General features: G+C 39.7%; 51 protein-coding genes and 2 pseudogenes (2 of these 53 only partly in view). 40 read left to right on the top strand and 13 right to left on the bottom strand.

Translation table 11 applies throughout. The features are described from left to right. From L985_RS14720 to L985_RS14680, 9 genes are all read left to right on the top strand, one after another. Positions 1–457 carry the end of a glycoside hydrolase family 70 protein gene (locus L985_RS14720; protein ID WP_047390368.1) on the top strand. 2,222 nt of this gene lie to the left of the window's left edge, so 457 of the gene's 2,679 nt are visible here — the last part of the coding sequence; the start codon falls outside the window, past its left edge; the stop codon is at positions 455–457. 123 nt (positions 458–580) lie between these two features. Continuing rightward, the gene (locus L985_RS14715) at positions 581–2,155 is read left to right on the top strand and encodes a S8 family peptidase (RefSeq protein ID WP_047390371.1); all 1,575 of its coding nucleotides are present in this window, start codon (positions 581–583) and stop codon (positions 2,153–2,155) included. Positions 2,156–2,291: 136 nt separating this feature from the next. Further along, on the top strand, positions 2,292–3,851 hold the full coding sequence (locus L985_RS14710; RefSeq protein WP_047390373.1) for a S8 family peptidase: 1,560 nt from the start codon (positions 2,292–2,294) through the stop codon (positions 3,849–3,851). Positions 3,852–3,868: 17 nt separating this feature from the next. After that, positions 3,869–4,552 carry a hypothetical protein gene (locus tag L985_RS14705; protein WP_047390377.1) on the top strand — a complete coding sequence of 228 codons (684 nt, stop codon included), beginning with the start codon at positions 3,869–3,871 and terminating at the stop codon, positions 4,550–4,552. A 44-nt stretch (positions 4,553–4,596) separates the two neighbouring features. After that, positions 4,597–5,295, top strand: coding sequence for a hypothetical protein (locus L985_RS14700; RefSeq protein ID WP_052169365.1), 699 nt, complete (start codon positions 4,597–4,599; stop codon positions 5,293–5,295). 30 nt (positions 5,296–5,325) lie between these two features. After that, positions 5,326–6,027 (top strand): hypothetical protein, encoded by a 702-nt coding sequence (locus tag L985_RS14695; protein ID WP_052169366.1) that lies wholly within the window; start codon positions 5,326–5,328, stop codon positions 6,025–6,027. A 15-nt stretch (positions 6,028–6,042) separates the two neighbouring features. Then, on the top strand, positions 6,043–6,738 hold the full coding sequence (locus tag L985_RS14690) for a hypothetical protein (RefSeq protein WP_047390381.1): 696 nt from the start codon (positions 6,043–6,045) through the stop codon (positions 6,736–6,738). A 16-nt stretch (positions 6,739–6,754) separates the two neighbouring features. Further along, positions 6,755–7,468: a hypothetical protein gene (locus L985_RS14685; RefSeq protein WP_047390383.1), complete on the top strand. Its 714-nt coding sequence runs from the start codon at positions 6,755–6,757 to the stop codon at positions 7,466–7,468. 213 nt (positions 7,469–7,681) lie between these two features. After that, positions 7,682–8,581 (top strand): LCP family glycopolymer transferase, encoded by a 900-nt coding sequence (locus L985_RS14680; RefSeq protein WP_235609841.1) that lies wholly within the window; start codon positions 7,682–7,684, stop codon positions 8,579–8,581. 37 nt (positions 8,582–8,618) lie between these two features. Here L985_RS14680 and L985_RS14675 read toward each other — a convergent pair whose 3' ends face one another. After that, entirely contained in the window at positions 8,619–9,770 is a 1,152-nt protein-coding gene (locus tag L985_RS14675; RefSeq protein WP_047390390.1) for a hypothetical protein, read from the bottom strand. A 199-nt stretch (positions 9,771–9,969) separates the two neighbouring features. On the opposite strand from L985_RS14675, the gene L985_RS14670 reads away from it, so the two are divergent. From L985_RS14670 to L985_RS14590, 17 genes are all read left to right on the top strand, one after another. Beyond that, positions 9,970–10,701, top strand: a complete 732-nt coding sequence (locus L985_RS14670) for a YveK family protein (RefSeq protein ID WP_047390393.1) — start codon at positions 9,970–9,972, stop codon at positions 10,699–10,701. Beyond that, a complete protein-coding gene (locus tag L985_RS14665; protein WP_047390395.1) occupies positions 10,694–11,389 on the top strand; it encodes a CpsD/CapB family tyrosine-protein kinase in 696 nt (231 codons plus the stop codon). The genes L985_RS14670 and L985_RS14665 overlap by 8 nt, the downstream gene beginning before the upstream one ends. A gap of 11 nt (positions 11,390–11,400) precedes the next feature. Further along, the gene (locus L985_RS14660) at positions 11,401–12,165 is read left to right on the top strand and encodes a tyrosine-protein phosphatase (RefSeq protein WP_047390398.1); all 765 of its coding nucleotides are present in this window, start codon (positions 11,401–11,403) and stop codon (positions 12,163–12,165) included. Positions 12,166–12,356: 191 nt separating this feature from the next. Beyond that, the gene (gene galU, locus L985_RS14655) at positions 12,357–13,250 is read left to right on the top strand and encodes a UTP--glucose-1-phosphate uridylyltransferase GalU (RefSeq protein WP_047390400.1); all 894 of its coding nucleotides are present in this window, start codon (positions 12,357–12,359) and stop codon (positions 13,248–13,250) included. An 84-nt stretch (positions 13,251–13,334) separates the two neighbouring features. Then, positions 13,335–14,018, top strand: coding sequence for a sugar transferase (locus L985_RS14650; protein ID WP_071908864.1), 684 nt, complete (start codon positions 13,335–13,337; stop codon positions 14,016–14,018). Between the two features lie 2 nt (positions 14,019–14,020). Then, a complete protein-coding gene (gene fcl / locus L985_RS14645) occupies positions 14,021–14,965 on the top strand; it encodes a GDP-L-fucose synthase (RefSeq protein WP_047390403.1) in 945 nt (314 codons plus the stop codon). 17 nt (positions 14,966–14,982) lie between these two features. Beyond that, complete coding sequence (gene gmd, locus L985_RS14640) at positions 14,983–16,062, top strand: GDP-mannose 4,6-dehydratase (RefSeq protein WP_047390405.1); 1,080 nt, start codon at positions 14,983–14,985, stop codon at positions 16,060–16,062. Beyond that, positions 16,055–17,311: a hypothetical protein gene (locus L985_RS14635; RefSeq protein ID WP_047390407.1), complete on the top strand. Its 1,257-nt coding sequence runs from the start codon at positions 16,055–16,057 to the stop codon at positions 17,309–17,311. The genes gmd and L985_RS14635 overlap by 8 nt, the downstream gene beginning before the upstream one ends. Then, entirely contained in the window at positions 17,308–18,501 is a 1,194-nt protein-coding gene (locus tag L985_RS14630) for a polysaccharide pyruvyl transferase family protein (RefSeq protein WP_047390410.1), read from the top strand. The genes L985_RS14635 and L985_RS14630 overlap by 4 nt, the downstream gene beginning before the upstream one ends. Before the next feature lie 15 nt (positions 18,502–18,516). Continuing rightward, the gene (gene wzy / locus L985_RS14625; protein ID WP_047390412.1) at positions 18,517–19,899 is read left to right on the top strand and encodes an O-antigen polysaccharide polymerase Wzy; all 1,383 of its coding nucleotides are present in this window, start codon (positions 18,517–18,519) and stop codon (positions 19,897–19,899) included. Between the two features lie 13 nt (positions 19,900–19,912). After that, a complete protein-coding gene (locus L985_RS14620) occupies positions 19,913–21,124 on the top strand; it encodes a glycosyltransferase family 4 protein (RefSeq protein WP_158513354.1) in 1,212 nt (403 codons plus the stop codon). Then, positions 21,124–22,368, top strand: coding sequence for a glycosyltransferase family 4 protein (locus L985_RS14615; RefSeq protein WP_047390417.1), 1,245 nt, complete (start codon positions 21,124–21,126; stop codon positions 22,366–22,368). The genes L985_RS14620 and L985_RS14615 overlap by 1 nt, the downstream gene beginning before the upstream one ends. Before the next feature lie 27 nt (positions 22,369–22,395). Beyond that, positions 22,396–23,787 (top strand): sugar phosphate nucleotidyltransferase, encoded by a 1,392-nt coding sequence (locus L985_RS14610; RefSeq protein WP_047390420.1) that lies wholly within the window; start codon positions 22,396–22,398, stop codon positions 23,785–23,787. Between the two features lie 57 nt (positions 23,788–23,844). Next, on the top strand, positions 23,845–24,918 hold the full coding sequence (locus L985_RS14605; protein WP_047390424.1) for a hypothetical protein: 1,074 nt from the start codon (positions 23,845–23,847) through the stop codon (positions 24,916–24,918). Further along, entirely contained in the window at positions 24,915–25,886 is a 972-nt protein-coding gene (gene galE / locus L985_RS14600) for a UDP-glucose 4-epimerase GalE (protein ID WP_047390427.1), read from the top strand. The genes L985_RS14605 and galE overlap by 4 nt, the downstream gene beginning before the upstream one ends. Before the next feature lie 23 nt (positions 25,887–25,909). Continuing rightward, the gene (locus L985_RS14595; protein WP_047390429.1) at positions 25,910–26,869 is read left to right on the top strand and encodes a type I phosphomannose isomerase catalytic subunit; all 960 of its coding nucleotides are present in this window, start codon (positions 25,910–25,912) and stop codon (positions 26,867–26,869) included. Between the two features lie 20 nt (positions 26,870–26,889). Then, a complete protein-coding gene (locus L985_RS14590; protein WP_047390431.1) occupies positions 26,890–28,632 on the top strand; it encodes a phospho-sugar mutase in 1,743 nt (580 codons plus the stop codon). Here the strand turns inward: L985_RS14590 and L985_RS14585 are convergent. Then, positions 28,573–29,123, bottom strand: a pseudogene (locus L985_RS14585) (transposase); the annotation flags it as partial. The gene L985_RS14590 and the pseudogene L985_RS14585 overlap by 60 nt on opposite strands. Positions 29,124–29,185: 62 nt before the next feature. Between L985_RS14585 and L985_RS17290 the strand changes: the two are divergent. Together L985_RS17290 and L985_RS16830 are read left to right on the top strand one after the other, a co-directional pair. Beyond that, entirely contained in the window at positions 29,186–29,695 is a 510-nt protein-coding gene (locus tag L985_RS17290) for a helix-turn-helix domain-containing protein (protein WP_029341908.1), read from the top strand. Further along, entirely contained in the window at positions 29,638–30,534 is an 897-nt protein-coding gene (locus L985_RS16830; RefSeq protein ID WP_442856721.1) for an IS3 family transposase, read from the top strand. Before L985_RS17290 ends, L985_RS16830 begins: the two co-directional genes overlap by 58 nt. 46 nt (positions 30,535–30,580) lie before the next feature. Here L985_RS16830 and L985_RS17190 read toward each other — a convergent pair. Further along, positions 30,581–31,450, bottom strand: a pseudogene (locus L985_RS17190) (transposase); the annotation flags it as partial. 276 nt (positions 31,451–31,726) lie between these two features. Between L985_RS17190 and L985_RS14555 the strand changes: the two are divergent. From L985_RS14555 to L985_RS14540, 4 genes are all read left to right on the top strand, one after another. After that, on the top strand, positions 31,727–32,893 hold the full coding sequence (locus L985_RS14555) for a nucleotide sugar dehydrogenase (protein WP_047392726.1): 1,167 nt from the start codon (positions 31,727–31,729) through the stop codon (positions 32,891–32,893). 245 nt (positions 32,894–33,138) lie between these two features. Continuing rightward, a complete protein-coding gene (locus L985_RS14550; protein WP_158513353.1) occupies positions 33,139–35,007 on the top strand; it encodes an McrB family protein in 1,869 nt (622 codons plus the stop codon). A gap of 13 nt (positions 35,008–35,020) precedes the next feature. Then, on the top strand, positions 35,021–37,120 hold the full coding sequence (locus L985_RS14545; protein ID WP_047392732.1) for a nuclease domain-containing protein: 2,100 nt from the start codon (positions 35,021–35,023) through the stop codon (positions 37,118–37,120). Between the two features lie 1,158 nt (positions 37,121–38,278). Beyond that, positions 38,279–38,617, top strand: a complete 339-nt coding sequence (locus L985_RS14540; RefSeq protein WP_047392735.1) for a hypothetical protein — start codon at positions 38,279–38,281, stop codon at positions 38,615–38,617. Between the two features lie 255 nt (positions 38,618–38,872). Here the strand turns inward: L985_RS14540 and L985_RS14535 are convergent, their stop codons facing one another. Both L985_RS14535 and L985_RS14530 read right to left on the bottom strand, forming a co-directional pair. Further along, a complete protein-coding gene (locus L985_RS14535) occupies positions 38,873–39,301 on the bottom strand; it encodes a hypothetical protein (RefSeq protein WP_148662045.1) in 429 nt (142 codons plus the stop codon). Next, positions 39,238–39,510, bottom strand: a complete 273-nt coding sequence (locus L985_RS14530) for a phospholipase D-like domain-containing protein (protein ID WP_047392746.1) — start codon at positions 39,508–39,510, stop codon at positions 39,238–39,240. Before L985_RS14530 ends, L985_RS14535 begins: the two co-directional genes overlap by 64 nt. 691 nt (positions 39,511–40,201) lie before the next feature. Here L985_RS14530 and L985_RS14525 point away from each other — a divergent pair. Next, positions 40,202–40,666, top strand: coding sequence for a hypothetical protein (locus tag L985_RS14525; protein WP_047392753.1), 465 nt, complete (start codon positions 40,202–40,204; stop codon positions 40,664–40,666). A 94-nt stretch (positions 40,667–40,760) separates the two neighbouring features. On the opposite strand, the gene L985_RS14520 is transcribed toward L985_RS14525, so the two are convergent. The 3 genes from L985_RS14520 to L985_RS16905 form a co-directional block, all read right to left on the bottom strand. Beyond that, positions 40,761–41,207, bottom strand: a complete 447-nt coding sequence (locus L985_RS14520; protein ID WP_047392756.1) for a hypothetical protein — start codon at positions 41,205–41,207, stop codon at positions 40,761–40,763. A 179-nt stretch (positions 41,208–41,386) separates the two neighbouring features. Beyond that, a complete protein-coding gene (locus L985_RS14515) occupies positions 41,387–42,874 on the bottom strand; it encodes a hypothetical protein (RefSeq protein ID WP_047392759.1) in 1,488 nt (495 codons plus the stop codon). A 3-nt stretch (positions 42,875–42,877) separates the two neighbouring features. After that, on the bottom strand, positions 42,878–43,726 hold the full coding sequence (locus L985_RS16905) for a hypothetical protein (protein ID WP_047392764.1): 849 nt from the start codon (positions 43,724–43,726) through the stop codon (positions 42,878–42,880). 439 nt (positions 43,727–44,165) lie between these two features. Here L985_RS16905 and L985_RS14505 point away from each other — a divergent pair, with 439 nt between their 5' ends. The 4 genes from L985_RS14505 (at position 44,166) to L985_RS14490 (ending at position 51,150) form a co-directional block, all read left to right on the top strand. After that, positions 44,166–45,296, top strand: coding sequence for an ankyrin repeat domain-containing protein (locus L985_RS14505; protein WP_158513352.1), 1,131 nt, complete (start codon positions 44,166–44,168; stop codon positions 45,294–45,296). A gap of 118 nt (positions 45,297–45,414) precedes the next feature. Beyond that, positions 45,415–47,445 (top strand): dynamin family protein, encoded by a 2,031-nt coding sequence (locus tag L985_RS14500; protein ID WP_047392772.1) that lies wholly within the window; start codon positions 45,415–45,417, stop codon positions 47,443–47,445. Positions 47,446–47,459: 14 nt separating this feature from the next. Next, positions 47,460–49,175: a dynamin family protein gene (locus tag L985_RS14495; RefSeq protein ID WP_047392775.1), complete on the top strand. Its 1,716-nt coding sequence runs from the start codon at positions 47,460–47,462 to the stop codon at positions 49,173–49,175. Next, on the top strand, positions 49,168–51,150 hold the full coding sequence (locus tag L985_RS14490; RefSeq protein WP_047392778.1) for a dynamin family protein: 1,983 nt from the start codon (positions 49,168–49,170) through the stop codon (positions 51,148–51,150). The genes L985_RS14495 and L985_RS14490 overlap by 8 nt, the downstream gene beginning before the upstream one ends. A 51-nt stretch (positions 51,151–51,201) precedes the next feature. Here L985_RS14490 and L985_RS14485 read toward each other — a convergent pair whose 3' ends face one another. The 3 genes from L985_RS14485 to L985_RS14475 form a co-directional block, all read right to left on the bottom strand. Then, a complete protein-coding gene (locus L985_RS14485) occupies positions 51,202–51,531 on the bottom strand; it encodes a hypothetical protein (protein ID WP_047392785.1) in 330 nt (109 codons plus the stop codon). A gap of 174 nt (positions 51,532–51,705) precedes the next feature. Continuing rightward, positions 51,706–54,036, bottom strand: coding sequence for a bifunctional diguanylate cyclase/phosphodiesterase (locus L985_RS14480; RefSeq protein WP_071908834.1), 2,331 nt, complete (start codon positions 54,034–54,036; stop codon positions 51,706–51,708). A gap of 138 nt (positions 54,037–54,174) precedes the next feature. Then, positions 54,175–54,618 carry a hypothetical protein gene (locus L985_RS14475; protein WP_047392790.1) on the bottom strand — a complete coding sequence of 148 codons (444 nt, stop codon included), beginning with the start codon at positions 54,616–54,618 and terminating at the stop codon, positions 54,175–54,177. Between the two features lie 239 nt (positions 54,619–54,857). Here L985_RS14475 and L985_RS14470 point away from each other — a divergent pair, with 239 nt between their 5' ends. After that, the gene (locus tag L985_RS14470) at positions 54,858–55,676 is read left to right on the top strand and encodes a tyrosine-type recombinase/integrase (RefSeq protein WP_047392796.1); all 819 of its coding nucleotides are present in this window, start codon (positions 54,858–54,860) and stop codon (positions 55,674–55,676) included. Here the strand turns inward: L985_RS14470 and L985_RS14465 are convergent. Continuing rightward, positions 55,657–56,490, bottom strand: coding sequence for a tyrosine-type recombinase/integrase (locus tag L985_RS14465; protein ID WP_047392798.1), 834 nt, complete (start codon positions 56,488–56,490; stop codon positions 55,657–55,659). The two genes, L985_RS14470 and L985_RS14465, sit on opposite strands and share 20 nt — an antisense overlap. Then, on the bottom strand, positions 56,487–56,921 hold the full coding sequence (locus tag L985_RS14460; protein ID WP_029342674.1) for a sigma factor: 435 nt from the start codon (positions 56,919–56,921) through the stop codon (positions 56,487–56,489). The genes L985_RS14465 and L985_RS14460 overlap by 4 nt, the downstream gene beginning before the upstream one ends. Positions 56,922–57,320: 399 nt before the next feature. Between L985_RS14460 and L985_RS16900 the strand changes: the two genes are divergently transcribed. Together L985_RS16900 and tnpB are read left to right on the top strand one after the other, a co-directional pair. Then, the gene (locus tag L985_RS16900) at positions 57,321–57,521 is read left to right on the top strand and encodes a hypothetical protein (protein WP_148662043.1); all 201 of its coding nucleotides are present in this window, start codon (positions 57,321–57,323) and stop codon (positions 57,519–57,521) included. Between the two features lie 49 nt (positions 57,522–57,570). Continuing rightward, positions 57,571–57,671, top strand: the beginning of a protein-coding gene (tnpB, locus tag L985_RS14455; RefSeq protein WP_047392803.1) for an IS200/IS605 family element RNA-guided endonuclease TnpB. Its footprint extends 1,072 nt past the window's final position; only the first 101 of its 1,173 coding nucleotides appear in the window; it begins with the start codon at positions 57,571–57,573; the stop codon falls past the right edge of the window.

Here is a 57,671-nt window from a genome sequence, read left to right as displayed (position 1 = left end):
AGGGAAAGCACTCGACTTGAAAACGACAGTTGCGAACACGACATCAGCAGTTGCGTCAAAACGCTACCGTGTCCTGGATACGAAAAAAGCGACAGTTGATTCAAAAGGTCGCCTGACAGGTAAAGCAACAGGCAAAACGACGGTCGAAGCAACGGTTACGTTAAAAGACGGTTTTGTCTTAAAAACAGTCTTACCGATCGAAACAAAAGCAAACAGCGTCACGCTGAAAGCAACAAAAGCAACACTTAAGAAAAACCAGACGACACGTATCACGTACACGTCAGCAACGGACAAAATCAAATCCGTTCAGTATGCGTCAGCGAACAAAAAAGTCGCGCAAGTCTCGTCACGTGGTAACGTGAAAGGAATCAAAGCAGGTAAAACGACGATTCGTGTCACATACACGACAGCAGGAAACTACAAAGTCGTTAAAACATTCACAGTCACAGTTAAGTAACATCAGACATCACTCTCAACGCGAGAGTGATGTTTTTTCGATTCACGTCAATGTTTCCTTATATTCCACATAATTCCATCTAATCCGGGTATTAGTAAGAAAGACCTAGAGGGAGGAACGATGATGCGAACATGGATAGCAGGAAGTTTAGCACTCGGTTTGATCTGTAGTACAGTACCGGTCAATGCGTTTGAAAAGCAGGAAAAGATTCGTCCGGCGACATTGACGAAGGCAAAGGAAGTCCCAGTCTTCTCAAAACAAGCCGGGAGTGCTTTGACAGGACGATTTGATTCGGATGGACTTGCCGTCTGGTATTTTGATGCGAAGGAGTTTGTTGCGAAAGGGACGCACTTTGAGTTCGAACTCGACTACGATACGTACGGAACGATGTTCGCAAGTAAAGCCGACGCGGAAGCAGGTCGCGTCTACAATCGGTATTACCAAGTCACGGATGATACACTCTACTTCCCGCTCAGCTGGAGCGGACGACAATACTTAGTCCTCGAAGGCTATCCGGGCGACCGTTATTCTGTTTCTGCCTATATCTCGCGTTACGAACCGATTGAGGAATCGATGACAGCTGCTGTCAAAGCAGTCAAACCGGCGTTACTCGTTCAGACGCGATCTGGCGCGATGCGCGCGCAATCGTTCGGAGCCTCCAAAGTCGAATCACTAGCTTCCGAGCTCCGCATCGAACGACTCGTCTATGAATCCTATGCTGACGCTGAAGCGGCGAAGAAAAAGTTCGAGCGATCAAACAGTGTGGCGTTCGCAGAGTTCGATGCACCGATTCACGCGTTCGGTGTCGATGCCTATCAAAAACATCAGTGGTCCTTGCAGAACACGGAACAAAAGAAAGGGCTAAAAGGAGCAGATATCGGTTTCGTCGCCATGCAAAAACGCATCAAGGGCAAGAAGTTGTCTGCGACGAAAGTCGCGGTCCTCGATTCTGGCATCAATCCGAGTTATGCCGACTTCGCAGGAAAGGTCCGCATGGATCTTGGTTATGATTTCATTAATGGCGATAAGACGGCCTGGGATGATAACGGACACGGTTCACATGTCGCGGGAGTCATTGCAGCGGGAGGAAATAACACGTACGGGATGACCGGCATCAATCCGGCGGCGACGTTGATTCCAATCAAGGTGCTCGATGAGTCAGGGGCTGGTTCGGTGTCGGGACTCGTCAAAGGAATCCAGCATGCGACAAAACAAGGTGCTCGGGTTATCAACATGAGTCTCGGCGGCAGTTCTTCTTCGAAATCGATCGAGTCGGCATTAGCCGCAGCGGTCAAGAAGAACATCTTGATCGTCGCGGCTTCCGGGAACGAAGGACGCGGAACGGTCGCGTATCCGGCCCGTTCGAAATATGTCTTGTCGGTCGGGGCGACCGGACGAAAAGATACGAAAGCGTCGTTCTCGAATTACGGAACGGGCCTAGACCTCGTTGCTCCAGGCGTCTCGATTCCAAGTTACCTCGCAGATGGGGAGCTGTTATATGGAAGTGGTACTTCGATGGCGACGCCACATGTCGCGGGTGTCGCCAGTCTTATGATCAGTCTGAAGCCGTCCTTGAAGGCAAGCAGTGTGGAAAGCATCCTCAAGAAATCAGCGAAGGATCTCGGTAAAAAAGGCTATGATACGAGCTATGGTGCCGGTCGATTGAACGCCGATAACGCCGTCAAACTGATTCCTTAATGCAGTCAAGAAGTCCTGTGCGAACAGGGCTTCTTTTTTCGGTCAATTCATTGATTGATGGAGGTAAAAAGAACTAGAAAAATCAATTTTTTCCATTATAATGAAAAAGGATACACGAATGAAGGGGTGAAATCATATGAAAAAGATCATCGTCAGCGCTCTCCTCGTGAGTGCGTTTAGTACATATACGTTGGATACGACGGAAGCAGCAACAACGGCGAAAAAAGTCCCAGCGATCGAAGCGAAAACGAAAAAAGGCTACATCAAAGGAACGTTCGATGCGAGCGGGAAAGCGTTGTTTTATTTTGATACGAAGACCTACTTATCAGGTGGAACACACTTGAAGTTCGCTTTTGACGCTTCCAAAAAAGCGACGGTGTATACGTCGCAAACGGAATACAAACAAAAAGATCCATATGCGCGGTATGCGAATAGTAAAAAGACACTCTTTTTCCCACTGACGTGGAGTGGGCGACAATACATCGAAGTAATGGGAACGAAGAATAAAGCTTTTACGATTCCCTATAAACTGGAACGCCTTGAACCCATTCGCGAATACGCAACAAAATCAACGACAACCGGACAGGCAACGAGTCTCGTCGTTCGTCTGAACGGGGCGACGAAAGCGAGTACGTTGTCACAGACGTCACGCGCCATTGATCACGAAACGATTGACAGTACGTTACGACTCGAGAAGTTCTCGTATAACAGCTTTATTCAAGCCCTAGCTGCGAAACGACAACTCGAAAAAACGAAGGGTGTCCGTTACGTTGAACTCGATCAACCGATGAAGTTACTCAGCGCCGATCCGTTCCAGTCGGTTCAGTGGGCATTAAAAAACACCGGACAACGTGGAGGCGTCAAGGGAGCGGACATCGGTTATCACGCGATGGTCAAACGGATTGCCAACAAGTCACGTTCCACCGTTCGCGTGGCAGTTATCGATACGGGCATCAATCCGACCTATGCGGATTTCACTGGACGCGTCCGGATGGATCTCGGCTATGATTTTGTTCATAAGCGTCAGCTTGCCTATGACGATCATGGGCACGGAACACATGTCGCGGGTGTCATTGCCGCAACATCGAACAATGGTTACGGGATGACAGGAATCAATGACCGAGCAAGCATCATTCCGATTAAGGTCATTTCGCGCAATAACTTTGCGTCGAACTCGAATATCGCCAAAGGCATTCTGTTCGCCGTAAAACAAAAAGCAAAAGTCATCAACTTGAGTCTTGGCGGTGGTGGTGTTTCCTTGGCGATTGAAGATGCCTTGGCGGAAGCGCGTAAAAAAGGAATCTTCGTCGCAGCAGCAACCGGCAACGAAGGGGCGTCGAAACTGTCCTATCCGGCACGGTCGAAATATGCCTTCTCGGTCGGGGCGACGAACCGATTCGATAAACGAGCGTCGTTCTCGAACTATGGTGAAGGACTCGATCTCGTCGCACCGGGGCAGGATATCGCGAGTTATTTGCAAGACGGCGAATCGATCTTCTGGAGTGGCACGTCGATGGCAACACCGCATGTCGCAGGGGTCGCGAGTGTCCTCTATAGCTTAAAGCCAAGTATCAAGGTGACGGACGTCGAATCAATTCTTCGGAAGTCAGCGAAGGACCTCGGCAAAAAAGGTCGTGACACGACGTACGGATATGGTCGCTTAAATGCCGATCGTGCTGTTCAGCTTGTAAAATAAGGAAAGTAGGTTACACGATGAAACGTATCCTATGTGTCTTCCTCGTCGGTGTCCTCTGTTTCAGTGGGGCACTTGAAGGACAGGCAGCATCAAAAGAAGTACTGCAAATCAAACAAGCGTACAAAGCATTCAAGTTCGGTATGACGCTAACGGAAGTTGCGAAGACGATATACGGAACAGAGTACCGGAAATACATCAAGAAACAAAATGGGAGAGTCGTCTTTACGAAAAAACCGGAAACGACCGAAAACGAACAAGGTTTTCGGTCCATTGGATATGCACTTGATCCCCCCTCCAAAAACCTTCCAACGACAACGTTTCTTGAATTTAGTACGAAACAGTACCAGACGACATATTACCTGACACAAAAAGCGCTGTACTACCAAGCCGATACGGAAAATGGGTTGTATGAAAATAGCCGGACACTCATGAAGCCGGCGTCATTGCGCCACGGGATGACGGAGAAACAACTTGATCAACTAGTGACAGGTAAAAAGCTCGGACAAGTATCGATGTATTTTAGCTGGAACGTGTCGCCCGTCATTAAAAAAAGTCCGATGAAAACGGGACGCTATAAAATCTATCAATTCCATCGACCCCATTCGAAAAAAATTGAAGTCGTCATCTTGTCCTATAACACGCAGAAAAAGCGATATGAGGTTGACACAGAAATCGGGATTTCATTGAAGTACGAAAAATGAATAATGATGATTCATAGAGTCATCAAGGAGAGAAGGAAGCAGGTATGAAGCGCATCATCACGTGGTCACTCTGTTTAGTATTGTTGCTTGGTTTGTTTGTTCCAGGAACAGTATCTGCAGCAACAAAAGCAGAAACGCTTGCGACGACACAGTACAAGGGCTTGAAAAATGGAATGACGATGGAACAAGTCGCGCAAGTCCTGTATGGCAAGTCGTATCAGAAATACCTGAAGAAAAGAAACGGATCGACTGTCTTGAAACTTTCAATCAACTTCGAAGGGGACGAAGAAGGACATAAGCAATTGATCCACGTCCTCTCCGATTCGACAACAACACATCCCCCGACCGAACTGGTTTTACAATTCATGACGAAACAGAAGAGTACGAAGTACCGGTTGGTAACGAAAGCCTTGTTCATCGAACGGAAGACGAAGACAGGATATCGTGAAAGTACACGGACGCTCGTCAAAGGTGCCGTACTCCAGAACGGGATGACGGAAAAAGAGCTCGATGCGAAATTGACGGGGAAGGGTCTTGGTAACTGGACGATGCTCGGTCATATGGATACAGCGTCTGCTTATACGCTAGATGAACAAAAACGTGGATTTGCTGAAGTGTCTCGGATCAAGGAATACGTCTTTAAATCGACGATGAACAAGTGGAAACATGTCGAGTTGACGTATAACGAACAAGCGAAAACCTACGAAATCAGTGACATGCGGACGATTAAGGCAAAAAACTAAAGCACGTGCAATAGAAAGTGAGTGAAATGGATGCGGAAGTGGAACGTCAAACGCTGGCTTCTCATGGTACTGATCGCAATAGTTTGCCTCAATCCAGTAACGACGGATGCGGCAACGAAAGCCGAGGCGATTGCGACAAAACAATATCGTGCCTTAAAACCGGGGATGACGGTGGAACAAGTCGCCAAAGTCCTCTATGGCAAGACATATAAGAAGCAGTTGAAGATGAAAAACGGTTCACAAGTCTTACGATTGAACACAGAGATTGAGATGGAAGAATGGGATCGGAACGTCCTGCTCTATGATCTCGTAAATCGAAAAGTGGAATTCCCGTCAGCGATCGGTGTCCTGATGTTCATGACGGAGACGGGCGGAACGAAGTACCGGCTGACGATGAAACAAATGGAGTTCAAGCGTGACACAGCAGCCGGATTCCGGACGAGTGATCGCAAACTGATCAAGGGTGCGAAAATCAAGAACGGGATGACGGAACAACAAGTCGATCGAGTACTGACGGGAAAAGGGCTCGGGACATTCGGAACACTCGGTCACGTCGATACGACATCCGTTCTTCGAAAAAAAGAAGTCAAAGCAGGGAAAGCAGGGAAAGCGACGATCATTCATACGAAATCATACGTTTTTCCGACTGCAACAAACAAATGGCAATACATCTTTTTCATCTATGACACGAAAAAGAAAGCGTATAGTGTTGAAGATCATAGTCAGTATTAAAAAGGAGAGTAGAGTATGAACACGACATTCATGAAAATCACAGTGGCGACAATCATCGCGGGATCAACACTCTTTAGTGGAACGGCATCGGCGGCGACGAAAGTCGAGACGACAGCGACAAATCAATACACGGCACTTAAAGCGGGTATGACGATGGAGCAAGTCGCAAAAGTCTTATACGGCAAAGACTACAAAAAACAATTAACGACGAAAAGTGGTTCACAAGTATTGAAGACAAAAGAAGAATTTAAGGACGTTGAAGAGAAGCGTAAGGAAATCTATTACGAAATCTATGATCGGAAGGCGAAGATTCCTCCGACCTTGATGTCGCTCGGTTTCATGACGAAAAAGAACGACTCGGTGTATCGCCTAATCTCGAAACAAGTCGAAATGGGACGGAATACATATTCCGAGTACCGCGAGAGTACACGGAAGTTAAACGCCGGCGCTAAAATCAAGACGGGAATGACGGAGAAACAACTCGATGCTGTGCTCTCGGGTTCAGGTCTTGGTGAATGGGCTGGACTAAGTGAGGGAGATGCGCGGAGCGTCTTCAGTACAAAGGAAATCAAAGAGTATAAAATCGAGACGCATAAAGGAAAGCTTTATGTTTTCCAAAAATCAACGAAATCACGGATTTATGTTGATTTTGCCTATGATGCGAAAAAGAAAACGTACGTCGTTGTGGATTACGAGACAGCGACATTCTAAAAAGGGGGATTTACATATGAAAACAACAGTTATGAAAGTTGCTGTAGCAACAGTACTCGCAGGAACGACTTTATTTGGAGGGACAGCATCTGCTGCGACGAAAGTCGAAATCACTGCAACAAATCAATTTGAGGCACTGAAAACCGGTATGACAATGGAGCAGGTTGCAAAAGTCCTCTACGGTAAAAGCTATAAAACGCAGTTAACGAAAAAAGATGGATCAACGATTTTGAAGAAAAAGCCAGAGTTTGCGGATAAAGAAGACGGTCAGAAGTTCGCTACTTACAATTTTTATGATACGAAAGTAAAAGTAGCGCCGACCTATACGGCGTTAGCCTTTACGACGAAAGCGAAAAACTCGGTTTACCGTCTGACTTCAAAAGTAATTAACATAACAGCTAAAACAAAACTGGGGGCCCGGGAAAGCAAAATGCAACTAGTAAAAGGTGCGAAACTGTCGGAAGGCATGACGGAACAACAACTCGATGCCGTCTTGACTGGTAATGGGCTAGGTGATTGGATGGATTGGGCAAACTTTGATTATTCGATGGTCGCTTCAAAAGCGGAAATCAAGCAGGGACTCGCCGATCCAATTATGATGAAGTCGTATGTCTTCCAGACGACAGATCCGAAAAAACGTATGCTTGTCAGTCTAGATTACAACTTTAAGAAAAAAATCTATGAAGTCTTTCTGTTTGAGAAAGTATCGGCATCAGAATCGTTGCTATGATGCGACGCAGTAAGAGTTTTCAAGATTGATGTGAAGCAAAAAGAGTCAACCAATTGGGAGACTCTTTTTTTCATCTTTTCCCGTTTTTGACAAATCACGTTCAAATTTCGTTATAATCGGACTGTAAGTTTTTTCATGAATAACCGATACTAACGAGAAGCAAAACACAGAAGGGAATGGACGCAGTTGGAACGAGTTAAAAAAAGACGTAAGGTGAAGAAACGTTGGACGCCACTGAAAATTATGCTACTGATCGCACTTATCCTTACTGTCGGTGTCGGCGGATTCATCGGCTATACATATTATCAAGTCGACCAGACGGTCAAAAAGATTCAGTCACCGGTTAAAAATACGGGAGACAAAGTCGTCGAAGAGCAAAAACCGGTATCGGTTCTATTACTCGGTGTCGATCAGCGACCAGGTGAGCAGGGACGTAGTGACTCAATCATGGTCATGACATTGAATCCGACACGAAACGAAAGTCGCTTGATTAGTATTCCTCGAGACACGAAGGTCGATATCGTCGGAAAAGGGACGAATGATAAAATCAATCACGCCTATTCATTCGGTGGACCGGAGATGGCAATCAAAACAGTTGAGAAATTCCTCGATATCCCGATCAACTATTATGCAGAAATCAATATGGAAGGATTCACGTCTTTAGTTGATGCAGTCGGTGGTGTAACGGTCTACAATGACTTAAAGTTTGATTATGAAGGTCATCAATTTAATGTTGGTAAAGTAAACTTGGACGGAACGACAGCATTGAAATATACTCGAATGCGTTATGACGATCCGCGTGGCGATTTTGGTCGTCAGATGCGTCAGCGTCAAGTCATCGAGCAAGTAGTAGCTAAATTATCTTCTGATGTATCAATCAGTAAGTTTAATGCCATCATGGATGTCGTAGGGAAGAATGCCCAAACAAACGTCTCGTTCAAACCGATGCGGACACTCGCTTTTGATTACATGGATGCTTTCCATAACCAAAAGAACCTTAAGCTTGAAGGAACAGGTGGAAAAGAAGGCGACGGAATCTATTACTGGCACCCGACGGACGACTCACTGAAAGAAACACAAACGGCATTACGCTATTCACTCGATATGGAATGAAAAAAGCACCGAATCCGTGAGGATTTGGTGCTTTTGTTTAGAACGATTGTTCAGCTAGACGAATCCGGCTGATTGTTCCCTCTTTTGCAAATCGTTGAAGACGATAGGAGTTACTCGTGACGAGCCCTGTCGATTCTGTTTCGAGTTGAAGTGGAGCCAGTGAGGCTAATTGCTCATTCGTAATAGTCGTCTCAGTCCAGTCAATGGCGATGACCTTGTTGTCCTTCAAGACAAAGAAGTGCTTTCCGTAAAATAGGTAGTCATGCAATTCATCATTGAAAGTCCGATCGGCTGATCCATAAAGACTATTCAGTTCTTCACTACTTTTGCCGATAAGGTCAATGAGGGTGCCGGTCACAAAACTCGTATCGAGGTTATCATTTGCCCACGTCAAAAGTGTTTCGTCAGCAAGCGGTTCACCTTTGAGTCGTTTTGTCGTATTGGATGTTTTGATGAATCCTGTTAAATCATCCGACAATTCAATTTCAGTCACACCGTCTGTTTTCTTGACGATGCGATACCCGTCACCGAAGTCTGCTTCATAGAGTAATGTCGTCATCGTTTCTTCTCGGTAGATGTTACTTGAGCGTGTTTTAACATACAAAACATCATCAACAGCGGCGGTCTCTTCTGTTGCTTTTGGTTTCTTTTCCTTTGTCTTCTCGACCGTGACTGGTTTTTCGACAGTGGCTTTTGGTGTCGTATCTGCAGAACCTGCGAAGTACGTTGAATAGACATAGGTTCCACTGGCGCCAAGTAGGAAACAAAGAATCAACAACGCGATCCAGCCCCACGGTAATGGTCGTTTTGCTCCAGCATGCTTGATTTCTTTCGCTTTTTTTCGACGTTTTGGTTCGGGTTCACGATGACTACGTGAAAGTGTCGGTAATGGTTCTTCTTCCTTATTTAGAAGCGGTCCATCTTCATCGAGAATCGGACGTGCGACCAATGTACCGTAAAAGTCAGCCAACGTTTCATGGTGTTTTCCAGCGAGGAATGCATTCCATTCGTCGACCGTCACGGTATCTTCATCATAAGGAATCAGTGGAGGTTGCCCGGTGATCCGGATCATCGTATCCGTCAAGGATTCAGTAGAAGCAAGACTCGAACGAATCCGTTCATGAAGTCGAGCAATGTCCTCTTTTGAGTGAGAAGTATAGAATTGAAGCGCCTGTAGCGAGCGATGCATAAAGAAATTCCTCCTATGTCGAGATACGGAAATGAATGTAAATAGTAACAATTCATCTTTTATTATACGCAATGTTTTTCAATAAACGTATGACATTTCCTAAAAAAACATCAACCATTTCCCAAATATTTGTTATACTGATTCCTAGTTGATGTAGGAAAGTCACTGAATTAGACAAATAAAGGAGAATAATTAGACCATGAATGAAACGATTAGCTTGCAGGAATTATTTTCGATTTTACGTAAATCGTTCTGGCGCATCTTGGCGTTGACGATTGTCACCGCTCTCATCTCATTTGCCGTCAGTAGCTTTTTGATTAAACCGACGTATCAAGCAGGAACTCAAATTCTCGTCACACCAAAAAAACAAGAAAATCAAGTCATCGATGCATCACAAGTCCAGTCATCTGTCACATTGGTTAATACATATCGGGTCATCATCAAAAGTCCGGCGATTTTAGAACAAGTTCAAAAAGAAGTAGCGAATGCACCAACAAGTATTAAATCACTAAACGATATGGTCACTATCGAAAGTGAACAAAATTCACAGGTCATTAACGTCTCGGTCCAAAGTACGGATGCAGCACTCGCATCAAACATGGCTAACTCGATTGCAGAGGTCTTCAGTTCAGATGTTCAAAAATTAATGAGTGTTGATAACGTTACTGTCTTATCGAAATCAGGTATTCCGACATCACCTGTTAGTCCAAACATTATTTTAAATACAGCGATCGCAGCGGTTGTCGGATTCTTACTCGGTGTCGGTCTCGCGTTCTTACGTGAAGTATTCGATCGTCGCATCCGGACAGAAGATCAAGTTCAACAAATTCTTGATCTTCCAGTCCTCGGTAGTATTCCGGACATCGATAGCAAAGTATTCAAGTCATCGTCAAAAGTAACAAAACGAGAGGCGGTCCAACAACATGGCTAAGAAGAGTAAAATGAACAAAGACGCGCGGAAACTGATTACAGTCACGCAGCCGAAGTCACCTGTTGCTGAGCAATATCGGACAATCCGTACAAACATTGAATTCATGGCTGTCGATCGAGAGATTCAAGCGATTCTCGTCACGTCAGCGACACAAGGTGAAGGGAAGTCAACGACATCATCGAACTTAGCCGTCGCTTATGCGCAACAAGGTAAAAAGGTTTTGATTGTCGATACTGATATGCGTCGTCCGACGGTTCATTATACGTTCCGTGTTGCAAATGGTCTTGGACTTTCAAGTCTTTTGACACGTCAGGCAGAAAAAGAAAAAGCTATCTTACCAACGAAAGTCGATAACCTATCGATTTTGACAGCGGGTCCGATTCCACCGAACCCAGCGGAGCTCTTATCGTCACGAGCGATGGAGCATCTTGTTGCACAACTCCGTGAAGAGTTCGACATCATCATCTTCGACGCACCACCATTGCTACAAGTCGCTGATAGTCGGATTACTTCGAAACTGACTGATGGCGTCATCCTTGTCGTCGGTTGTACGACATCCGATCGTCAACGGGTCTTGAAAGCAAAAGAACAACTTGAACTGGCGGAGGCAAAAATCCTCGGTGTCGTCTTGAACCGTCGTGAACTGACGGATGATTCAGCATACCAATACTACTATTCCTATGAGTGAGGGACATCTACATGGTTGATATCCATTGTCATATCTTGCCGCTCGTCGATGACGGTCCGGCTAGTGTCGAACATGCCTTACAGTTAGCCGAACAAGCCGTCGCAGAAGGGGTATCGCGGATCATTGCGACACCGCACCTCTATCATCCGCAATTCGAAACGGAAAATGTCGATGTGAAGCTGACGGTCAACGAGTTCAATGTCTTGTTGAAGCAACGTGATATTCCATTAACCGTTTATCCGGGTCATGAGATACGCTTGATTGGTGAATTGATGGAAGCGTTAGAAGCAGGACAAGCGCTGACACTTAACGAGTCACGCTATATCTTGATCGAGTTTCCGTCAAGTGGGATTCCATCATACGCACGCCAAGTCTTTGCGGAATTGATTTCCGATGGCTACGTTCCGATCGTAGCTCATCCAGAAAAAAATAAAGCAATCATTCAAAATCCATCGTTACTTTTTGAATTGATTTTAAACGGTGCCATCAGCCAGGTAACGTGTGCTAGTTTGATCGGGAAATACGGTAAGGATGTACAACGGTTTGCGGTTGCTTTGCTTGAGAACGGTTTAGCCCATCTCATTGCGAGTGATGCGCATCATCTCGAGAAACGTCCATTCTACTGGAAGCAATGCGAACGAATGCTTGAGAAAACATTCGAAGATTGGTTGATCGATGAAATTTATGAAAATAATGAAGCGGTTCTCTTGAATCAACTCGTGACAATCAATCCACCGAGTCCTGTCGAGAAGAATTGGAAAGGACAATGGATGTAACATTTTTTGTCAAGGTAAGGGAAAGAGAGTGAAATGACACTCTCTTTTTTCTATGTTAACGCTTACATTATGAAATTATGGAAAACTTTATGGAAAATAGCACATGTCCTATGTTATTGTATTTTACATAAAGAATGGAACAAAAAATATAATTTTCCATCTTGAAAATTGATAGAGGAGTGTATTTCATTATGAGAGTAAAAAAAGCCGTCATTCCAGCAGCAGGACTTGGTACACGTTTCCTGCCAGCGACAAAAGCAATGCCAAAAGAAATGTTACCTATCGTTGATAAACCAACGATTCAATATATCATTGAGGAAGCAATTGAATCAGGAATTGAAGATATTTTAATCATTACTGGCAAAGGGAAACGAGCGATCGAAGATCACTTTGATTCCGTACCAGAACTTGAAGCAAACTTGATTTCGAAAAACAAGTCTGAATTGTTATATCTTGTTGAAGCAACGACAAATATTAACATCCATTTCATTCGTCAATCAAAACCCAAAGGCTTAGGGGATGCTATTCTTCAAGCGAAAGCATTTATCGGGAATGAACCATTCGTCGTTATGCTCGGTGACGATATCGTTCAAGCTGAAGTACCGTGTACACGCCAGTTAATAGAACAGTATGAAATTACGAATAGTTCAATCATTGGCGTGCAGCCAGTTCCAGACAAAGATACACATCGCTACGGTATTGTTGATCCAAGTACGAGTATCACAGAGCAATTACATAAGGTGAAATCATTTGTCGAAAAGCCAATGGCTGGAACAGCACCATCGAACTTGGCGATTTTAGGGCGTTATCTACTCACACCAGAAATCTTCAAGTACCTTGAAACACAACAAGTTGGATCAGGTGGCGAAATTCAATTAACGGACGCGATTACGCGATTAAACGAGATGCAACGAGTTTTTGCTTATGAATTTGATGGCAAGCGTTATGATGTCGGTGAAAAATTAGGATTCATTCGGACGACGCTTGAGTTTGCACTAAATAGAGCTGATTTAAAAGAAGAAGTATACGAAATTTTATTAGATGTGATTAAAGAATTCGAATCAGAAAAAATGATAACGAAATAATATAAGGAGGGAAGCTTTTTGAATAATAAAAAATTGAATACTAGCGAAGAAGAAGTTTCAGTAGCAGTATTGTCTTCAGAAGAGATTAATGAAACGACAGTAATTAATCAAATTTCATTAGAAAATATTGGGTCAACCTCTGCTAAGAGTATTCTTTATAGAATATCTAAAAGGTCAATAGACATTATTTTATCTCTAATGTTCTTAAGTATTTGTTCTCCTATATTCTTAATATTTTTCTTGTTGATCAAAATAAGAGAACCAAAACATGATGTGTTTTTTGGTCAATATAGATACGGATTAAATGGAAAAAGGTTCAAAATGTATAAATTTAGGTCGATGATAGCTAACGCAGAACAAAAATTAAAAAACAATAAAATTCTTTATCAAAAGTATATAGATAATAATTATAAACTGGAGTCTCATGAAGACCCTAGAATTACTAAACTAGGTGCATTTATAAGAAAGTATAGTATTGATGAAATTCCACAATTTTATAATGTTCTTAAAGGAGATATGTCGATAGTAGGTCCTAGACCTATAGTTGATGAAGAGTTAGATATTGAGTATGGAGTAGATAGAATTAAATTTTTATCTACGAAGCCAGGAATAACAGGTTATTGGCAAGCAAATGGAAGAAGTAATGTAGGTTATCCTCGAAGAAAAAAAATGGAACTTTATTATATAGATAATTGTTCATTAATGTTGGATTTCAAAATTATATTATTGACTATAAAAAGTGTGATTTTTAAGACTGGAGCTTATTAATTATGATTAAAAAATCAAAGATATATATTGCAGGACATCGTGGTTTAGTTGGTTCTGCTATTCATCGAAAATTGATGAAAGATGGCTATACGAATTTAGTCGTTCGTACTAGTAAAGAGCTTGATTTACGTGATAAAGAACAAGTAGATCGTTTCTTCAAAGAAGAAAAACCTGAATTTGTCTTTGTCGCAGCTGCTAAAGTAGGAGGAATTGTTGCCAACAATGAATTTCCTGCCGACTTCATCCGTGACAATTTAATGATTCAAACTAACGTGATTGACGCTTCTTATCGAAATCAGGTTGAAAAATTATTATTCCTTGGCAGTACTTGTATCTATCCTAAATTAGCACCGCAACCATTAAAAGAAGAGTATTTATTAACTGGTCCCCTTGAACCGACAAATGATGCTTACGCATTAGCAAAGATTGCTGGAATCAAAATGTGTCAATCTTACAATAAACAGTATGGAACGAATTACATTTCAGCGATGCCGACAAACCTGTACGGTGAAAATGATAATTTCGATCTTCAATCTTCTCACGTCATGCCAGCTTTGATTCGGAAGTTCCATGAAGCTAAATTATCGAACCAATTGTCAGTTGAAGTATGGGGCACAGGTACACCAAAACGTGAGTTCCTCTATTCAGATGATTTAGCAGATGCGTGTGTCTATTTAATGAATCATTACAATGAAGATGAAATCATTAACATCGGAGTAGGAGAGGACGTATCAATTAAAGAACTTGCTGAAACGGTGCAACGTGTAGTTGGCTTCGAAGGTGAATTGAAATTTGATACGACAAAGCCAGATGGAACACCTCGCAAACTAGTTGATACGACGAAAATCAATCAACTGGGCTGGAAAGCGAAAGTAGAGTTAGAAGACGGAATTCGTAAAGCATATAATTGGTTCTTAAATAATACAGATACATTAGAAAAAGTTTAATTCGAGGAGCGAAAAACATGAAAAAAGCATTAATTACAGGTGTTACAGGTCAAGACGGATCTTATTTAGCGGAATTTTTACTCGGAATGGACTATGAAGTGCACGGTGTTATTCGTCGTAGCTCGTCTTATAATCAAGAGCGACTAGAGGACGTCATGAATGAGAATGAAGCAGAGTCAATGTACAACAATGAAAACTTCCACCTTCATTATGGAGACATCACAGATACATCAAACGTCATCCGATTGATCAGTGAAATCAAACCAGATGAAATTTACAACCTAGCAGCACAATCGCACGTCCGTGTATCATTTGACGTACCAGAATATACGGCTGACGTTGATGCGGTCGGAACGTTACGGATTCTAGAGGCAGTCAAAATTCTTGGTCTCACTGAAAAGACACGAATCTATCAAGCATCAACTTCAGAGCTTTACGGAAAAGTTCAAGAAGTACCACAATCTGAGACAACACCATTCTACCCACGTTCACCGTACGGTGTCGCCAAAATGTATGGCTTCTGGATTACAAAAAACTACCGTGAATCGTACAACATGTTCGCAGTAAACGGAATTCTTTTTAATCATGAATCAGAGCGCCGCGGTGAGACATTCGTTACTCGTAAAATCTCGCTTGCAGCAGCACGTATCGCACAAGGGAAACAGAAGGAACTAAAACTAGGTAATCTTGATTCTTTACGTGATTGGGGATATGCCAAAGACTACGTTGAATGTATGTGGTTAATGTTACAACATGATAAACCAGAAGACTTCGTTATTGCGACTGGTGAAATGCATACGGTCCGTGAATTTGTTGAGCTTGCATTTAAACATGCGGGTATTGATGTGGAGTGGACTGGAACTGGTGTAGAGGAAAAAGGATATAACAAAGCAACAAAAGAGTTAATCGTATCCGTAGATCCTAAGTTTTTCCGCCCTGCAGAAGTAGAGCAATTATTAGGTACACCTGAAAAAGCGAAGCGTGTTTTAGGATGGAACCCTACTAAAACATCATTTGAACAGCTTGTTGAAATTATGGTTAAAAGTGATATAGAGAAAGCAAAAGTAGAGAATGATAAGGTGAGAATGTTTGATTAATATTTTTAAAAAAACTATTTACAAGAAACCACATTTTATTGAGCAATTTTTATTTTCTATGTTGAATTTTCTGTTGGTTTTAATAGTAGGTCTTCTTCTGACACCAACTGATTTTTCAATCTTTATAATAGTTTTCGCTGCTGGATCTCTTATTTTTAGTATAGGAAGTGGTTTTTTTTCGCAACCTATACTAGTTTATTTAAATGTTGATTTTAAAGAAGACAGTAAGTTCTATATTTCAAAATTAACTTTTTATTCATTTGTAACGACGGGATTATTATCAATAATAGTACTCAGCATCTTAAATTGTTTTTTTATAAATATAAGCTTTTCTGTATTTCTAACTTCAATGTTATATTTTATTTCATGGAACCATTATGAAATATTAAGAAAATATTCAATCACTACAAATGAAATTAATAATAAAAGCATATTGAAATCGACGTCTGTTTTTCTAAGTTGTTTTATTCTAGGAGCTTCTATATTGTATGTAACCCAAAAGATTAACGTAGCTTTAATCTTTTTAGATCTGTTTTTCGCATATACAATATCTATTTTTTATTTTTATGTGTTAACAAAGGGTAAGTATAGAAAGAATAATAATTTAACTAAATTGATTTTTTCAAATCACTTTAATTATGGAAAATGGTCTATTGGAGGATTAATTTTTTTCTGGGGTTATACGCAGGGGTATTTTATTATTTCAGCTAATTCATTATCAGAATTAGAAATGTCGTCGATAAGAACAACAATGAATCTTGTAAGTCTGTTGACTATATTTACCCAGATTTATGAAAACAAAAAAATCCCAGAACTATCTGAGGAAATTTTCATTGGAAAATTAAACCCACATGAGATAAAAAATAAAATACTAAGTATGTATAAAGAAAATTGGAAAAGAGTACTTTTTTTATTAGTTATTACTTATGTTTTTTCTAGAGTGATTTATTCTATTTTTTACCGAGAAAAATTTTTAGATAACACAGAAATACTATTACTTTTTATCACATATCAATTTTTATTGGTACTTACTAAGCCTTTAATTGTGTATTTTAAATCTACAATGCAGAATAGAGTGATTTTTTTAGCACATTTAAATTCTTTTATATCATTAATGATATGTTTTTTGTTATCAAAAGATAATATCAACCTTTTAACAGCTGTGTACCCTTTAATAATAAGTATTATCTCTTTCACATTGACTTTATTTATAAAATTTAAAAAACATAGTAGAGGAATTAAATTATGAACATTTTATTAATTAACGCTTATTCGGCTGAAAACCGAGGTGATGCTGGTATAGTAGCATCTATGATTCATTTATTAAAGAAACATAAACCTGATGCTTCAATTAAAGTAATGTCGTCTTATCATGACCAAAATGAAAAATTCTATTCACAATATGGGGTTGAGAGTGTAGAAAATGTTTGGTCATTAAAACCAAAAAATAATTTTTTCGAAAAATATTTGATTGGGTTATCAAAACTTGTTTCGATAAAATTCAACAAAAAAGTTAATAATTTAAATCATTTTGAAGAAGCAGACTTGATAATAAGTGTAGGAGGAGGATATTTATATTCCTCGAAAAAAGGATCTCTAGGTCCTGGATTGTTAAATGCCTTATTTCATATATGGTTAGCAAAACATGTAAATAAAAAGTTAATTTGTTTTCCTCAGAGTGTAGGTCCATTAAATTCTAGAGTAGATTACTATCTTGTAAGAAAAATTTTGAAAAAAGTTGATTTATTTTTTAGTAGAGAACAAACTACTACATTATTACTAAAAGATATGGGTGTAAAGAATGTTAAAGAAGTATCAGACATCGGTTTTTTATTACCAGATAAAAAAAGTAACTTTAAGGTAAATAAAGAAAATTTAAATCTTGGAATTACAGTAATGGATTGGAGATTTTCTAGAGGGAAAGCTACCGAAGCCGAGTTAGAAGTTTATATTAATAAAATTAAATGGATTATTCAAAAATTAAAAGAAGAACATAGTAATTTAAGTGTATATATTTTCCCACAAGTTACAGTTAATGAGGGAGATTCAGATTATCATCAGTCTAAGTACTTATATAATAAGTTAAACCTTAATGAAAAATTTTTAGTGGATTTAAAAAGTCATGTTAATTACCCTGAACAACTTGTTGATATGTATGGAAAAATGAACTTATTTATTGGAAGTCGAATGCATTCAACAATATTTAGTCTTGCTGGAGGAGTTCCAACAATTGCTTTATCTTATCAGCCTAAAACATTAGGAACATTTAAAAGATTAGGACTTCAGGATTTCGTTTATGATATAGAACATTTTAATGAAAATGAAGTGCTTAATATGATGCTAGAGATAATTAGGAATGATCAGAATTACAAAATGGATACTTTAAAAGGTGCGCAACTTCAAATTGAAGATGAAGTAAAGAAAATTTTGTATAGATAATTAAGGGAGAGTATTATGTTTGATATTCTATCAGCGTTACTTTTTACATTTGTTGTAATCAGTGGTTTAATTTTGAGTTATAAACTAGAAAAAGATTGGAGTAGTCCAATCTTTTTAGTTTTAATTTGGGTTTTAATTTTTATAGTAGGTGATGTTTGGTATAGCGTTTACTCGAAAAACTATGGACCTGGAGAAAGTGTAAGATTTTTTTTGAGTGAAAATCAACTCGGAACAGCCTCAAACATTTGGATGATGGCTACAATAATGATGTTATTAGGATATTATATAAATAATAATATTTGGGATCAAATTTTCTTGAGTAAGAAAATTAATAAAGTTGATCAAAATTTTAATGATTTTTCTAGAATGCTAAGTGCTTCAAAAGTTACATTGTCAATTAGTTTTGTCATTACACTTGTGACTCTCATTTATATTTCTTTGAGTACTTTAAAATTAGGCTATACTTTGACTGAAGTTTCTCAGTTAAGAAACAATATATTCTCAAATGGAAATGGTTATTTATTAATTTCTGTGCAGATGTTTAAGTATGCAATTTTATTTTGGTTGTTTTATTATATAAAATTTAATAAAGACAACAATGATAAAAAAAGCATAAACATAGTAAATGTTATTTTAATAATATTTGTTTCTTTAATGATTGATTTATTTTTAGGAACAAGATCAAGTTTTGTTTACGGATTTTTGTTACCTTTATTAATCTTAATAAATACTCATTATAGAAAGATAAAGTTAAAAAAATTATTATTTTTAGGTATATTTATTTTCATATTCATTGGGATAATTTACCGTACAATAGCGAGGGATCAGTATTTTTTAGCCAATAAAGGTGGAGATTTAAAAAGTTTGCTGATTGAAAATTTAATGTCTGCACCAGATTTTTTTTGGGGTGGATTTGAAGCTTCTTCTTTCGATGGAGCTATAGATATAATTCAAAAAATAAATTTTTCCAACTATTATTTATATGGAAAAACTTTTATTGATGGTCTAACGTCTCCTATTCCAAGAAGTATATTCGAAAATAAAGTTCGAGGTGGGGGAAATTATTTATATACTACAAATTTTTATCCAGACTTTTATGGCGAAATCAGAAGTGAATATTCAATTTCTTTTTTAGGAGAACTTTATTACAACGGTGGATTAATATTTGTAGGTATCGGTTTTCTTATATTAGGAATATTTTTATCTGTTCTAAAAAAAGTTAATTTATTATATTCAAATAGTGTATTTATTATTTTTTATGGTGTAATAATTAGTAGAGTGTATAGTCTATTAAGAGGAGATTTTTATAATTTTATAAGTCAATTATTTATTAGTATAATTTGCCTTACGACAATCCTTTTAATAATGAGATTCTTTAAAAAATTTAAATTTGAATAGAGCGTGAAGAATGATGAAAATTTTAATGGTTCACAATGAGTACAAAAGTAAGGGGGGCGAAGATACTGTATTAACTTCTGAAATAAATATGTTAAAAAAAATGGGTAATGAAGTTATTTTGTATATAGAATCCAATTCAAATATAAATCAAAATAATAAGATACAAATGGTCAAAACAGGTATTAATACAATTTGGTCAGTATCTTCGTTTAAAAAATTCAGAAAAATATTAGCGGAACTAAAACCAGATATAATTCATGTACATAATACTTTCCCAATAATTAGTCCAAGTATTTATAAAGCTGCTAAAGTTCAAAAAATCCCTCTAGTTCAAACCTTACATAATTACAGATTGGTTTGTTCAAATGGTTTGTTACTGAAAAATGGATTGCCCTGTGAAAAATGTGTTGGTAAAAAGATTCCATTTGAATCTTTAAAGAATAGATGTTACAAAGATTCTTTAACTGGAACATTTGCTATAAATGCAATGCAAGTTATAAATAAATCAACAGGGAATTATAATAAAAATGTAGATGCATACATTTGTTTAACAGAATTCGCTAAAAATATAATGGTGAGAGACGGATTCCCAAAAGAAAAACTATTTGTTAAACCTAATTTTTTAAATGAAGATAATTCTAAATTAATAGAAAATAATTTAAAATTATCACCTGAAAAAAATAATAACTTTGTTTTTGTTGGAAGAGTTTCTAAAGAAAAAGGTATAAATGATATTTTAGAAGCTTTTGAAGAAATTGATCAAAGCTCTTTCTCACTAACTATTATTGGTGATGGTCCTGAAAAATCAATTCTTGAGGAGAAATACGGAAATAATCAAAATATAATCTGGAAAGGTTGGATAGAAAACGAAAAAGTAAAAGAAGAAATAGCTAAAAACAATTTTTTAGTTATGGGTTCTAAATGGTATGAAGGATTTCCAATGGTTCTTCTTGAAGCGATGTCCTTAGGAAAGCCAGTTATAGTACCAAACCATGCGGGATTTCCTGAAATAGTAACAAGCGAAACTGGAATGTTATTTAAGCCTAACGATATAAAATCATTGAAAAATACTTTACAAATTGCGATTAATCAATCGGAATTTGATTTTCAAAATATGAGTATAAAGTCTAAAGAAATCTTCAAATTAAAATATACTTCTAAACAAAATTACTCTGAACTACTTGAAATATATCAATCAGCTATAAACGGTAAGGATGGTCGTTAATGAAAAAAATAGTCTTCGTAATCAATTATTTTCATCCTGATTATGCATCGACGGGTCAGTTGATGACTGAACTTTGTTTGCATATTAAAGATGATTTTGAAATTACTGTTATTGCTGCACAACCAGGGTATAGTGAAGATACTTATTTAGGAAAGCCTAATAAAAAAATTGAAACAGAATATTGGAATGGAATAAAGGTTATTCGCGTTCAAGTGGATCAGGTAAATAAGCGTTCAAAATTAAGTCGAATAAGATATATTTCCCGATATTTTCTATTGGCTAATATTGCATTGTTAAAAGAAAAAAATGTAGATTTGATTTATACAATTTCACAGCCACCAATTTTAGGCGGTTTAATTGGAACGATTGGAAAATTTCTAAAACGTTCCAAACATTTGTATAACATTCAAGATTTTAATCCCGAGCAAGCAGCTGCTGTAAACTACACTGGTGGAACAGTACATAAGATTGCTAAACAAATTGATAAACTAAACTGCAGTTACTCTGATCATATCATTTTGGTAGGGAATGATATGAAAGAGACGTTAAGTAATCGTTTTGGAAATAAGCATTATCTCAGTCATAGCGTAATCAATAACTGGACAGATGAAAATGAAATTATTCCATTATCTAAAAACGAACTACATGTCTCAGAGTTTTTAAAGGAACATAATCTCGAAGAGAAATTTATTATTATGTACTCAGGTAATTTAGGCTTGTTTTATGATTTAGAAAATTTAATTAAAATCTCTTCCGCATTACAGAGTATTCCAGATATTCATTTTTTGTATGTAGGTGAAGGTGCTTCCAAAAAAGATATGCAAGACTATGTGTCTAAAGAAGGTCTAAAAAACGTAACATTTTTACCATATCAACCAAAAGAGTTTATTAAATATTCATTAAATGTGGCAGATGTTCATCTTGTAGTAAATCAAAAAGGAATAAAAGGAGTTTCTGTTCCTAGTAAAATTTACGGTGTCATGGCAGCGGGTAAACCTATTCTTGGAGTTCTTGAACAGGGAAGCGAAGCAGAATTTTTGATTTCAACAAGCAACTCGGGATTGGTGTCAGAACCACAAGATTACCGGAAATTTGCTGAAAACATTAAATCTATCTATGAGTTGACTCAAGAAGAACGCCATGCCATGGGAATGCGTGGTCGTCAATATCTTGATCAACATTTGAGAAAAGAACTATCACTGAATAAATATAAAGAAACTTTAACAACTATTATTAATAACTAATTATAGATAGAAAAGAGGAAGTGTGATATGAAACTTGTACTACTGTCGGGAGGGTCTGGTAAACGACTGTGGCCTCTTTCGAACGATACTCGATCAAAACAATTTTTGAAAGTGCTTGAAAGCCAAAAATTACAGGAACAGTCAATGGTTCAGCGTGTCTGGGGACAACTTGAATCTACGGGTTTATCGAATGATGCGATGGTTGCAACTTCTAAAATGCAACGGGATATGATCCATGCTCAAATTGGTGAGAATGTTCCATTAATCATTGAACCCGAACGTCGTGATACATATCCTGCGATCGCCCTTGCCGCAAGTTATTTATACTCCGTACAAAATGTAGATGAGAATGAAGTAGTAGTTGTTTTACCAGTCGATCCTTATGTAGATGATCAATTTTTTGAACAGGTTAAAGTATTAGAAAAGATGTTAATTTCAACTGATGCTGATTTAGCATTGATGGGTGTAAAACCAACTTATCCTTCTTCAAAGTACGGTTATATGGTGCCTACGAAGGATTCGACTATATCTAATAATCATATCCAAGTTCAAAAGTTCACAGAAAAACCTTCTGAAGAAGATGCAGTTACGTTAATTGAATCTGGAGCTCTTTGGAATTGTGGCGTATTTGCTTTTCGTTTAGGCTATTTACTGAAAACACTCGAAGAAAATAATCTGCCTTTAAGTTATCAAGAACTACTAGATATGTATGCGACACTACCTAAAATCAGCTTTGATTATGCTGTAGTTGAAAAAACTACAAACATCATCGCAGTGCCTTACGATGGCTATTGGAAAGATCTTGGAACATGGAATACGCTGACAGAAGAAATGGCAACGTCTCAAATTGGTAAAGGTATCATTTCGGAAGATAGTACAAATACTCATCTCATAAATGAACTAGACATTCCTGTGACTGTAATTGGAGTAAAAAATCTAGTTATTGCGGCCAGCCCTGATGGAATTTTGGTGTCTGAAAAAGAGGCTAGTCCAAAAATTAAAGATTACATCGGACAATATGATCATCCGCCAATGTATGAAGAACGCATGTGGGGTTGGACCCGCACTCTTGATTACGCAAAATACGATGAGCAAAAGGAAATGGTTACGAAACGTATTTGTATCTATGCTGGATGCAATTCTTCGTATCATCGTCATATTCTGAGAGATGAAGTCTGGACGATTGTTCGGGGTGAAGGTGATTTGGCAGTAGATGGGCGTATCACTCGAGTCAAAGCTGGAGATATTGTCCACTTGCCAGCAGGCAAAGAACATGGTATTTATGCAATCTCTGAACTAGAATTTATTGAAGTACAGACGGGTTTAGAGATTACTGAAGAAGACTTTGTTCGTATCCATTATAAGTGGTCGGATGTGCTCTCATGTTTTAATCAATCTGACTCTCGCGTCATCTACTAATCCTTTATTGGGGGAGAGAACTTATGCTTCTCCCCTGTTCTTGTTTGGAGGAAATATATGAATATTGCCTATTATATTTCAGATTATGGATACGGACATGCTACACGTGGTGTTGCAATCATTCGCAAATTATTGAAAAGAAATCCGGAGATGATGATTACTGTCTGTCATAGCTTTGCTAGTGAATTATTAACAAATTCCTTTGATGATAATCGTGTGACTCTCCGCATTGTATCGACGGATGTTGGATACGTCTTAAATTTGGATACTCTAGAATTAGATCCTGAAAAAATGAAGAAAATGTATGATGATTATTTATATTTCCGCACTCGAAAAATTCAAGACGAAATAGACTTTCTAAAGCAAAATCAAATATCTTGCGTCATATCAGATATTTACTCAAATGCGTTTGAAGCAGCTGATGAATTAAATATCTTAAGTATTGGCATATCTAACTTCTTGTGGAGCGATGTTTATGAAAATTTGATTGAAGATTCTAAGCTCAAGGTGATGAAGAGAGCGTACAGTAAAATGAGTTATTTCCTTCAGCTAGAAGGTAGTATCAACTCGACTAATACATACGATTACTTTTCTCGTGCAATAAATGAGAAAGAAGTGAACCGAATAAAGGATGAGTTAAAGACTTCCTCTACAGATATAATCATTTTTTATGGACTAGGAATGAAAATCGATCACAGTCATCAATTAAGCAACGAATCTTTCCTATGGTCAAATGAAAATTGTAAGTTTATTGTTTCTTCTCATATAGATATTAATCATCCTAATGTATTTAAAATACCCGATGACTATATAGAAACACAAAATTACATAGCGGCTTCTGATTTCACTGTAACTAAACCAGGATGGAGTACGGTAAGTGAAGCATTGTGTGGAAAAAGTAGGATACTTCTTTTAGATCGAGCATCTTTTATTGAAGATCAAGCTACGATGAATAAATTGAAATCGAAAAATTATTGTAAATCATTCTCGATAGAAAAATTGTCACAATTAACCATTAATTCAGCTGTAATAAGTCAATGGAAAGAAACGATTCAAATTAAATTTAATAATGATGGACTTGATCGTTTAATTAATGATTTGCAAGAAAAAATTAAAGAGGTGAAGAAATGATACTTGTAGTTGGCGGAGCTGGTTATATAGGAAGTCATGTAGTGAAAGAACTTTTAAATCAAGGTAAGAAAGTAATCGTTTTAGATAATCTATCAACTGGATTTCGCTTTGCTGTGGATTCTCGAGCCATTTTTATTGAAGGAGAACTTGGAGATACAACTACTTTGAAAGAAATTTTTGATGAGTACACAATTTCGGCAGTCATGCATTTTGCAGCAAATAGTCTTGTCGGAGAATCAGTTGTTAATCCAATCAAATACTATTTAAATAACGTAAACGCTACCCTGAATTTATTATCTACAATGGGTGCTTATCAAATTAAAAAATTCGTATTTTCCTCTACAGCAGCGACGTATGGACTGGTAGAAGAATCGATTATTACGGAAAGTACAACTGTTCAACCGATTAACCCTTATGGTCATTCGAAATTGATGGTTGAGCAAATACTAGCTGATTTACATAAAGCAAATGGATTGAACTATGTAACCTTAAGGTATTTTAATGCTGCAGGATCTCATCCTGATCAGACAATTGGAGAAAATCACAATCCTGAAACACATCTTATTCCAATCGTATTACAACATTTGAATGGAAGAAGAAATCAAATAACTGTCTATGGTCAAGATTATGATACACCTGACGGAACCTGTATTCGAGACTATATTCACGTTTGTGATTTGACTGATGCTCATATTTTAGCGTTAGAAGCACTTTTAGATACTACAGTCACTAATGAAACGTATAACTTAGGCAACGGTCAAGGTTTTTCCGTCAAAGAAATCATTCAAAGTGCTGAAAAAATAACGGGCAACCTAGCTCACGTTGAAATAGGTCTTCGACGTGAAGGCGATCCGGCGAGGTTAATAGCTAGCTCTAAAAAGATACAAGAGGCACTAGGCTGGACTCCTAAATATTCATTAGATGACATTATACAGCATGCTTGGAACTACGAAGTAAAAACTCACTAATCTATTGCACATAGGGAGAAGACATGATACTAAAATTAGAACCCATTTTTCAAGAACGTATTTGGGGAAGTCAACGACTTAAAGAAGAGTTTGATTATGAAATTCCTCACGGTACGATTGGTGAATGCTGGGGAATTTCGGCGCATCAAAATGGCGAAAATACAATCAATAATGGTCCTTATTCGGGTCATACATTATCTGAACTCTGGGCAAACTATCGTCAAGAACTGTTTGGTGATTTTACTCATGAAACATTTCCTCTACTCGTTAAAATACTGGATGCTACAGACGATTTGTCTGTACAAGTTCATCCGAATGATGAACAAGCGTACAGTTTAGAAGGAGAACGATTTGGTAAGACGGAGTGCTGGTATGTACTTGATGCCGCTCCGGGATCTGAACTCATTCTTGGACACACTGCTCAGACTAAAGCAGAACTAGAAGTTGCCGTTGCCAACGAAAAATGGTCTGATTTGCTAAAAAGACAACCTGTTAAGAAAGGTGATTTTGTTTTTGTTGAAAGTGGAACGATTCACGCAATTGGCAAAGGAATCATGATTCTTGAGACGCAACAATCTTGTGACACTACGTATCGTGTATACGACTTTGATCGAACAGATGATAAGGGTAATAAACGAGAACTTCATTTAGAGAAAGCACTTGCTGTTACAACGGTTCCTGATATTCCTGTACTTGCACAGCCATCTGAACAGTTAGTTCATGCGGGAATGATTCGTACGCTTGTTCAATCACCCGAATTTGATGTGTATCATCATCGCGTAAGTCCGGGATATGTGTACCCCAAACGAACTCACTTTTCATTAATGACGATTATCGAAGGGACAGGCATCCTTCAGACTGATGATGAGTCACTAGAAGTAACTAAAGGTGATCATTTAATCGTTACTAAAAATACGAGTAACATCATTGTTGCTTCAGGGCAAATGGAATGGATTACAAGTGAAATCGGTCATAAACAGTGACAAATGTTATGGAGGACAATATGAATTATCTTGAAAAGGCACAACAATGGAATACATACATTAATCTTGATTCTGAATTGAAAGGAGAATTGGATTCTATTTTAAATCAGACATCAGAATTAGAAGAGCGCTTTTATAAAGCATTGGAGTTCGGAACAGGTGGGATGCGTGGCGAGCTAGGAGTTGGTACAAATCGCTTGAATATCTACACCGTTCGTAAAGCAATCGACGGACTTGCTCGTTATATTGTTGAACAAGGTGAAGAAGCAATGCGACGTGGAGTAGTCGTTGCGTATGATTCGCGTCACAAATCAGCAGAGTTTGCGATGGAGATTGCTCAAGTGCTAGGACATTACAACATTAAATCGTATGTTTTCGACGCGCTACGTCCGACGCCAGAGTTATCCTTCTCAATTCGCTATCTGAATACATTTGCAGGAATCGTCATCACTGCAAGTCACAATCCGCCTGAATACAATGGAATTAAGATTTACGCAGAAGATGGTGGTCAAATGCCGCTTGAGATGGCGGATGTCATTACTTCATACATTAACCAAGTTGAAGACGAATTAACGATTCCGTTTGTGGAATACGAAACGCTTTTGAAAACCGGTTTGTTGCAAATGATTGGTGAAGAGTTTGATCGAGCATATCTAGCTGCACTGGACACACTTCAATTGCGAAAAGTTACAAAGGCAGATATGAAAATCGTATTTACGCCACTACACGGAACGGCACATCATCTTGTTCCAGAAGGTCTAAAACGATTTGGTTTTGAGAATGTCATTCTGGTAACAGAGCAAATGACTCCGGATCCAGAATTCTCTACTGTCGATTCGCCGAATCCAGAAGAACATGCGGCTTTTGAATATGCGATTCGTTATGGAAAAGAGCACGACGCGGAGTTATTACTCGCAACTGATCCAGATGCAGATCGACTTGGTGTTGCTGTGAAGAATGCTAAAGGACAATATGAAGTCTTAACAGGAAATCAAACGGGCGCATTGATGTTACATTATATATTGGAACAGAAAAAGCGAGCAGGAAGTCTTCCTGTGGATGGTGCGATCTTAAAAACAATCGTTACTTCTGAGATTGGTCGTACGATTGCTACCGATTATGGTATGGAGACAATTGATACACTAACTGGATTCAAATTCATTGGAGAACAGATTAAACAATTTGAAGAGCAATCTTCAAATACGTTCTTGTTTGGTTATGAAGAAAGCTACGGTTATCTGATTAAAGAATTCGTTCGTGATAAAGATGCTGTTCAAGCAGCTGTATTTATTGCAGAAGTCGCATCATATTATCATGAACAAGGAATGACATTGTACGATGCCTTACTTAACTTAATGGAGCAATATGGGTACTATCAAGAAGATCTCATCTCATTGACGTTAAAAGGTAAAGATGGTGCAACGCAAATTCAAGAAATGATGGAACAAGTCCGACAAGCACCTATGAATGAAATTGCAGGGAAACGAGTCGTGATGATCGAGGATTATCTATTAAGTCAAAGCATTAATCTTAAAACGAATGAAATCACTCGTATCAACTTGCCGACATCAAATGTATTGAAGATGCATCTAGAAGGTGAGTCATGGATTACACTTCGTCCATCCGGTACAGAGCCTAAAATTAAGTTCTATTTTAGCGTAAAAGAACAGGACCTTGTATCAAGCATCGAGATACTTGATAAACTAAAAAAAGAATTCATGAGTATCATGAATGCAGATTGTAGACAAACCCTCATTTTGTAATCGAAATGAGGGTTTGTTGTATGTATTGATCATCAAAATGTTAAAGAAACGTGGATTCCTAGAGGAATCCCAGGACCAATTCGCAAGCTTTTGAGGTTCAGGGCAATGAAAGTAAGCATCGCTTGAAGCGTCGTTTTTTTCACTCCGCGGTAGCGGGTCCAACGCATGCCATGCTTCTCTTTCGCGTCTGCGAAGACACGTTCGATTGTTTCCTGACGTTTTCGATACAACGCTCGGTTCACATCTGTATGTCTGAGGTGCTCGACTTCATCCATTGCTTCTTGCCAGAGATGACGGAGGATGACTTTTCTATGTTCACGACTCTTCGTACACTGTGAAAGGAGTGGACATGTCTCGCAAATACGAGGATCAGAGACATACTCCCGGTATCCATCCCGTGTCGTCGTTCGGTAACGGAGAATCTGATTGTTCTCACAAAGATAACAGTCATAGTATTCGTCATAAAAGAAATCCTTCTTCTTTAACATCCCCTTCATCTGAACTGCCCCATAAAAGTTGGACATAAAAATCCAACTTTTATGGGGTGTTTTTTATGGTCAAATATACAAAGGCGTTTAAAGTCCAAGTCGCTGAGCGTTATCTGACAGGACGAGACGGATACCGAGGTGTAGCGATAGAATTCGGGATAGCACGTGAACTGATCCGCGAGTGGTCGCGTCTCTATGAGCGTTGGGGGGAAACGATCTTCGATCCTTCCTATACAAGCCACTCGCTGGCATTTAAACTGGAGGTATTAAACGACATGGTGACCAACAGGCTGTCCAATATAGAGGCGGCCGTAAAGTACCGAATTTCTTCCCCAGGGACGATCTCGAGATGGCGATCGACGTATGAACGGGAAGGGACCGCAGGTCTGGTCGCCAGACCGAAAGGACGTGCCCCGATGGCGAGACGCAAGAAGAAGGAATTTGAAGAGATGACAGAAGTCGAGAAGCTCAAAGAGCGGATCGAGTATCTCGAGATGGAGAACGCTGCGTTAAAAAAATTGAAAGCCTTGGTTCAAGAAGAGAATGCGCGACGAACCGGATCAAGGCACAAGTAATCGACGAATTGCGGTCAGTCTATCCCGTTCCGGGACTCCTTCGCGTGCTCGGTATGGCACGAAGCGTCTATTACTATTGGCGGACGCGCCTGACGGGCGAGGACAAGTATGCGGAGGTGAAGACAGCTATCCATACTCTCTTCCACGAACACGAGGGACGATGTGGCTATCGTCGCATCCACGCACTTCTCGAACGCCAAGGCTTCCGGCACGATCCGAAGACCGTACGCCGTCTCATGAATGAGCTCGGTCTAAAATGTCTTGTCCGTATGAAGCGATACCGCTCCTATAAAGGACGGGTCGGAAAGGTCGCACCGAATCTTCTCCAACGTGACTTCAAGGCCACCGGCCTGAACCAGAAATGGGTGACTGACGTCACTGAGTTTCACCTGTTCGGGGAGAAACTCTACCTCTCGCCGATGATGGACTTGGGAAATCGTGAGATCATTGCTTATACCCTATCGGACCGCCCTACCTATCAATTCGTTGGTGAAATGTTGGATCAGGCAATCGGGAAGCTCGACGGGAAAGCCCGACCGATTCTGCATTCCGACCAAGGGTGGCATTATCAATATCGAGCGTTCGTCGGTACGCTTCACGAGCACGGCATTACGCAAAGCATGTCCCGTAAGGGCAACTGCCTCGACAACGCAGCCATCGAAAGCTTCTTCGCTGTGCTCAAGTCAGAGCTCCTGTATCTCAAGGAGTTCGATGACATGGACCACTTCAAATGTGAGCTCGAGCGTTACATCGAGTACTATAACCATCGTCGTATCAAGAGACGACTAAAAAACCTGAGCCCGGTGGAATACCGGACTCAGGTCCTCAAGGTCGCCTGACAAATTATTTATTGTCTAACTTTTTTGGTTCAGTTCACACCCCTCCGGGGCGTGTATACGGGAAGACTGCTAAAATATCTTGTTCGCGAAGACGGTGAGCGATCGGAATCGTCTTATAGGCAGCGTCGGCAACGACGGCGAATGGTTTCCCGAAGTGCTCCGTGACGGTTTGAAGAAGCGAAGGGAAGACGACACTATCGTGGACACTGCCTGGTGTCACAATCATCCCCAGGACAAAACCATGTCGGTCACAGGCTGTATGACACGAATAAGCGAATTGCTTCTCACGTTCCCCCTTCACGTAATAGCCACTCTCCGGATCTGTCGTACTCTCCTTTATCTGACGTTCTTCAACACTCTTCGTCTTGGGGGTGAAGGGCTTTTTTCCATGTAAGATCCGATCCTCGTTGACTTCTTGATCCAGTTCGTCTTTGTACTGTTGGGCAGCGCGCCGAACGAGCTTCTTCTTGAACTTCCGTTTGTTTGCGTTCGCCTTGATGTGGGTGGAGTCGATAAACAGGACCGAAGGGTCCAGGCCCCTTGGGTGAGGACACGATAAAAAATACTCTCAAAGACGTCCGTAGTTCTTCCCGAACGTAGAGAAATGGGGCACCTTCTCATCCAGCCCAAGACCTAAAAACCAACGATACGCCACGTTAGTCTCGATCTCTTTGATGGTACGTCGCATGGAAGGAATACCGAATACATATTGGAGAAGCTCCATCTTGATTAATAGGACGGGGTCGATGCTTGGTCTACCATTATTTTCGCTATACAATTTCTCGACGGCACGATAGATGAAGTCGACATCGATAACCGCATCGAGTTTGTGGACAAGGTGGTCCTGCGGGACCAGTTGTTCCAATGTGATGGTGACATGTTCTGATCGATGATGGTGATTTCTCTTACCCATCATTGGAAGTCCTCCTCCTTCTTCGTTTCTACTTTTTTTATACCCGGAAGAAAGAGGAGAGAAGCGTTTTGTTCACTCGAAATCGCTTCCTAGGGAAAAACAAGCAGGAGCGACCCTGCAACGAAGTGAAACGGCGCGATGCTTGTCCCAGGAAAACGATTCGAGATGAACAGAAAAGCGCAATCTTTCTCGTTAAGAGAAAAATTGCGCTTTGTCTACAGTCTGAATTCATGAGTATCATGAATGGTGTGACGATATAAATAAAGGAGTGTAAAGTACATGAAAATCACGGTAGCAGGAACAGGATACGTCGGTCTATCGATGGCCGTATTACTCGCCCAGCATAATGAAGTCACATCGATTGATATCATTAAAGAACGGGTCGAAATGGTCACCAATCGTAAATCACCAATCGTTGACGCAGAAATCGAAAACTTCCTTCAACATAAGGAATTGAATTTACACGCGACGACAGATAACTTCGAAGCCTACAAAGAAGCAGAGTTTGTCGTCATCGCAACTCCTACAGACTATGATCCAGTACGCAATTACTTTAACACACGAACAGTCGAAAGCGTCGTCGCAACGGTACTTGCGATTAATCCGGATGCCACGATGGTCATCAAGTCGACCGTACCAGTAGGTTATACAGAAGAATTAAAAGAAAAATTTGATACACCGAACATCATTTTTTCACCAGAATTCTTGCGTGAAGGGCAGGCATTGCATGACAACCTGTACCCATCGCGTATCGTCGTTGGTGAGCGGTCAGAGCGAGCGCAACAGTTCGCTGACTTACTACTGCAAGGGGCAGTGAAGAAGGACGTTCCTGTCTTATTGACTAACTCGACGGAAGCAGAAGCGATCAAGCTCTTCTCGAACACCTATCTTGCGATGCGTGTCGCGTTCTTTAATGAACTTGATACGTATGCGGAAGTGCGTAATTTAGATACGAAGCAAATCATCGAAGGTGTTGGTCTCGATAGCCGGATTGGGAATCACTATAACAACCCGTCATTCGGTTATGGTGGGTATTGCTTACCGAAAGATACAAAGCAGCTACTTGCGAACTATGAGGATGTTCCGAACAACATCATCGGAGCAATCGTCGAAGCGAACCGGACACGGAAAGACTATATTGCAGATACAATCATCAAACAAAAACCGAAAGTCGTCGGTGTCTATCGTCTGACAATGAAGACGGATTCGGACAACTTCCGTGCGTCATCAATCCAAGGGATTATGAAACGGATCAAGGCAAAAGGAATTGAAGTGACTGTCTTCGAGCCTGTCTTGACGGAAGATACATTCTACAACTCACGCGTCATTCGTGACATTGAAGCGTTCAAACAAGAATCGGATATCATTCTTTCAAACCGCATGCATCCAGAGTTGAGTGATGTGGAAGAGAAGGTTTATACGCGAGATTTATATAGTAGAGACTAATACTACTTAAAGTTGTATAAGCGATAGTTTAAATTAAATTACCAATAAGACCATTTGAGCGTAATGCTTGAGTGGTCTTTTTGTTGAAATTCATTCACAATCGTGTTGCCAAAAGAAATTCTGAACCGTCATAAATCGAGATTTAATTTAAAATTTGAAAAAATAAGGATTTAATACCTCTTTTTTCAAAAGAATAATGTACTATTATTAAAAGACTAATTTTACCTGTGGAAAGAGGGATGTTGATGTCTACACCAATGGAACCAACAGTAAACGTGTTTGATGAATGGTTAAAAGAGAATGAAGAGCTTTTAAGTGAAATTCAAGAACCTACGGTTGAAGATACAAAAAGATTTTATAAACATTTTAAGAATTCCAGAATATTGGGAAGTCAATTAATTGTTGAACCTGTTAGAGAGAATATTATGCAAAGTGATCCAAAGAGAAAAATTGTAAGCCTATGCGTTATGCAACCTACACCAGCTGGTTACGTTCCATGTCCTCATCCGTTAAATCCAAATCGTGATTGGGAAATTTCAAGCATGTGCTCTAGCGAATTGGATACTACTCTCTCTCCTTTGTATACATGTAGTTATTTACCGATGCGTAATGCTAAAACGTTAAATGAACTACTGACTTTTAATCCAAAGTCTCTTGTTCCAATTCAATTAGATTTACCAGAGAGATTACATCGTCTTGGTGGTGAGGCACTTGTCCATGCTGCCGAAGAAACGTTTGGTACAAATATTACGACTAAAGTGGTAGAACAAGTATTACGTTTGAAAGAAGAAGAAGTTGCAGTTGCTCTTGAGAAACTAGAGTCACAGAAGATTTCTCATGAGGAAGAAGAAACAAGAATCAAACAATCACTCGAACAACGTCAGCAAGAAGTCGAGGCTGCACAAAATCAATTAGATGAACAACTACGTATGATTTCCTCAAGTGAGCGTCAGCTTGTAGAAATGCTAATGGAAATTCGTAAAAGTGAGCCGTTAAAAGAAGAGAAGGCTCCTATACTTCCTTTTGAAAGAGAAACATTATTATCAACATTACAATCGCTCTTTTATCATAATCAAGATAAAAAGTTACTGTATTCTACTGATAAAATCGAGCTTTTTCTTCGTGCGATTCAGTCGAATGTCCTGCTCATTTTGAATGGTCCTTCTGGTACAGGGAAATCAAGTCTAGTCAACGCCTTCGCAAAAGCAATAAAAGGTGCACGGTCAAGTATGGTACCGGTCCAATCGAGCTGGACGGATAAACAAGATTTGCTTGGTTATTTTAGTCCAAGCGAACGTCGTTATGTAGAAACACCATTTTTACGAGCATTGCTTGATGCTAACAAAACAGATGGATTGTATTTAATTTGTCTTGATGAGATGAACTTATCACACGTTGAATACTATTTTGCAGAGTTTCTAAGTTTACGCGAACAAGATCGTCCCGTTGTTTCACTTTATCCAAAGCGTTACTTTGATGAAGCAAGTGAATTTTGTACTGCCTATAGAGAGAAGACAGAAACGACGTATGAAGAAGATATCAGATACCGAGATGCAAGTGCATTAATTGCCTATCCATCTGAACTTGTGATTCCGGATAATGTGCGATTCATCGGAACATTGAATATGGATCATACAGTAAAACCTTTAAGTCCAAAAGTGATCGATCGGAGTTTGATTCTTGAACTGGATCATACGACGTTAGATGATGCGATCATCGAGGCAAACAAATCTAATCCACAGGTTGGTCAAATCGAGGTCCCACTTTCAGAATTGACAAAGACAATCCACGAAAGTGAACAGGTGGAAAAACTTGCAGATCGCATCATTGAGTTATCCAAGGGGCTGGACGCGATTTCAGATGCACGCATCAATGCACGAGGACGTCAACAATTGATTCACATCCTCCAGTACAGTGAGTTAACGACGCAGACGATAGACCTCTTATTACAAGCGAAGTTATTACCGCGTATTCATTTCTCCACACGAAATGAAACAGCAATGAATGCGTTTTTGGCACTCCAATCAAAGGTGAAAACAGATTCTTATTCAAAAACAGTACAACGTCTTGAGAAAATGAAAAATAATGGTCGTTATATCAACTTTTTTAAATAAGAGGAGGGATTGAATGAAACTATTTGAATTGCAAGTCCGTCGTGTGGAGCCGAAAGTCGAAATGACTTCTAGCTTAGATCAGTTGTTCCAATCGCTTAATCCTGCAGCGAACCAAGTGACGACAGCACCGGTTCGACAAATAAAGGTTGGTCCTGAACTTCAAAAGAAAAACGGAGTCTATCAAAGTATAGAGTATACAAGACGAGAGAAGCGTTTCATCCAAATCGGTGTGGAAATCGAAGCGAGTCGAATCGCTATAAAAGATATGCCGGAAATTCAGTTCGTTCAATCTTCTACTCTTAAAAATGTCTGGTATGAACTGAGTAACATTTGGTATGAAGATGGTTATGCGACATCGCAATCCGCACGCTTTGGCATGAATGCATGTGGTCGCTTCATTGTAGAAGCTTACGACGCAGATGATATCTTGATTGCTCAGGAAGTCGTCGTGATTTATCCACAAACGATGTCGTTCGAACAGTACGAAATCATGCAGGCGGAGGTCCGAGAACTTTTCCGAGTCTTGGATACACGGCCGGATGTTTCTGATAATGAAAGAGAAGTCCTTGAAGCACTGTTTCCTCTTGAAAGAATCGAACAATATACTTACGATCTTCAATTAGCTCTCGACGAGATCATTGATGCTCCGATGGAAGCGTTAAATGTCGAAAAGACTTTACTTTCACCTGAGCAAATTAAACGCTGGACATCTAGAACGTTGATTGAACATGAGCGAAAAAAGGGACAACCTAAAGTTCAGGCGGAAGTTACGTCTCGACATACGAACATACCGGAACATCAAATGATTCGGCTGATGCTTGAAACCATTTCTGAGTTACTTCACCAAGCAGAGATGATTGAACAAAGTAAGGTAACATCATTAGAAAACGAAGAACGAACACGACGATCGAAGCTAGGGTCGAGTCGAGAAGAATCAGGAGTCATTGAAGCGTTGTGGCGTAAACATGCAAAAACACAAAATGAACTAGAATTCTTCAAAGGACGCACGATGCGCTTGAGAAAATTGTTAAATGTAGTGGACTCGTTTCTCGTAACGCCTCTTTTTGAAGTAGAGGCGCTCGATATTGAAGAAACACATCTATTCGTTCATGACACGCGATATAGTGAAGTATTCGAACTGTATGAGGCTATTCAGTCACTGACTCCACAATTAAATTCGCAGAAGCAGGCGTTCGTCCAACAAATGACGAATTCTCCACTTTTATTTGAAGTCTGGACGTTACTCCAGTTATGTCAAGAGTTAAAAAAAATACGCTTCCGAACAGTGAATCAATCTGTAACCGATTTACTTCTTTCGCATCACGAACGATATGCTACCTTAAGCGGAGTAAGATTGCATTTTACACACGCTGATACGACTGATCAGATTTGGCTTGCATATGAACATGAAGTATTTTTACAACACCAATTTAATGAGAAACGTAAGCCAGACTTCTTGCTTTCTTATGCTGTAGAGGGGGATATGAATCGTCGAAACATTCACGTGTTAGATGCTAAATACAAGCCATATGGTGCTGCCTCTTTTGCTGAGTCTTTAAAAGCTGACTTAGATAAGTCTGCTAGACGATACATGACGGATTTTTTGGAAGAGGGAATGCCGGTCAGAAGCGCATCACTTGTGCATAGTGATATTAGTTCTGACATTCATCATTGGAACATCACCCCTGCTCCTGAGATATATGCATACTCACATTTTCCAATCGCTCCTGGTCAAAATGAACATTTAAACACGTACATCAAGCGAATAGTGCATCATCATAACCATCGTCACGAAATATGTCCATCATGTGGGTCTGTTACGGAAGGAATTCCGAAATATGGAGCGAATCCAGACGTACCGTATAAGTGGACATATATTTGTACATGTGACGAAGTATGGGTAAATAATAGGTGCCGATATGGACGAATGCATGAACCGAGTACGTTGCGAGATGTGCGTCTAATTAAATATGCAACAGGTAACTATAACTGGCAAATCGATCAAGGATGGGATGTCCACTGTCCAGTTTGTCATAAAAATTATCATGGGGATTTATATAATCCTAGTCTACTTGATCACTTAGAAGCGACGGATGATTTTCTTCCGTTTTAATAATAAATTTAAAGAATGGTCTGAACCCTTATTTTATAAAGGGTCAGACCATTCTTTAAATGATTAATCAAAATATAGTGGTATCAAACATTATGAGAGATACTATTAATTTTCTAGATTATCAATCAAATTTCTTTTTCGAAGCGAAGGAACAGCAATTAAAAAAATAATAGGGCTAAAGAAAAATACGATGAAATGTACAAATAACCTTAAGGCGCAGTCTATAAAAATGAATTTTGCATAAAAGTAGATTAAGTAGTTTACTCTGGCATTTCCAACTCGTTCAGCTTTTGATTTAGCACCTGCTGAAACACGAAACGTACGATTAGATCGTCTATCAGTCGAATAGATGTTGTCCGGAATGTTATTGCCTATACTAAAGTAATTTGTAAATCCTGAACTAATTGCTTCTTTGGTTTTATTAAATATAATAGAAGAAATGTTTTGATTCATCCAATGATTTAGTACAAAGTTGGTAATCTTGATTCACAAAAAGGTTAATAGGGCTGTTAATAGTAGTAGTCGAATGAGAGAGGGTTGTGTCAGTTCTTTTTAAAATTCTCTTATACAATTGTTTCATGGAGTCTCTCTTCTCAAATGGTTTTAAAATTCTGTATACGTTCTAATCGTTTTATATGAAATATGTGCTTTGCATCTATCATACACGAAAAGTAATAAGAGGAAATAAAAATGGTATTTTTTTTATTTTATACAAAAATATTTGTTTTCTCTAGGGTGGAATAATTTGATAAAATCCGAAAAAAACATAGAAGTATACGATGGATCTAAGTAAAATAAAATATAGAAAATAAGTATTAAAATGGTTCGACAGTTGCTATTTTAATGATCGAACTCAAGCTGTAATTTTAAAAAGAATCGTACAAAACTTAGGTAGCCACACCGACAAAAAGACATGTAATGAGATTGCTCTTATTGTTCGTTCCTTCCATTTTCTTATTCATCAGAGTCCTTGGTATATGCTTCGTGTGAAGGAATCCTCCGGAAGAGAAGAGTGGACGACAAGCGAGAGTGCGATCAATTATAAAATCTAAAAGAAAAAACATATTTAGAAAGTGATCAGTTAATCTCTTTGTTTTTTTCATTTCATTAGTAAATAGAAAATAAGTATGATACTAAACAAATAAGGCGGGAATAATTATGGAAGATTATTATAAAAAAACAAAGGAAGTCATCGCAAATGAAGCCGGAAAAGTTTTAATGAATCAAGGCGATGATAATTCATCAGAGCACTATATTGAAGCTTTAAGACTTGTGTCATCACTTGCAGATAAATTTTATGAGTATAATCTGTCTTCTTCCAAATATCAAAACAATTTATCTAATGCGGTAAATAGACTCAGTCATAATAAGTTTAAAGAGTTTTTGGTCTTTTATAGTACTAAGTTATTGGTTGATGATCAGTTAGGACGTGGAAAAGAAGTGAAGTATTTAACGGGACACATTGAGAAAGCCATTAAGCTTGTAGATGGATTATGAAATAAATAGTACTTCAAAAACTAGTTGAGCCTAACAAAAGTAAAAAAGGACAAAATCTTCTTCGCTTTGTCAGACAGTCGATTGGTCAAAGTAAAGGATGCAATGTTTACAGCCGTACTAAACAAAGTGAATAAGAAATACCGGCTGTTGAATCATTTGAAATGAGATTAATAGAGACAGACAGCCCAGTCCGATCCTCGCTGATCAGATTGGGCTGTTTTCGTTTTAGTAGAGAACGTTTTACGATGTTGAAGATTATTTTAACTGTTTTGTACGTTTGGCTTTTGTTGTCTTCGCCGGTTTTTTCGATGATTTTTTAACAGAAGAGGCGGCGGTCTGTTTTTGAGACTGCGTCTGCTTGCGAATCTCTTCGAATGAATCAAACCATTCCGTGTAATCAGCGAGTGCTTCGTGTGTATGCCACAAATGACTGAGTGGGAGCGATTTCAAAGCTTTTTTGTAATAAGCAACAGCTCGTGTTCTATCTTCTTCTGCTAGGAGAGTTATCAAATACTCAATCGCTCCGAATTCTTCCAATCCGTAAGGCATTAAGAACAGATGCATATCATACAGTAACAGTTCATTTTCTTTTGCCCGGATGGCGTCTTGAAGCACACTGATCAAGTGTTTCCGTTTTTCAAAGAAGCTGTCGAGAAGAGCGATTTCTTTGACCCAATGCAACACGGCAGTCCGGTCGAATCCGGCGGGTGTATGTTGCAGTTGGTGGAACGTAACAGTTGTTGCAGATCCTGCTCAAGAGCCGTCAGAAACTTCTCTTCAATGTACTCCGTCGTTTCCTTAATGACGACTGAATCTTGTGTTACGATGACGGATTCATTACGCAGATTATAGTCTCCACGATACGATAACCAGTTGAATGATCCGAGTAACAATGATGACGATCTCCTTATTGTGCTGATTACCGAACCAGAGGACGAACACAGCCGAAGGATTACCAACAGTTTGATATTCGTATTAACAAGTATCTGTTCTTCATGAGATTACGAATTAAAATTCACGTTGTATGCTACTAAAGTTTCCAGCTTGCATACCTTCTTGCAGTAAATATTATGACTCATATCGAGATACAACTTCATTTTATGAGTAAGTATTTCAAGACGCATTGAAAAATTGACTGACTTGTCAATGGAAGCTTCAATTAGATCAACGTTATACTCCACTTCAAGTGCTTTTTTAAACTAGAGTTGTTTTTTAATTCTTTAAGCACTGATTCGAACGCTAAAGCTCCTCCGACAAAAGGAATCATCGTCATAGATAAGAATTTTTTATTTGTGTCAGTGTGAAATTTTTCGATGCATAGTATTAAACGCAAAAAGTGGATCTCACCAATATGAGTTCCGCTATTTATTGTATCGGTGAATGTGAGTCTTCGTGAGTATCATGAGAGTTGGACTTGAAAAATAACTCATCATGATTTTTTTACTGTATACAACGTAAAAACAGAAGTGATATCACGATTAAAAATTGACCTATTATCATGAAAGAATTATTTTTGATTTACTAATTATTGTAAAATTGATTAAGAGTTAATATACTGCTAATGAATAGAATCGAGGATAAGTCATGAAAAAATTTATTCAAGTAATCCTGCTAATCAGTGTATGTGTCACAAGTGTATTCTTCCATGCCCCTAAAGCAGAAGCAAAAATCGTTGCGATGGGATATACACAACTAAGTTTTCCTGGAGGGCATGAATATAATAAGGGTGTTAGACGACATTTCTACACTTGGAGTCAAGAGCGTGTTGGTAAAACGACGTACCACACGTTTTCACTCAAGTCTCCTTATCGCGATGATCAGCGTCAATCTACAGGAATTTTAATGTACTGGATTGATTCAAAAGGTGTTCAAAAGCTAATACGTAAGGACTATATAAGAGTAGATGGCGATAAACCGGTAGCCTTACGAATGAGAACGAAAACAAGTTCACCCGGAACGTATTTTTACCACATCAGAACACAATCGATTTATCATGGAGATATTCAACAACCAGCTTACACAGAGACGATGCATGTGTTAATCAAGTAAATCAGTTTTGGGTGAATATGAAAAATGATACTTGAAAGGCGACACACTAGCGAGTAATCGGTGTGTCGCCTTTATTTCGAATGAATTTTTGAGGTTAAACACCTAATCCGACTTTTAGTTCCTCATTACCAAGCGTTAGATGACGAAGAGAGCCGTATTGTGTTTTTTGCAATAAATCAAGCGTGGATAAATCAAGTCGAAGAATCCGATTTTCATAATGTGTGAAAGGGGGCTTTGATAAATAGGTTGCATTAGAAGCTTCTAAATCTAACGGTTTCACTTTAAGCACATTAAAGTAGATGATACGTCCGTCTACTCGTTGAGGTACCAAGAATAAAGCGACACGTTGTTTGCGAGAGAAACCTAGTTTTTTTATCAAAACATAGCCTGAGATCTCGATTTCTTCAGGTGAAATGAGAACTTTGATGTCCTCTAACTCTTTAATTTTTTTTGCCAAAACTTCTTGTATACGTTGTTGTGGAACTGGAATTGATACCGAAAGATTAGATAAGTGATTTAAAAACTTTTTACCGATTTCCATTTTCGTAGCTCCTTTTTAATTGAGTTAATAAAAAAATCGCTTTATTTAGCAGTAATAGTCCATGTGGCATATGTTTGATGGGTATTAATTTTTCAGAAAGACAGTGTGATTTTTGATGGATATAAAAAATAAGAGTTTCATTAAATCAAAAAAATGATTTTATGAAACTCTTACTGCATTTAAGATAAAAAGAAGTCGTCCAATTCTTCATGCGTATGCAAAATTTTTGAAGAAGACACATCGAGTGCTTCTGCTAGACTAATCGAAGCGGCTGCAAGAGAAGCGGAATTTGCTTCCATATCGAATGCGGCATCAATCAGCGAATGATATCGGGCAAAGGTAGCATTGATTTTCTCGATCAATTGACGATATACTGCGTCCATTTGACGAAGCAGAGAGTCGGAGTAAGCATCTAATACCTTTTTTAGCGCCTCTTCACGCTGTCCTAGTTTTCCTTTTGCGAATTTCCAAATAAAATCAGTAGCAATTGTTCCGATGATGGCTCCTACGACAGGTATTGGAATCAGTGTCTGACCTAATGCTGCGCCAATTGCCGTAACGCCTGCTTCAAAACAAATGATCTGTCCTTCAGTGAGTACTTCATCCGCAGCGATCTCGCCTGCATGATATTGCTTGAATAAAGAGGTCATACCGAACGCAGCACTTGTGACTGCTCCTGCGAAGGGGGCAGAAAGAGCAGTGGCGTTTGTAAGTGTATAAATGGATCCAGCCGTTATCCCGGCACGGAGACCGTTCTTTCCGGCATCTAAACCGAGTTCCTTCCAGTCTTCCGCATCAAATTGAGATAAAGACTTCCCTTCTTTCGTCTTTCCATATAACCCTTTTAAAAATGTTATAGAGGCTGTGACAGTGGCAGCACCACCAGCGACTTTTAAACCCTCACCTACAGAAGGACCACGCATAGCATTCGTAGCTTTCGTCTCTTCTTTCGCTTTGCGATCAATCTGTTGTTTGATTTCATGGTTTTGATCGATTAAATCATCTTGATGATTAGTTACCGTTTCGAAAACCTTTCCTAATTGTACTTCGTCATAGTTTGAAATCGAAGGATGACACATCTCAGAGAAGGAACGACCTGATACAGTTTCTAACTCATTTATTTTGTTTAGAATCGATTGCGCAGATTTCACTGACATTGATTCTGGAACAATGCCATTTCGTATCTGTTCAATTAAAGCGAATTGATCTTTAGGAATCATATAGTCGATTGAAGAGTCTTGGTACGTCTGAAGATGCTTCGCGACATGGCTCAGAGTATTGCCCGTTCCGTTAATGAATTTTGATTGGATTTTGACACCGTTTAATATAAAATCTTCCGGTGCTGTTCGTCCTACACCTTCAAAAGTGGCATCCGTCTTTAATCCGAGTAATGTATTTTTGGCATTTCGTACGTTTACTTCGAGGTGTTCTGCAATTTCTCCGTGTTTCGTGCGAATCGTACCTAAGATGTTTTGTGGAGAAGATAAAAATTGGCGCATTTTGGATAAATGAACTAAAGCATTCTCAAAATTAAGATCTTGTTGCGTTTGGGACTTAAGCTGATCTTTAATGATTTGATCAATTTGATTATTAAGATGTGTTTGCTTAAATACATTAAATCCGTCTACACCAGCAGCAATGAATTGATCTTTAACGATACGCTCCATGATTTATCCAATCTCTTTCATGAACAAAGCAGACAAACTATGCGCGTTATTAATAATTGCAATAAGCTTATTTTTTTGATCAGACGTAAATGAAGTATAAGAGGTAACATCTTGTGCACCTCGGGTAAATTGATGGAACATCATATAAAGTTCATTTGCTAAACGTTTTGTTGCACCGTCTAGTTCTGTGATTTCATGATTAATTGCCTGTAGTTTTTTCTTTTCAACTGAGATTTTTATACGTTCTGCATCTGCTCGAATCGCAGCATCTTTGTTTTTCTTACTTGCGAAGATTCCGCCGGTAATCAGTGTTGCTGCCCCGATTGTCCAACCAATAGGACCTGCTAATGCTAACAATGCGCCGCCTCCGGCCATTCCACCACCACCAGCAGCAAGAGCACCTCCGCCTAACCATGCGAGGGCAGCATTTGTTGCTGCTACACCAGAAAGGCCTGAGATTGCTGCTCCAGTAGAAGCCGTACCAAACGTTGTAGCAATCGCCATAGCAGCTGCTGGAGCGAACGCTGCTGTTGCCACACCAGCTGCTACACCAGCGGCAGTACCTCCACCAGCGATTTTGAGCATCGTTTTTTCGTCATATTCAATTTCGCTGAGTACTTTAAAACTCGAGAGATTGACTTTGATTTCTTCTAGCTCTTTATCAAATTCTTTTGGTGTATTTGCAAGGCTATTTACATATTGTTCAATACTATCGATGACGACGACTGAATTGTTACGCGTTTCATGAAGCTTAATTGCTGAGGTTGTCGTTTCTTTACCAGCTTGCTCATGACTGTCTACTTCATTTTTCAGTTTACGGATTGCATCTTTTTTTAATGTTGTGTTTAACATATTCACCCTCCTAACAATATATGCTAATTTTATAAAAATAAGTATTTAATTTTCTTGTGTTTTTTATTGAAATAGTAAATGATTTCTTGAAAAACGCTTTAGGTGAAATATTTTTACTAGGGTTGAGAATAAATAAACGAAGATTTATAGGACTTAATCGCATTATTTTTTAAAATAGGTAAGTAATATGGGATTTGGATAAAAATCACATAATATTTGATTGATATTATGGTTTTAAATACCTATTATAAATTAAGGATGTAAATGATATCTTTTTTTACTTATTTTTAGAAAAAAACGGATGGAGTGTTAAAGAATAATGATTTCTAAATCTTCAAGGTTCATCAAAAGCGTAAAGAGAATCAGTATCGTTCTTACTGTGTTAATACTTATATTCATTGGTATAAACAGTTACAGTTTAGTCAAATCAAGTAAAGTAATGCCTGCTGCCTTTGATTTATTACTAATTAAAAAGATGGCTGGAAACACATTTGGATATAATTACGGTGCTCATGCAATGGAAGCGGCAATGGAAAGCAATGATGTCGAGCGAATCAAGTATTTAATTGATAACCATGTTTCAATCAATGGAATATATGCAAATGAAGAAACATTAACGACATATGCGCTAAAGAAGAAAGACAATCAATTGTTATTATTTTTAATTGAAAAAAAAGCAGACCTGTCAAAAAATAATGGTAAAAAAGAATCACCAATCGAAATCGCATATACGACGAAAAACAAAACAGCGATGAAACTATTTTTAGATCAAAACGTCCAATTATCAGAAGGCTTCATTAAGAATCACTTAATTGGAATTTGGAATTCGAATAATGCACTATTTTTATCGTTACGAAATGATGGCAGTACAGTTGATAGTGAATTGATTCTAAAGGGCAGTGAACAGGTTGCTGATTTAAAGGATCTCCGTGTCATGGATTATGAGAAACTTTCTTATCAGGATAATACGTATTTAAAGTCTGATATTAAAGATACTGCTCAAATTAAGAAAATATACGCTGAAGATGTAGCGAGTACGGAAGAAGTAATCACTGATACGGAAGAGAGTGATTTATCGGACTCAGATGCAACAGCAGAAGTAGCTGCGTTATTAGAAGAGCGGAAGCAAGATGAAAAGGAAAAACTGAAGATGCGTGTGCAGTTCATGGAACGATTGTCAGGATATTGGATGAGTGAAAAAAAGACGAAGGTACCTTTTTATCAATACCTGATCATCGAACCAGACAACTACCAGCAAAGTTGGGATATGGCTTTTACAGAAGATGATGAATCGAATTCAATCTCAACTAAATATGAGCTTGATCGTGAAAAGGTACGCGTATTGGATAAAAAGTTAGAGTACATCACAGATAATGCGATGAATCCGTTAGAGGGCAAAGAAAAAGTAGTCATTACGCAGATTTCAGATGATAAGATCACGGTAAATCTCAAAACGACGACGGATAATTTCGGAGATGATGTCATCGAGACATTGACATACAAACGTTTACGACTGTCTGATGTGTCTACTCCATTATTGGAGCAATTTCCAAATGCGTATACGGACTAATTAGTAAAAATAGATTTGTACTAATTGCTGATCGGATCATAGCGTAACGGATCTTTTTTAAGAAAAAGGTCCGTTTATTTATATCAGATTATTTTAAAACATTAAGAGGAGGCGAACTATGAAAAGTTTGCAAGAATATAACGTTGAAGTGAAACGAGTACATACGCTCGCGCAGGAAGTTGCTGGACTCGCAAGTAAATACGAAAAAGATGATATTGACCGTCAAGTCACGTTAGTTATGAACTGGCTAAATGAAAAAGACTTTTTAGTGGCGACAGTCGGTGAGGTTTCCGTCGGAAAATCAACATTCATGAACGCTTTGATGGAACAAGAAGCACTGCCAACTTCGTTAAAAGAATCAACTGCACTTGTGACTTATGTAAAAAAAGGAATGAAGACAAACGCTAAATTGTACTTGAATAATAAATTAGAGTTCGAATCGAATGATTTAGATAAGTTCAATGAACACTTTAAGATCAATACAAAGTTATTAGAAAGTGTAGACTCAGAAGGATTTTTTCAAAAAGTAACGACTTCCGTCAAAGATAAATTCATGAAGTCACAAAGTGGAAGTACAGCACATGAAATTGAAGAACTAAAGAAATCACGAATCGAGATCGAATTAAATAATCCATTGTTGAATCAACAAGTCCAAATTATTGATACACCAGGATTAAATGATGCAAAAGGTATCCGATCTCAGATTACGAAAGAATTCATCGCCAGTGCTGATGCGGCAATCGTGTTATTTAAAGCGGATAAGCTAATGAGTCATTCTGAAATCGATTTCTTTAAAGGACATTTAGTGAATAAGCATATCCAAGACATATTCGTAGTCGTCAACCGAATCGATAAGTTCAAGACCTCGACTGAGGAAGAACAAGTTAAACAAGAAACCTATAAACGATTGATTCCGCTTGGTATTCCAGAAAAAAACATTTTCTTCATCTCAGCCAAAAAAGCGTTTCAAGCTCAGCGGTTAGCAACACTCGAAACGAGTGCAACGAGCATGGATGCGATGGAACTAAGAGAGCGAGTTCCTTACAAAGCGATTAAGTCTCAAATCCAAGAACAGCATACAGTTGAAGAAGTAAGGCAGATTTTAACGGAGCAACATCAAAAACTAGAACAAGAAAGCTACTTCACTGATTTCAAGAAAAGCTTAGAATATTTCCTCGTTCATAATAAAGGAAAAGGAAAAATTGAAAAGGTCAAAATCGAATTTCTAGAATCCATCTTTATTTTAGAAGAGGTCATGAGATTTGAATATGGTCTATTACATAAAAATAGTGACGAGCTATCAAGAGAGAAAAAACAACGGAAAATAAAAGCAAAAGCCGAGCGAGAGGAACTGAAAAATAAATCTAAACAATATCGTGAAAAAATGAAGCAAGAAGAGGGACTACTACTTACAGAATTCGAGAAAGAACTCAAAAAAAATCACACGCTTGTCTTAGAAGATATAACAAATAAGACGTTTACGACGATTGAAGAGATGAAGCAGACGATTCAGTCGAGTATTAGTGAGACTGAACTATTAATGAAAAATTGGCTGACTGATCATCTGAAAAAACATATGCAGCATGTTCAAAAGGGATACTTAGAGATGGCGAATCAAATCGTAACTCAAGAAGTTTCAATCAAGAGTATTCCCTTTAATCTTGAAGGCTTAGACGAATCAAAACTGAAAAATAAGTCAAATGGTCCCGATAAAGGAGTCGTTGGATTAGCAGCTGGTGCAACAGGAGTTGTAGCAGCAGGAGTTCTTGGCCTTGGGTTACTTGGCGGCTTTTTGTTAGCCCCCTTGTTAGCAGCCGGTGCATTATATCTTGTCGATGAAATGGACGATAGTTCGAAACAAGCCGGTACATTCAATCAGAGTGCGGTCGTCAATGCAATAGATCATCAGTTGACCGAACATAATAAGAAACTATTGAATGAAGTTACGAAGGAAATTCATTCGTTAGTCGATCGTTACATCAAAAACATGGAAAATAATCGAAAGAAACTAGAAAGTGAAACGGATAATCGTTATAAGCAAGTACTTGCGATGTTAAATAAACAAAATCAGAACGTTCATCAAAAGCGTTTTACGATCGAGAGTGACTTAAAGTCTTTAGAGGAACTAAGAAATCAAGTAAACAACTAAAGGAGTGAGACTATATGTATCATCAAACCAACCAGCAGATGGACGATTTAATGAAAGAGATGGCTCGCGAAGAAGCGTTTATCGTCGTCGTTGGAGAGTTCAACCACGGAAAGACAACATTCGTTAACAGTTTGATGGGTGAGAACGTTTTACCGATGGGAATTTTGCCAACTACGGCTACAATCAACGTCGTCGGGAAAGGAGAACGAAAGCTTGAAGTGCATTATAAAGATGCCACGTCTAAAGCGATTGAATTAGAACATCTTGAAGAATTCATCGGTGATCATCCTGTAGAAGACATTGAAATGATCACGGTACAACACCCGGACGTTCCGTTTGTCGCACCATATTATATGGTCGATACGCCAGGATTGAATGACTTAAATAAAACACGTAGTGATGTGTCTTATCGATTCATTCCCAATGCGGATGTTGTCTTCTTTTTACTAAAAGCCGATCAACCGATTAGTGGGACGGAACTTTCCTTTTTGGAAGATACCCTATTAGAAGAAGGCTTGAGTAACATCGTCTTTGTCATGAATTTTGCAGAAGAAATTGATGATGAAGAAGAATTGGAAGAGATGATAGAAGGCTTGTACACCAAGTTACAGACGATTAAAGGACTGGAGTCGCCGACAATCATTCCATATGATGCGTACGAAGTTCTTTTTAATGGAAACCAGTATTATTTACATATCATTGAACGCATCATCTCTGAGTTCCAAGCGAAAGGCAGTAAGACGCTCCGTCAAAACAGATATCATTCCTTATTAGAGCGAATTGATCAAACCTTTGCTTTGGAAAAGGAAGAATACCTTCATTTGACTCAACTTAAAACAAATGAAGTACTTGATCTTAAGACGTGGCTTTCTTTTAATGAACAGCAAATGAAGGAAGTATTCGTTCAGGTACAGTCATACATCGCTCAACAGGTGCGCGAGATGAAGGTCATGGCAGATAAATCCATTGCGTTTCATCATGAAGAATGGCGTTCTGAAATATCGCATATCATCGATCAATATACAGGTCCATCCAATCAATTCGCTGAAAAAGTCGAAAAAGACATTAATCGTTACTTAGCTCGTGAACGAAAGTATTGGTTAGAGCGGTATCTTCCTAAAGTGAATATTCTCATTGAAAAAGTAAGAGATCATGTCGTATTGGAATTAAGCAAGGTGACAGAAAATGAAGAGCAAATCATGTGGCAAACGATTGACGCGCAATCGACCTACTCGAGTCAATCTTATGTCAAAACGAGTCGTTCGACTAAAGTGGATCCGACCATCATGGCAGGTGTTTTGACTGGTGGTGCTGCAACGGTATTAGTCTCGATAGGTACAGGAATGATCGTACCACTCGTCGGATTGGCTGTTTATCCGGTTTTGCGCAAAAGGATGGAAGACAATGCGCTCAAAGAAGCAAAAGATTTATTGAATGGACAAGTAGCCTCATCGATAGATCGATTTTCGTTAGAACTGAGCGGGAACGTTAGCGTGTACATTGATGAGACGATGGTTGGAATTGAAACGAATATTCAAACCTATTTAGAAAATCATTATGCGATGGCACGTAAAAAACTAGATGAGACGATTGAACTAGGGAAAGTAGAGACACATGAACTCAGTATGCGACTACAGAAAAACGAGCGCCAAACATTGGAAAGACTTGAACAACTCAAACTATCGATTGAATCTTTGAATTTAACTAAACTGGAGTACAATCATGAATAAACACACGAAGCAATTTTTCGAAACGTGGAAAACGAGAGACACGTTCGCTAGTTTTCTTTTACAACAAGCAATGGATCATGCGAAGCAACATCCGACAATCGGAATCGTTGGTGAATTCAGTTCCGGTAAAACTTCATTGATTGAAACTCTATTGGATATAAAACTAGGTGGTGTCAGTATCCTAGAGGCAACGAAAGTGCCTGTATATTATGTCTACGGTGAGACAATGCAAATCATCGGTTTCGATAGTACACAAAGTCAAAAAGTACATCGGATTGATCCTGTTCATTTTGAACAAACAATCTTAGATGCGGCGATTCAATTTGATTGGCTACTCATTACATCTCCGCATCCAGCGTTAAAAAACTTCTCTTTGATTGATACACCGGGAGCGAATGGGGAAACGGTCTATCAACTACCATACCTAGATATGAGTATTGTACTTTGGTGCTCTGCTTTTGGAGAGCCATTAACCGAATCACAATTAGAGGAATTAAAGCGCTTCGGTAATAAGCCGATGTTTTATGTCGCGACGAAATCAGATGCGATTGACGATGAAGAATGGGAAGAAGCAGAAGAAGTGTTCGAAGAAACGATAAAAGATTGTCAAGCTGTCGAAGGAGCTATCATCTCGGCTCATGATATGCGTTCTGACTCAAAAAAATATGAAGAGTTTATGCAACAATTAGGGAAATGGACAGGGGAGTCGACCTTGCCTCAGGTAAAACAAAAATTAGAGGTAGCGTTGGCGCCATATACCGCTCTGCAGATCGAAAGAGAAGTGGGACAGAAGGTTGCTGCGTTGAATGCAAGTCCTAGTTTGTTCACTGCTCGTTTTCGTGTTCTTTCAAACGAGCTGGCTGGATTCAAGAAAAGCTATGATTCTTTTTTCGAACGTGTTTCGCATGATACGTTTAACGTCTGGACAAATCAAATTGAAGTGAAGTATATCGATGCTACTTACCAAGAGGTTCGTTCAGGATTTGAACGCTTAAAACGAGAACTTTCTGCTGTGAAAGTGGATACTGGACTAGAGCAAATTTGTCAGGAGCGTATTGATAAGTTGAATATGCTCGAAACAACGTTAGTTAACTTCCGTCAAGAAGATGGTGTCTCCATGTTGAACGATGTATTTGTTTCATCCATTCAACAGAGCCTCCACTTTGAAAGACAAGTAGCACAAACGGCACTTCATACGAAAGTCATCAAAAAGCAACTCAGTAAGATGGAAAAAGAAGTGGATCGTGTGAACCAATGGATTCGTAATCTCTTAAATGCACAGGCAATTAAACAAGCGCATACTATCCTTTCCGTTGATCAGACGACAGATCAATTACATGTTACTTCTGCCATCAATCATCAGCCGCAAAAGGTGCGAGATGTTACGGTGGAACAATATCTAGCAACAGAAAAACAAATCATCAACATGGACTCGTATGGTCTATCTAAATTGCCTCTTTACCTTGATGAGTTAGTACAAGTAGGATTTACACCGTCTGTCTATGATCAAAGGGATGTTGCTGAAACTAGATGGAAACAAGGACTGATTGTTCTACAAGAACTTCAATTAGAAAAGAAAAATATTCTAATGCTCAATCAAAAATGGTCAAGGGATTTGAAGGATAAAAATCGATTAGCCATTACGTTGAAAAAAGAAGTGAAGAGTGCCAGAAAAGCACTACTTGCTCTTTTAAAAAAATCGGATGAAGAAGCGTTTATTGATTACTCAACAGAGATGCATCGTTTCAAAGAAGGTGCTTCATATATTCTTGAAGAAATCGATGATTATATGGACTATGTTTTACTGGAAAGTAAAGAGTTCATTAATGCGTCTCCTTATAAAACAACGATTCCTGAAGCACCATTCTATCAACTGAAATTTTATAGTAGAAGTATCTATGAAGCTTATCCGACAGCAGTCAAAGCGGGCGGAGCGGTCAGTGCATTTATATTTATTATTTCGTTATTCATGTAAAAAAGCATGTTGCGCCAAGATTTTATTCTTGGTGCAACATGCTTTTTAGATTTACCGGCTCCAATAGCCATCGCCATCAAAACGAGATGTATCACCGTCTCCATCACGAAAGTATCCCTTCACATAGGTACCTTCGCTCGTAAAGTATCCGTTAACCCAGTGTGGTTTTACATAGTGTTGACTCAAGTCGAGTGATGGAACTTTATATTCATGTGCCACTGAAAGTGGATTTGAATGGTTGATGATATCGTTGAAATGAAGCGTACCATGATTGGCAAGACTCTCTACGTTGGTTTGTAAGTAGTCATTGGCAGTATGATGTTGATTATTGTGATCGTAATGCGTCGAAGAATCAAAGTCATGTGAAAAGTCGTGTTCCATTGGTAAGTCCTCCCTTCTGAAAGATAGCTAACATATTGGTTTAGTATAAGTCTTTCTAGAAATAATTTCTATAAAGTGGTGTATGAAATTGTTTTTGTTGACTTTAAATGTAAAATTTGTGATGCGAATAATAAATACTGACCTAATGAAATGAACACCGGAAAAATACTAAGCTTAGGCACTGTCACTCGATAAAGGTGTATTTAGATAGAGGAATAGATCCTCTTCTTTTAACGGTCGACTGAAATAATAGCCCTGGAAATAATCGCAACCTTCTCGAGCGAGCCAGTCTGCCTGCTCCACCGTTTCGACACCTTCAATCAAGACTTCCATTTCTAAATTATGACCGAGTTGAATCATCGATTGAACGATTGCTTGTTGATTCTTGCCGTCAAATAACGAACTGATGAACGAGCGATCAATCTTTAACAACTGAATTGGTAATGAACGAAGCTGCTTGAAGGACGAGTAACCGGTACCGAAGTCGTCGAGGGAAACACGAATACCGAGTTCTTGCAGTCGTGCTAATTTTTCATAGGTCGTTGTCTCATATGATAAGGCGGCAGACTCCGTGATTTCGAGCTCCAAGTATGCCGGATTCATACCTGTCTCTGCGAGAATCGTTTCGACGCGACGTAGAAATTTTTGACTCGCGAACTGAAGTGGGGAGACGTTAACAGCAATCGAGAACGGTTCCGGAGTCAGGTCTTGCCACACGACCCAGCGTAGGCAGGCGGTACGTAGCACCCAGTCACCTAAGGCGTGAATCGCTCCCGTATTTTCAGCGACGGGAATGAACTCGGCTGGTGAGACGAAGCCAAGCTCATCATGCGTCCAGCGTGCCAACACTTCAACACCGGTCATTCGTTCCGTAACTACTTCGATCTTTGGTTGATAGACGAGTTCGAAGGCTTCTGCTTCGAGTGCCTCCGTCATGAATTTTTCAATCTGGACGGTCCGTAAGATATCGTTTCGATTCTCGACCTTGAATTCCTTGATCGTGTTTTGCGCTTCAGTAAACGAAGCATGTAGTGCCAGTTTCGCATACTCGATCAGTTCTTCCGCTGTTTCTGCGTCTTCCGGGTAATGACTAATCCCAGCGCGCATCGTCAGCGTAATGACTGTCCCATCGATATCAAATGGTTGCGATAAGGCAGCGTAACACTTCTCGGCTTTTTGTTTCGCCAGTTGACTCCGCTCGTCAACCAGGAGAACAAGAAATTCGGATGAATCAAGGCGTGCTAGGACATCACGCGCGTGAATCGTCGCTTGGAGACGTTCTGCAATCTGCAGCAACAGACTCTCAACGCCTTTATGTCCGAGCATATCACTCAGCGAACGCCAACGGTCCATGCTGAGCGCAAGACACGAAATCGGAATTCCTTGTCTAATCTGTTCTTCGATAAACAGCGTGATTTTGTCTCGATTCGGTAAATTCGTCAACCGGTCATGAAAGGCAAGGTGTTCGAGTTGCTGCTGGGACGAGACTTGATCGGTAACGTTGCGGAAGAACCACAGTGTCTGATTCAAGTTCTCCCCTTTTAGCGGGTGATTGACGACTTCAAGGATGCGTTCGTCAACGTGTAGCATTTGTTTCGTATGGTCGGGCACATCAAGACGTAAAGCTACGTCATGCTCCGTTAAGTATGGATGACGTTCCGGGAAAAAATCATGAAACAGCGAGTTCGCATATTGGATCAGACCATCAGGATTTGTCGTCACGACACCATCTTCAGTTGATTCAAGAATCGTCGCTTGGATGAAGTCACGTTTACGTAACTGGAGGTCAAACAAGACGGAAGCAAAGAAGACAATGAACAAAAAGAGCGTGACGATCGACACAAGCGTCAACAGCATCGCTGGTTCAATGACTTGATCACTCGTAAACGACGGAATCATCTGAAACTCTAAACCGAGCATCCCAACGTGATGCATCCCGGAGATCGCAATGCCCATGATGAGAGCAAAAAAGACTTTCGTCTGCACCAGCATCTGTCGTTTCGCGTAACGGGAAAAGAAACCGATATAAAGTGCGGTCCAGGAAGCAGCGATCGCAATCAAGATCGAGAGTAAGACGTAACCCGCGTGATACTGCAGGGTCATTCCCTGTAAAGCGGCAATCCCGACATAATGCATGCCAGCAATCGCACTTCCCATCAAAAAACCGCCGAGAACGAATGATTCACGGGACATCTGGCGTGCGACAAGATAAAAGCCGAGGATACATCCTGTCATCGCGATGATGACCGACAATAAAACGAGTGGGAACGAGTAGGTCGCCTCCTTTAATGTACCGTGACCAAGCATCGCGACGAAGTGCATTGACCAGATGCCGAGACCTAAAATCGATCCACCGGCAATCAACCAGCGATGTTTCGAACGATTGGTCGCTGTTTTGACGCGTCTCGCGAGTTCGATTGCGATGTAGGCGGATGTTGCGGCGATCAAGTAGGATAGAGTGACGAGTAAAAAGTCAGTATGAGCATGCATCGTATGGTTTGACATGATGGATGGAGTCACCTCGGCAGATTGGAATGTTTAATCGAATGGTAAAGATGTAATCTAGATACCTTTTTTTCATTCAATCATATACATTTTTTTCAAATAACATCTGACGGGTGAGGAAAAATCAAAGCGTGTCGATCATAGGTGAAGACCAACGAGGATTTTATGATCCATTAATTTCGTATACTGCAGCTTATGAAAAAATGGATTTCCGAAGTCGCATGGTTGAAGATGGACATGGATCATGTGATAGCTGTATGACAAGTTCGGGTTTGCCTTTAGCAGATTCAAAATCGTCTGTTCTTGGGACGTTGGGCTGATGTCATAGATATGAAACGAGATGATGTTATGACGGATGCGAAACGGGGCAATCGTGAGGGTGAACGGTTTATGATGGGCAAATCGATGTTCTGTTGAGACAGTCGATCCGGTAATCACGAGCTCGTGTGGGGTGATGCGTAGTTTCGGATGCCAGAAGTCTCTGAATTCGATGGCGATGATATCGCGTAAGTCTTCTTCCGTCACATACGTCGTGACGAGAATATCTGATGGATTGCCAAGATAGTCGTTATCCGTATTCATATGTAAGCTCCTTTATCGATTAGTGGATGGAATCAATGCGCTGTCGTTCAGGGTAAAGAAAGGTATGTGTTTTCTCCTGCGCTACAGAAAGTAGATTCAATACGATTGTAACTTTTTTCCTTATTTTTGTTTTTCACTCATTGATTGTTTAGGGAAAGCGATTCTTGATATTTCATCAAAAATCAATTGTGTACTCCATCAGCTGTCACGTCAGTCCCTACAAAAAGGAGGAACTACCTATGACCCACCATGACTATCTCGATCAGTATTTATTGACGGACGTCTCGCGGACAGCCCATACGATCAAGGCATACCGGAGTGATCTTCGACAAATGCGCTTACATCAAATCGATTGGTCAGTTGCGTCCTTACGCCGCTACTTTCACTGGATGAAAGCACATTATAAGCCGTCGACGATTCTGAGACGCTATCACGTTTTACACCGGCTCGGAAACGTTCTCGTCGAGCGACGACGGATCAAAAAGAATCCGATGGTCGAGATCCGTCCGATCGTCCATCAACGCCTTCAAGATGAGACCTATCACGATAGTGAAGAGTTGATTCCCGTGATTCGACAGATTCAAGATCCAACCTATCGCCTCTTCTTCGAGGTGCTCAGCCAAACGGGCCTCCGCTTCATGGAGGCCCGTTTGTTGACGGTGCAGGATTTTGATCTAGCGAAGAATGAACTGTACGTTCGTCACGGCAAAGGCGGGCGGACACGGACCGTTCCGATCGGGGAGACCCTTTGCGAAAAGATCGTTTTGTTTCTAGCAGGTCGCACGACCGGCTATTTGTTTCAATCCGTTACGGGACGGATGATCAATGAACATGCGGCGAGAAAGGCACTACGCGAGGTCGGATTTACGTCCTTGAAGCGTCACATCCGTCCGCATATGCTGCGGATCGCCTATGCGACCTATCTTTATCAGCAGGCAGGATTGAAGCTACTCGATATAAAGCGTCTGCTTGGTCACGCCAGCATCTCAACGACGGAAGGATACATCCGCAGCCAGACGAATCACGTCCGGGACGTTCTTAATCGTCTGTCCGCTTGAGCCGATTGACCGACGTATGGGCAATGTCATGTGATGGTAAGACGTAGTGTTGGGTCGTCCGGACGTCGCTGTGCCCAAGCAAGCGCATGATCGTTAAAATATCCGTCTGATGCACGTGATAGAGCGTCGTTGCGAACGTCACCCGGATGTCGTGCGGACGCAAAATCCGTCCGAGACATACCTGACTTGCCTCCCTTAAGACACGGCGAAACTTCGCCGGATTGACCGGTCGTCCACTGTCCTCGCAAAACAACGGCAGGACATCAGGACGAATCGTCTCGATGTAACGCGTTAGGACATCGCGCAACGCATGATGCAGCGGAACTTGACGTGATTGATCACCTTTACCGCTCCGGACGAGCACTTGATCGCGTGTAAAGTCGATATCTGCGAGCTGTAAGTCACGGGCTTCCGAAAACCGCAGTCCCGTGTGCAGGAGAAGAAAGCTAAAAGCGTAGACAGTCTCGTCACGAATCGTCTCGAGGACACGGTGGACGTCGTCATACGTGAAGGCAAGTCGCCGGTGAGGCGTAGGAACCGGTTTTTTAACGCGTGCCAACGGATTCGTCTGGAGTGAACGTTCGGCGACCAGTTGATCGAACAGGATTGACAGAGCATGTAGTCGTCGAGCCGCAGTTGCTGGAGCGTAAGTATCGCGCAAAAACTTGCCATATCGCTGTAGGGACGGAAGATCGATTCGTTCGACGTGGCGACAGAGATGCCGTACGTCTGAGCGATAGGCTTTTTTCGTCAAGGGACGATAGTCCGCCTGTTCGATGATTACGAGTAAGCGTTCTTGATAGTACGTCATCATCCGAGGAGGAACTGAACTTTCTGCCGGAGTTCCGACTTTAATGAGCGCAGTCGCGCTGGTGAGTAACCGAGCGTCTCTTCCGTGCCGTGCATTAAGGCTTCGAGAAACGTGTACTCCTTATTCGACAGATCTCGCTTGAGTTCGCTGAGGAGATAATGAAAGGAGACGTTCGGGGTCCGAGGGAGTTCTGGCATCGTCTCGACCGCGACTTCGGTCGCAAGCGTCCGGTTGCGGGTCGCTAAGTAGTCGAGCATCGCTCCTTTTGCCCGGATCCGGGCGAAGGTGACGGTCATGACCTTTCCTTCTTCGATTGATTTCCAAAGTCGGAGGAGGGCAGCTTGCCGGCATTCATCATGTTCATTCGGATGGATCGAAAGGCGGGACAGGAGGGAGTTGACGAGGGGAATCCAGTTACGTAGTAAGTCGTTCATGAGTATCCGTTTCTTCAGATATGCATATCTGTTATGTATTCCGCGGTAGTTTTAGTATAAGTAGAGTTATCCTGAAAGCAATCGCACGAGAATGCGGGTTTATCTGAGGCGAAGGGACGGAAGGAGGGGAAATCATACGGCTTACACTCTTTGAAAGTTAAAGAAACCGTTGGCATGATTGAAGAAATGGAGCGTTGCGCTCGGCGGATAACTCTACTTATCCGCTGGGGTGTTCGGAAAAAAATTAATAGTGAATTAATAGTGATCTGTCGACCGAAGAGCATGCGAGAAAGAAGTTAGAACTGGATTTAAAAGATTCGACATTAATCACAGAAAAAAATCAGCATAAAGAGGCGATCTTTCTGATTAAACGGACTCGTTTATCTTCGTCTGCGACGCTTGACAATCAAAGAAGCGTTCTCGAACGGTCAGTGTTCGAACAAACTACTTGCCTTTACATATGGGATGAAATTCGTGACGGCGTTCTTGACGATATTGATGCTCTCCAGCAGTATCACGGTCATTGCTGAAGGCGTGACGATCTATCTAAATTACGCGATTCACCTCCTACTTCTAAAACGAAGTGAAAGTGGGAGGTGAATCGCCCCCCTTCCTTTCGGGTATAAATCCTTTATAGGAGGTGAAAATCATGTTGAAGCATATGGCCTACAAATTCAGAATATATCCGACAAAAGAGCAGGAAATCCTGATTGCGAAGACTATTGGTTGTTCAAGATTCGTCTTCAACTA

It is taken from the genome of Exiguobacterium sp. ZWU0009, from assembly GCF_000798935.2.
GTDB lineage: Bacteria > Bacillota > Bacilli > Exiguobacteriales > Exiguobacteriaceae > Exiguobacterium_A > Exiguobacterium_A acetylicum.
This window is presented reverse-complemented; position numbering and strand designations above follow the sequence as displayed.

Bases quoted from the DNA above. Each gene is read 5' to 3' on its own strand.
- L985_RS14715 (WP_047390371.1), top strand. From the start codon at position 581: ATGCGAACATGGATAGCAGGAAGTTTAGCACTCGGTTTGATCTGTAGT.
- L985_RS14710 (WP_047390373.1), top strand. From the start codon at position 2,292: ATGAAAAAGATCATCGTCAGCGCTCTCCTCGTGAGTGCGTTTAGTACA.
- L985_RS14705 (WP_047390377.1), top strand. From the start codon at position 3,869: ATGAAACGTATCCTATGTGTCTTCCTCGTCGGTGTCCTCTGTTTCAGT.
- L985_RS14700 (WP_052169365.1), top strand. From the start codon at position 4,597: ATGAAGCGCATCATCACGTGGTCACTCTGTTTAGTATTGTTGCTTGGT.
- L985_RS14695 (WP_052169366.1), top strand. From the start codon at position 5,326: ATGCGGAAGTGGAACGTCAAACGCTGGCTTCTCATGGTACTGATCGCA.
- L985_RS14690 (WP_047390381.1), top strand. From the start codon at position 6,043: ATGAACACGACATTCATGAAAATCACAGTGGCGACAATCATCGCGGGA.
- L985_RS14685 (WP_047390383.1), top strand. From the start codon at position 6,755: ATGAAAACAACAGTTATGAAAGTTGCTGTAGCAACAGTACTCGCAGGA.
- L985_RS14675 (WP_047390390.1), bottom strand. From the start codon at position 9,770: ATGCATCGCTCGCTACAGGCGCTTCAATTCTATACTTCTCACTCAAAA.
- L985_RS14670 (WP_047390393.1), top strand. From the start codon at position 9,970: ATGAATGAAACGATTAGCTTGCAGGAATTATTTTCGATTTTACGTAAA.
- L985_RS14665 (WP_047390395.1), top strand. From the start codon at position 10,694: ATGGCTAAGAAGAGTAAAATGAACAAAGACGCGCGGAAACTGATTACA.
- L985_RS14660 (WP_047390398.1), top strand. From the start codon at position 11,401: ATGGTTGATATCCATTGTCATATCTTGCCGCTCGTCGATGACGGTCCG.
- galU (WP_047390400.1), top strand. From the start codon at position 12,357: ATGAGAGTAAAAAAAGCCGTCATTCCAGCAGCAGGACTTGGTACACGT.
- fcl (WP_047390403.1), top strand. From the start codon at position 14,021: ATGATTAAAAAATCAAAGATATATATTGCAGGACATCGTGGTTTAGTT.
- gmd (WP_047390405.1), top strand. From the start codon at position 14,983: ATGAAAAAAGCATTAATTACAGGTGTTACAGGTCAAGACGGATCTTAT.
- L985_RS14630 (WP_047390410.1), top strand. From the start codon at position 17,308: ATGAACATTTTATTAATTAACGCTTATTCGGCTGAAAACCGAGGTGAT.
- wzy (WP_047390412.1), top strand. From the start codon at position 18,517: ATGTTTGATATTCTATCAGCGTTACTTTTTACATTTGTTGTAATCAGT.
- L985_RS14620 (WP_158513354.1), top strand. From the start codon at position 19,913: ATGAAAATTTTAATGGTTCACAATGAGTACAAAAGTAAGGGGGGCGAA.
- L985_RS14615 (WP_047390417.1), top strand. From the start codon at position 21,124: ATGAAAAAAATAGTCTTCGTAATCAATTATTTTCATCCTGATTATGCA.
- L985_RS14610 (WP_047390420.1), top strand. From the start codon at position 22,396: ATGAAACTTGTACTACTGTCGGGAGGGTCTGGTAAACGACTGTGGCCT.
- L985_RS14605 (WP_047390424.1), top strand. From the start codon at position 23,845: ATGAATATTGCCTATTATATTTCAGATTATGGATACGGACATGCTACA.
- galE (WP_047390427.1), top strand. From the start codon at position 24,915: ATGATACTTGTAGTTGGCGGAGCTGGTTATATAGGAAGTCATGTAGTG.
- L985_RS14595 (WP_047390429.1), top strand. From the start codon at position 25,910: ATGATACTAAAATTAGAACCCATTTTTCAAGAACGTATTTGGGGAAGT.
- L985_RS14590 (WP_047390431.1), top strand. From the start codon at position 26,890: ATGAATTATCTTGAAAAGGCACAACAATGGAATACATACATTAATCTT.
- L985_RS17290 (WP_029341908.1), top strand. From the start codon at position 29,186: ATGGTCAAATATACAAAGGCGTTTAAAGTCCAAGTCGCTGAGCGTTAT.
- L985_RS14555 (WP_047392726.1), top strand. From the start codon at position 31,727: ATGAAAATCACGGTAGCAGGAACAGGATACGTCGGTCTATCGATGGCC.
- L985_RS14550 (WP_158513353.1), top strand. From the start codon at position 33,139: ATGTCTACACCAATGGAACCAACAGTAAACGTGTTTGATGAATGGTTA.
- L985_RS14545 (WP_047392732.1), top strand. From the start codon at position 35,021: ATGAAACTATTTGAATTGCAAGTCCGTCGTGTGGAGCCGAAAGTCGAA.
- L985_RS14540 (WP_047392735.1), top strand. From the start codon at position 38,279: ATGGAAGATTATTATAAAAAAACAAAGGAAGTCATCGCAAATGAAGCC.
- L985_RS14525 (WP_047392753.1), top strand. From the start codon at position 40,202: ATGAAAAAATTTATTCAAGTAATCCTGCTAATCAGTGTATGTGTCACA.
- L985_RS14520 (WP_047392756.1), bottom strand. From the start codon at position 41,207: ATGGAAATCGGTAAAAAGTTTTTAAATCACTTATCTAATCTTTCGGTA.
- L985_RS14515 (WP_047392759.1), bottom strand. From the start codon at position 42,874: ATGGAGCGTATCGTTAAAGATCAATTCATTGCTGCTGGTGTAGACGGA.
- L985_RS16905 (WP_047392764.1), bottom strand. From the start codon at position 43,726: ATGTTAAACACAACATTAAAAAAAGATGCAATCCGTAAACTGAAAAAT.
- L985_RS14505 (WP_158513352.1), top strand. From the start codon at position 44,166: ATGCCTGCTGCCTTTGATTTATTACTAATTAAAAAGATGGCTGGAAAC.
- L985_RS14500 (WP_047392772.1), top strand. From the start codon at position 45,415: ATGAAAAGTTTGCAAGAATATAACGTTGAAGTGAAACGAGTACATACG.
- L985_RS14495 (WP_047392775.1), top strand. From the start codon at position 47,460: ATGTATCATCAAACCAACCAGCAGATGGACGATTTAATGAAAGAGATG.
- L985_RS14490 (WP_047392778.1), top strand. From the start codon at position 49,168: ATGAATAAACACACGAAGCAATTTTTCGAAACGTGGAAAACGAGAGAC.
- L985_RS14485 (WP_047392785.1), bottom strand. From the start codon at position 51,531: ATGGAACACGACTTTTCACATGACTTTGATTCTTCGACGCATTACGAT.
- L985_RS14480 (WP_071908834.1), bottom strand. From the start codon at position 54,036: ATGTCAAACCATACGATGCATGCTCATACTGACTTTTTACTCGTCACT.
- L985_RS14475 (WP_047392790.1), bottom strand. From the start codon at position 54,618: ATGAATACGGATAACGACTATCTTGGCAATCCATCAGATATTCTCGTC.
- L985_RS14470 (WP_047392796.1), top strand. From the start codon at position 54,858: ATGACCCACCATGACTATCTCGATCAGTATTTATTGACGGACGTCTCG.
- L985_RS14465 (WP_047392798.1), bottom strand. From the start codon at position 56,490: ATGATGACGTACTATCAAGAACGCTTACTCGTAATCATCGAACAGGCG.
- L985_RS14460 (WP_029342674.1), bottom strand. From the start codon at position 56,921: ATGAACGACTTACTACGTAACTGGATTCCCCTCGTCAACTCCCTCCTG.